The sequence below is a fragment of the Congregibacter sp. genome (assembly GCF_965662665.1).
Classification (GTDB): domain Bacteria; phylum Pseudomonadota; class Gammaproteobacteria; order Pseudomonadales; family Halieaceae; genus Congregibacter.
Window position 1 is genome coordinate 172,124 of the sequence record NZ_CBFIIF010000001.1, and the last position, 57,671, is coordinate 229,794.

The 57,671-nt window shown below is 56.6% G+C and carries 49 protein-coding genes and 1 tRNA gene (2 of these 50 running past the window's edge); 23 read left to right on the plus strand and 27 right to left on the minus strand.

From position 1 onward, the window contains the following. On the plus strand, positions 1-2,522 hold the 3' portion of the coding sequence (locus tag ACTG39_RS00805) for a VPS10 domain-containing protein (RefSeq protein ID WP_439105609.1). The gene continues 754 nt to the left of window position 1, outside the view; only the last 2,522 of its 3,276 coding nucleotides appear in the window; its start codon lies off the left edge, out of view; its stop codon occupies positions 2,520-2,522. Positions 2,523-2,684: 162 nt separating this feature from the next. On the opposite strand, the gene ACTG39_RS00810 is transcribed toward ACTG39_RS00805, so the two are convergent. The 8 genes from ACTG39_RS00810 to ACTG39_RS00845 all read right to left on the minus strand — a co-directional run bounded on the left by ACTG39_RS00810 (position 2,685) and on the right by ACTG39_RS00845 (position 11,530). Continuing rightward, the gene (locus ACTG39_RS00810) at positions 2,685-3,878 is read right to left on the minus strand and encodes an MFS transporter (RefSeq protein ID WP_439105610.1); all 1,194 of its coding nucleotides are present in this window, start codon (positions 3,876-3,878) and stop codon (positions 2,685-2,687) included. A gap of 145 nt (positions 3,879-4,023) precedes the next feature. Continuing rightward, on the minus strand, positions 4,024-4,947 hold the full coding sequence (locus ACTG39_RS00815; protein ID WP_439105611.1) for a PEP-CTERM sorting domain-containing protein: 924 nt from the start codon (positions 4,945-4,947) through the stop codon (positions 4,024-4,026). A gap of 155 nt (positions 4,948-5,102) precedes the next feature. Continuing rightward, entirely contained in the window at positions 5,103-7,037 is a 1,935-nt protein-coding gene (locus tag ACTG39_RS00820; protein WP_439105612.1) for a TonB-dependent receptor, read from the minus strand. A 25-nt stretch (positions 7,038-7,062) separates the two neighbouring features. After that, positions 7,063-7,548 carry an SDR family NAD(P)-dependent oxidoreductase gene (locus tag ACTG39_RS00825; RefSeq protein WP_439105613.1) on the minus strand — a complete coding sequence of 162 codons (486 nt, stop codon included), beginning with the start codon at positions 7,546-7,548 and terminating at the stop codon, positions 7,063-7,065. Between the two features lie 108 nt (positions 7,549-7,656). Further along, entirely contained in the window at positions 7,657-8,397 is a 741-nt protein-coding gene (locus tag ACTG39_RS00830; protein ID WP_439105614.1) for a polysaccharide deacetylase family protein, read from the minus strand. Further along, a complete protein-coding gene (locus tag ACTG39_RS00835; RefSeq protein ID WP_439105615.1) occupies positions 8,394-9,542 on the minus strand; it encodes a glycosyltransferase in 1,149 nt (382 codons plus the stop codon). The genes ACTG39_RS00830 and ACTG39_RS00835 overlap by 4 nt, the downstream gene beginning before the upstream one ends. Beyond that, positions 9,539-10,702 carry a sulfotransferase gene (locus tag ACTG39_RS00840; RefSeq protein ID WP_439105616.1) on the minus strand — a complete coding sequence of 388 codons (1,164 nt, stop codon included), beginning with the start codon at positions 10,700-10,702 and terminating at the stop codon, positions 9,539-9,541. Before ACTG39_RS00840 ends, ACTG39_RS00835 begins: the two co-directional genes overlap by 4 nt. A gap of 174 nt (positions 10,703-10,876) precedes the next feature. Then, the gene (locus ACTG39_RS00845) at positions 10,877-11,530 is read right to left on the minus strand and encodes a cupin-like domain-containing protein (RefSeq protein WP_439105617.1); all 654 of its coding nucleotides are present in this window, start codon (positions 11,528-11,530) and stop codon (positions 10,877-10,879) included. Positions 11,531-11,945: 415 nt separating this feature from the next. Here ACTG39_RS00845 and ACTG39_RS00850 point away from each other — a divergent pair, with 415 nt between their 5' ends. Next, positions 11,946-12,422 (plus strand): hypothetical protein, encoded by a 477-nt coding sequence (locus tag ACTG39_RS00850; protein ID WP_439105619.1) that lies wholly within the window; start codon positions 11,946-11,948, stop codon positions 12,420-12,422. A gap of 138 nt (positions 12,423-12,560) precedes the next feature. After that, entirely contained in the window at positions 12,561-14,114 is a 1,554-nt protein-coding gene (locus ACTG39_RS00855) for a SulP family inorganic anion transporter (RefSeq protein WP_439105620.1), read from the plus strand. 168 nt (positions 14,115-14,282) lie between these two features. Here ACTG39_RS00855 and ACTG39_RS00860 read toward each other — a convergent pair whose 3' ends face one another. The 3 genes from ACTG39_RS00860 to ACTG39_RS00870 are packed head-to-tail and all read right to left on the minus strand — an operon-like array spanning position 14,283 to position 16,420. Beyond that, the gene (locus tag ACTG39_RS00860) at positions 14,283-14,714 is read right to left on the minus strand and encodes a DUF1330 domain-containing protein (RefSeq protein ID WP_439105621.1); all 432 of its coding nucleotides are present in this window, start codon (positions 14,712-14,714) and stop codon (positions 14,283-14,285) included. 14 nt (positions 14,715-14,728) lie between these two features. After that, the gene (locus ACTG39_RS00865) at positions 14,729-15,763 is read right to left on the minus strand and encodes an MBL fold metallo-hydrolase (protein ID WP_439105622.1); all 1,035 of its coding nucleotides are present in this window, start codon (positions 15,761-15,763) and stop codon (positions 14,729-14,731) included. Between the two features lie 27 nt (positions 15,764-15,790). Then, positions 15,791-16,420: a hypothetical protein gene (locus tag ACTG39_RS00870; protein WP_439105623.1), complete on the minus strand. Its 630-nt coding sequence runs from the start codon at positions 16,418-16,420 to the stop codon at positions 15,791-15,793. Between the two features lie 199 nt (positions 16,421-16,619). Between ACTG39_RS00870 and ACTG39_RS00875 the strand changes: the two genes are divergently transcribed. From ACTG39_RS00875 to ACTG39_RS00885, 3 genes are read left to right on the plus strand one after another with little or no spacing between them, the layout of a single operon-like run. Next, on the plus strand, positions 16,620-17,291 hold the full coding sequence (locus ACTG39_RS00875) for a TetR/AcrR family transcriptional regulator (RefSeq protein WP_439105624.1): 672 nt from the start codon (positions 16,620-16,622) through the stop codon (positions 17,289-17,291). 32 nt (positions 17,292-17,323) lie between these two features. Next, a complete protein-coding gene (locus tag ACTG39_RS00880; protein WP_439105625.1) occupies positions 17,324-18,388 on the plus strand; it encodes a haloalkane dehalogenase in 1,065 nt (354 codons plus the stop codon). A 10-nt stretch (positions 18,389-18,398) separates the two neighbouring features. Then, positions 18,399-20,042 carry a sulfatase-like hydrolase/transferase gene (locus tag ACTG39_RS00885; RefSeq protein WP_439105626.1) on the plus strand — a complete coding sequence of 548 codons (1,644 nt, stop codon included), beginning with the start codon at positions 18,399-18,401 and terminating at the stop codon, positions 20,040-20,042. 87 nt (positions 20,043-20,129) lie between these two features. Here the strand turns inward: ACTG39_RS00885 and ACTG39_RS00890 are convergent, their stop codons facing one another. After that, positions 20,130-20,906, minus strand: coding sequence for a hypothetical protein (locus ACTG39_RS00890; protein ID WP_439105627.1), 777 nt, complete (start codon positions 20,904-20,906; stop codon positions 20,130-20,132). A gap of 335 nt (positions 20,907-21,241) precedes the next feature. Further along, positions 21,242-21,318, minus strand: a tRNA-Val gene (locus tag ACTG39_RS00895). Between the two features lie 131 nt (positions 21,319-21,449). On the opposite strand from ACTG39_RS00895, the gene ACTG39_RS00900 reads away from it, so the two are divergent. Next, complete coding sequence (locus ACTG39_RS00900; protein ID WP_439105628.1) at positions 21,450-21,902, plus strand: GFA family protein; 453 nt, start codon at positions 21,450-21,452, stop codon at positions 21,900-21,902. A gap of 9 nt (positions 21,903-21,911) precedes the next feature. Here ACTG39_RS00900 and ACTG39_RS00905 read toward each other — a convergent pair whose 3' ends face one another. Continuing rightward, complete coding sequence (locus ACTG39_RS00905) at positions 21,912-23,561, minus strand: amidohydrolase (protein WP_439105629.1); 1,650 nt, start codon at positions 23,559-23,561, stop codon at positions 21,912-21,914. 228 nt (positions 23,562-23,789) lie between these two features. Here ACTG39_RS00905 and ACTG39_RS00910 point away from each other — a divergent pair, with 228 nt between their 5' ends. From ACTG39_RS00910 to ACTG39_RS00925, 4 genes are all read left to right on the plus strand, one after another. Continuing rightward, entirely contained in the window at positions 23,790-25,397 is a 1,608-nt protein-coding gene (locus ACTG39_RS00910; protein ID WP_439105630.1) for an HAD-IB family hydrolase, read from the plus strand. Positions 25,398-25,439: 42 nt separating this feature from the next. Continuing rightward, complete coding sequence (locus ACTG39_RS00915; protein ID WP_439105631.1) at positions 25,440-26,444, plus strand: NAD(P)H-dependent glycerol-3-phosphate dehydrogenase; 1,005 nt, start codon at positions 25,440-25,442, stop codon at positions 26,442-26,444. A 78-nt stretch (positions 26,445-26,522) separates the two neighbouring features. After that, positions 26,523-28,154, plus strand: coding sequence for an alkaline phosphatase (locus ACTG39_RS00920; protein WP_439105632.1), 1,632 nt, complete (start codon positions 26,523-26,525; stop codon positions 28,152-28,154). A gap of 109 nt (positions 28,155-28,263) precedes the next feature. After that, on the plus strand, positions 28,264-29,112 hold the full coding sequence (locus ACTG39_RS00925) for a M48 family metallopeptidase (RefSeq protein ID WP_439105633.1): 849 nt from the start codon (positions 28,264-28,266) through the stop codon (positions 29,110-29,112). On the opposite strand, the gene ACTG39_RS00930 is transcribed toward ACTG39_RS00925, so the two are convergent. From ACTG39_RS00930 to ACTG39_RS00940, 3 genes are read right to left on the minus strand one after another with little or no spacing between them, the layout of a single operon-like run. After that, positions 29,109-30,287 (minus strand): alpha/beta hydrolase family protein, encoded by a 1,179-nt coding sequence (locus tag ACTG39_RS00930; protein WP_439105634.1) that lies wholly within the window; start codon positions 30,285-30,287, stop codon positions 29,109-29,111. The two genes, ACTG39_RS00925 and ACTG39_RS00930, sit on opposite strands and share 4 nt — an antisense overlap. Positions 30,288-30,335: 48 nt before the next feature. Next, positions 30,336-31,517 (minus strand): CaiB/BaiF CoA transferase family protein, encoded by a 1,182-nt coding sequence (locus ACTG39_RS00935; RefSeq protein WP_439105635.1) that lies wholly within the window; start codon positions 31,515-31,517, stop codon positions 30,336-30,338. Then, on the minus strand, positions 31,517-32,704 hold the full coding sequence (locus ACTG39_RS00940; RefSeq protein ID WP_439105636.1) for an acyl-CoA dehydrogenase: 1,188 nt from the start codon (positions 32,702-32,704) through the stop codon (positions 31,517-31,519). The genes ACTG39_RS00935 and ACTG39_RS00940 overlap by 1 nt, the downstream gene beginning before the upstream one ends. A gap of 171 nt (positions 32,705-32,875) precedes the next feature. Between ACTG39_RS00940 and ACTG39_RS00945 the strand changes: the two genes are divergently transcribed. Continuing rightward, complete coding sequence (locus ACTG39_RS00945; protein ID WP_439105637.1) at positions 32,876-33,733, plus strand: response regulator transcription factor; 858 nt, start codon at positions 32,876-32,878, stop codon at positions 33,731-33,733. Between the two features lie 34 nt (positions 33,734-33,767). Here ACTG39_RS00945 and ACTG39_RS00950 read toward each other — a convergent pair whose 3' ends face one another. From ACTG39_RS00950 to ACTG39_RS00965, 4 genes are all read right to left on the minus strand, one after another. Then, positions 33,768-35,678 carry a cation:proton antiporter domain-containing protein gene (locus tag ACTG39_RS00950; protein WP_439105638.1) on the minus strand — a complete coding sequence of 637 codons (1,911 nt, stop codon included), beginning with the start codon at positions 35,676-35,678 and terminating at the stop codon, positions 33,768-33,770. Continuing rightward, complete coding sequence (locus ACTG39_RS00955; protein ID WP_439105677.1) at positions 35,675-36,256, minus strand: NAD(P)H-dependent oxidoreductase; 582 nt, start codon at positions 36,254-36,256, stop codon at positions 35,675-35,677. Before ACTG39_RS00955 ends, ACTG39_RS00950 begins: the two co-directional genes overlap by 4 nt. A gap of 61 nt (positions 36,257-36,317) precedes the next feature. Next, positions 36,318-37,226 (minus strand): pirin family protein, encoded by a 909-nt coding sequence (locus ACTG39_RS00960; protein WP_439105639.1) that lies wholly within the window; start codon positions 37,224-37,226, stop codon positions 36,318-36,320. A gap of 87 nt (positions 37,227-37,313) precedes the next feature. Then, entirely contained in the window at positions 37,314-38,660 is a 1,347-nt protein-coding gene (locus ACTG39_RS00965; protein WP_439105640.1) for a glutamine synthetase family protein, read from the minus strand. A 218-nt stretch (positions 38,661-38,878) separates the two neighbouring features. On the opposite strand from ACTG39_RS00965, the gene ACTG39_RS00970 reads away from it, so the two are divergent. The 3 genes from ACTG39_RS00970 (at position 38,879) to ACTG39_RS00980 (ending at position 42,599) form a co-directional block, all read left to right on the plus strand. Then, entirely contained in the window at positions 38,879-40,252 is a 1,374-nt protein-coding gene (locus tag ACTG39_RS00970) for an aminotransferase (RefSeq protein WP_439105641.1), read from the plus strand. Between the two features lie 319 nt (positions 40,253-40,571). Further along, complete coding sequence (locus ACTG39_RS00975; RefSeq protein WP_439105642.1) at positions 40,572-41,948, plus strand: APC family permease; 1,377 nt, start codon at positions 40,572-40,574, stop codon at positions 41,946-41,948. A 66-nt stretch (positions 41,949-42,014) separates the two neighbouring features. Beyond that, positions 42,015-42,599 carry a chalcone isomerase family protein gene (locus ACTG39_RS00980; RefSeq protein WP_439105643.1) on the plus strand — a complete coding sequence of 195 codons (585 nt, stop codon included), beginning with the start codon at positions 42,015-42,017 and terminating at the stop codon, positions 42,597-42,599. 4 nt (positions 42,600-42,603) lie between these two features. On the opposite strand, the gene ACTG39_RS00985 is transcribed toward ACTG39_RS00980, so the two are convergent. After that, entirely contained in the window at positions 42,604-44,214 is a 1,611-nt protein-coding gene (locus tag ACTG39_RS00985; protein WP_439105644.1) for an FAD-dependent oxidoreductase, read from the minus strand. A gap of 108 nt (positions 44,215-44,322) precedes the next feature. Here ACTG39_RS00985 and ACTG39_RS00990 point away from each other — a divergent pair, with 108 nt between their 5' ends. Together ACTG39_RS00990 and ACTG39_RS00995 are read left to right on the plus strand one after the other, a co-directional pair. After that, on the plus strand, positions 44,323-45,423 hold the full coding sequence (locus tag ACTG39_RS00990) for an MBL fold metallo-hydrolase (RefSeq protein ID WP_439105645.1): 1,101 nt from the start codon (positions 44,323-44,325) through the stop codon (positions 45,421-45,423). 9 nt (positions 45,424-45,432) lie between these two features. After that, a complete protein-coding gene (locus ACTG39_RS00995) occupies positions 45,433-46,308 on the plus strand; it encodes an alpha/beta hydrolase (protein ID WP_439105646.1) in 876 nt (291 codons plus the stop codon). Between the two features lie 10 nt (positions 46,309-46,318). On the opposite strand, the gene ACTG39_RS01000 is transcribed toward ACTG39_RS00995, so the two are convergent. Beyond that, a complete protein-coding gene (locus ACTG39_RS01000; protein ID WP_439105647.1) occupies positions 46,319-47,512 on the minus strand; it encodes an iron-containing alcohol dehydrogenase in 1,194 nt (397 codons plus the stop codon). Positions 47,513-47,661: 149 nt separating this feature from the next. Here ACTG39_RS01000 and ACTG39_RS01005 point away from each other — a divergent pair, with 149 nt between their 5' ends. Continuing rightward, positions 47,662-48,648 (plus strand): NAD(P)H-quinone oxidoreductase, encoded by a 987-nt coding sequence (locus tag ACTG39_RS01005; RefSeq protein WP_439105648.1) that lies wholly within the window; start codon positions 47,662-47,664, stop codon positions 48,646-48,648. A 12-nt stretch (positions 48,649-48,660) separates the two neighbouring features. Further along, positions 48,661-51,579, plus strand: a complete 2,919-nt coding sequence (locus ACTG39_RS01010; RefSeq protein WP_439105649.1) for a S8 family serine peptidase — start codon at positions 48,661-48,663, stop codon at positions 51,577-51,579. 96 nt (positions 51,580-51,675) lie between these two features. On the opposite strand, the gene ACTG39_RS01015 is transcribed toward ACTG39_RS01010, so the two are convergent. Continuing rightward, entirely contained in the window at positions 51,676-52,110 is a 435-nt protein-coding gene (locus ACTG39_RS01015; protein ID WP_439105650.1) for a hypothetical protein, read from the minus strand. On the opposite strand from ACTG39_RS01015, the gene ACTG39_RS01020 reads away from it, so the two are divergent. Continuing rightward, positions 52,094-53,254 carry a PQQ-dependent sugar dehydrogenase gene (locus ACTG39_RS01020; RefSeq protein WP_439105651.1) on the plus strand — a complete coding sequence of 387 codons (1,161 nt, stop codon included), beginning with the start codon at positions 52,094-52,096 and terminating at the stop codon, positions 53,252-53,254. The genes ACTG39_RS01015 and ACTG39_RS01020 overlap by 17 nt on opposite strands. 81 nt (positions 53,255-53,335) lie before the next feature. On the opposite strand, the gene ACTG39_RS01025 is transcribed toward ACTG39_RS01020, so the two are convergent. Next, on the minus strand, positions 53,336-53,995 hold the full coding sequence (locus ACTG39_RS01025; protein ID WP_439105652.1) for a hypothetical protein: 660 nt from the start codon (positions 53,993-53,995) through the stop codon (positions 53,336-53,338). Between the two features lie 256 nt (positions 53,996-54,251). On the opposite strand from ACTG39_RS01025, the gene ACTG39_RS01030 reads away from it, so the two are divergent. Together ACTG39_RS01030 and ACTG39_RS01035 are read left to right on the plus strand one after the other, a co-directional pair. Further along, a complete protein-coding gene (locus tag ACTG39_RS01030) occupies positions 54,252-54,494 on the plus strand; it encodes a hypothetical protein (RefSeq protein ID WP_439105653.1) in 243 nt (80 codons plus the stop codon). Between the two features lie 5 nt (positions 54,495-54,499). Further along, positions 54,500-54,940 (plus strand): hypothetical protein, encoded by a 441-nt coding sequence (locus tag ACTG39_RS01035; RefSeq protein WP_439105654.1) that lies wholly within the window; start codon positions 54,500-54,502, stop codon positions 54,938-54,940. A 40-nt stretch (positions 54,941-54,980) separates the two neighbouring features. Here ACTG39_RS01035 and ACTG39_RS01040 read toward each other — a convergent pair whose 3' ends face one another. Continuing rightward, positions 54,981-56,360 (minus strand): ribonuclease J, encoded by a 1,380-nt coding sequence (locus ACTG39_RS01040; RefSeq protein WP_439105655.1) that lies wholly within the window; start codon positions 56,358-56,360, stop codon positions 54,981-54,983. Next, positions 56,342-57,166, minus strand: a complete 825-nt coding sequence (gene nei, locus ACTG39_RS01045; RefSeq protein ID WP_439105656.1) for an endonuclease VIII — start codon at positions 57,164-57,166, stop codon at positions 56,342-56,344. The genes ACTG39_RS01040 and nei overlap by 19 nt, the downstream gene beginning before the upstream one ends. A 79-nt stretch (positions 57,167-57,245) precedes the next feature. Here nei and ACTG39_RS01050 point away from each other — a divergent pair, with 79 nt between their 5' ends. Then, positions 57,246-57,671 carry the start of an MFS transporter gene (locus ACTG39_RS01050; protein ID WP_439105657.1) on the plus strand. Its footprint extends 1,047 nt past the window's final position, so the window shows 426 of its 1,473 coding nt (coding positions 1-426); it begins with the start codon at positions 57,246-57,248; its stop codon lies beyond the right edge, outside the window.

The following is a 57,671-nucleotide window of genomic DNA, read 5'->3' on the forward strand; positions in this document are numbered from 1 at the left end:
AGCTTTCCGAGGGACTACCCGAGGGCAAGATGGGCAAGATCGGCCTCGCGATATCACCCCAGCAGCCGGATATTGTCTACGCAGCTATCGAACTGAATCGCCGCAAGGGCGGCACCTGGAAGTCACTTGACGGCGGAGAGTCCTGGACGCAGCAGTCCGAGGTGATTTCCGGCGGTACGGGCCCGCATTACTACGTTGAGCTCTACGCGTCACCGCATCGCTTTGATCATCTTTATATGATGGATGCATCCATGAAACAGTCCCTCGATGGCGGCATAACCTGGGGCCCTGTGAATCGTCAGCACCGCCATGGCGACAACCATGCGCTGGCTTTCAAGCTCAGCGATCCGGATTACCTATTGCTGGGCACAGATGGTGGCGTCTACGAGAGCTTTGATCTGGCTGAGAACTGGCGCTATATGCCGAACCTGCCCATTACCCAGTTCTACAAGCTGGCTTTGGATGATGCCGAACCCTTCTACAACATCTATAGCGGTACTCAGGACAATGGTACCCAGGGCGGCCCCTCGCGCACCGACAGCGTGAACGGCATCCGCAATGCGGACTGGAGTCTGGTGCTGAACTGGGATGGACATGCCCCGGCTACGGAACCCGGCAATCCGGATATCGTCTATGCCGAACGACAGGAAGGCGCTCTGTCACGTATCGACATGACCACCGGTGAAGTTGTTGATATCCAACCGCAAGCAGACGAGGGCGAGGATTACGAACGCTTCAATTGGGATGCGCCGATCCACGTCAGTCCTCACGACCCTGCACGCATCTACTTCGCGAGCCAGCGAGTTTGGCGCTCGGACAATCGCGGCGACAGCTGGCGCGCGATCTCCGGCGACCTTACCCGCAACGAGGAGCGCCTTGAGCTGCCGATTATGGGCCGCCAGCAGAGCTGGGATTCGTCGTGGGACCTTTGGGCAATGTCCAACTACAACTCCATTACCTCGCTATCTGAGTCTCCGCTGGTGGAGGGACTCATCTACGCTGGGACGGACGACGGCCTGTTACAGGTGACCGAGGATGGCGGTGAGAGCTGGCGCAGCGTCGAGGTGAGCCGTATGGGTGTTCCCGATCGCGCATTTATCAACGACATCAAAGCTGATCTCCACGACCCCGATACCGTGTACGTCTCGCTCGACAACCACAAGTACGGTGACTACAGCCCCTATCTGGTGAAGAGCACCAACCGCGGACGCAGCTGGGAATCCATCAGCGATGACCTCCCTGAGCGTCACCTGGTCTGGCGCATGGTGCAAGACCACGAGAAGCCGGAGCTGTTGTTCGCAGCGACCGAGTTTGGCGTGTTCTTTTCTATCGACGCCGGAGACAACTGGATCGAACTCGAGGGCGGCGTTCCCACCATCAGCTTTAGGGATCTGGCGATTCAACGCAGAGAGAACGACCTGGTCGGCGCGTCCTTCGGTCGCGGGTTTTTCGTACTCGATGATTACAGCGTACTGCGCGAAGTCAGTGAAGCATCGCTGGAGCAGGAAGGCTCGCTTTATTCAACGCGTAAGGCTTGGCTGTACATCCCACGATCCGATCTTGATTTCGATGACCTCAAGGGCTCGCAAGGGGCATCGCACTATGTCGCGCCCAACCCAGAGTTCGGTGCCACTTTTACGTACCATCTGAGCGACGGGCTGAAGACGCTAAGCGAGACGCGCATGGCCGCTGAGGAACCCCTTGAAACGGCCGGGAAAGATATCCAGTTCCCAGGGTGGGAAGCTGTAGCTAAAGAGGCGATTCAAGCCGAGCCCACGGTTATGGTCATAGTGAAGGATTCCCAAGGGAACGTAGTGCGTCGCATTGAAGGGCCGAAGGACAAGGGCTTCCATCGCATCGCTTGGGATCTACGCTACCCTGCTCCCAAAGTAATCGGACTCAGTGAGGGAGACGAGCATGAGCCATCTCGAGGTCTCATGGCTGCACCGGGCAGCTACACGGCGACCCTCTACAAGCGTGTCGACGGACAGGTCAGCCAGCTCGATGAGCCGGTGGAGTTTGAGGTAGAGCGTCTGTATCAGGGTGCACTGCCTGGGGCCTCCGATGCAGACGTCGCCGCGTTCTGGCGGGCTTGGGAAGATGCCACCCGAGAAGCGTCAAAGCTTGATCTTGAATTGTCCGGAGCTATTACACGCGTCGACGCGATGGGCAAAGCATTGTCGAGCTCTCGAGCGGATGCCGGTGAACTTGACGCAAGCTTGCATCAACTGCGTGAAACGCTTCACGCACTCAATGCCGAGGTGAAGGGCAACCCAGCCAAAGTAGAAGTCGGCGAGAAAACTCGACCTACTATCTCGCAGCGTCTGTTCAACGTAGAACGTACTATCTACCGTTCTCTATACGGACCTACAGACACGGGCCGACGGGAACTGGCCCTTGCCAATAAGGCTATGGCATCAGTCCGCGAACGTCTGGATAGCGCAACGTCTTCAATGAAGGAGCTGGGCGAGGCGCTGGTAGCGGCCGGCGCTCCGCATGTCGAGGGTGTCCGTCTGGACTGATTGCTTACAGAAGCGTAAACAGTCCCAGGAAGCCTCGCTATTGCGGGGCTTTCGAAGCCCACGGCATGGAATCATCAGTCTCGGCAGAAGGCGGCGCGGCTCGCACCGCGCTGGGTCGAGACTGAATTGCAAATAGCAGCGGCAGCAACGGCCCGTTCGTCACTAGACCCTAGTGGATCCTGTGGCGTCTTGGGACTTTTGCCACCAGATCAGGGTCAGTACCAGCGACAGGATTAGAGGTATGCAGGCCAGCAACAGGTTTTGCCAGCCCAGCCAGTGCAGCACCGCCCCCGCAGACAAGGCGGCCGTGGCTTGAAAGCCAAACACCAGCATTTCATTGAGACCCTGTACTTTGAATCGTTCTGCCGGAGCGTAAGTCGTTGGCAACAAAGTGGTGCCGGCCAGGAACAAGAAGTTCCAGCCTATGCCCAGCAGTACAAGCGCCGTCCAATAGTTGAGAATCGCACTCCCCGTTAAGGCTAATATCACTGTCAACGCATAGGCCAGCAGGCCCAGCCGTATTACCTTGGCAGCCCCCCACCGACTGATCAGCCAGCCACTGAAAAACGACGGCAGAAACATCGCCAGAACATGGCTTTGGATGACCAGTTTGGTGTGATCCAAGCTATGGCCTTCGTACACATGCATATGCACTGGCGTAGCCGTCATGATGAAACTCATCAAACCGTAGCCACCGACTGCAGCAACGATGGCCATGACGAGTGTGGGGCTGCGAATCATATCCCGAAGGGAGCGAACATCACCCGATATCTCACTCGCCTGTGCTCGGGATGTTGGCGTGAACAAAAACAGCAAAGTGCAGACGCCACAAATGCCTGCCATCAACAAAAACGTACCGACAAACTCGGCCCCAATTAAATCTCTACCACTCGTCGCCAGCTCAGGTCCAATAATGGCTGCCGCTAATCCCCCGAGTAGCACCGTAGAGGCCGCCTTGGGCATCAAGTCGATTGATACTGCCTCCATCGCGGCAAAACGCAGTTGCTGAATGCCCGCCAATGCACAGCCAAAACCCAGGGCGGCAGTGCAAAACAGGGCAAAGCTCAGATCACTAGCCGCCTGCGCCGCTAACAACGAGGCAAACACCGCCACGACTGTGACAGCGAAGAATATGGGCCTGCGACCAAAACGGCGCATGAGTCGAGTGATGGGAAGTACGCTCAATGCAGTGCCCGATATCATCACCGCAACGGGCAGGGTCGCATAGGCTGGCTCAGGAGCCAGTGCTGCACCCAGTACGCCGCCGACAATCACCATCATGGTACCAACGCTTACCGCCAGCGATTGGATGAGGGTGTATAGCCACACCGCCCTGGGGAGAGCACTGAATGCCATTTCGATTCCGGGATACCAAAGGATGAACTATACCTTGGCTTAGACCTCGGCTTAGACCTCGACTGTATGAGTTCGAGTTTTACTTTGATGCTTTTTTAACTTCGAAGCTCTTTTAACTTCCACTACGCAGAACGCGGTCGAAGGTTCAGCTACAGGGCGTGGGCCAGGTGAGTGGTGTCATCGTTTCTGGTGTGCTGAGCTCAACGCCAGCCGCGGCCAACTCGTCCCGGGCGACGCGCTGTAGCGCCACAACTTGAGTCTGGGAGAGTCCGAGCTCGAAGGCTGCACACTCTCCATCCCCCAAAGCCATTGGGTCTACACCCGTCACATTGCCAAACACCACGAGCGCCTCGAGGTAATAACCGTAAGCACTGCCGTGATAATGATCCCAGGTCCAAAGGTCCACCTTGTTCGCATCGATACCGTCGTAAGGATTACCGTCTGCCACACCCCTGCGCACAGCGCGGTTAAACGCCTTACCCACGGGGTTCACCGCTGTAACACCCGGGACACTGGCAGCGAGCTGCTCATAGGCGTCGTTCACGTCTATACCCATTTGCTCAATGCCCTTGCCGGACCAGGGAGAACCTGGACGATAGGTAAGATCCGGCCTGGACCACGTAGCGGTGACGTAGAACTTCACTTGCGGATTAACGCTTTGCAGTACCGTGGCAAGTTCGCGACCCGTCGCTAGCAATCTTGTGGGATCACCCGGGGCGTTGGCATCGAGCGTGCTGTAGCTGTGCGCCACTGCCACATCCCAAGGTTTCGAGGTGATTTCTCTGTTCTTCTCACGAAGATGAAAAGCAAAGTCCGAGCCCGGATGCGTTTCTAGGGACACATCCCAAGAGAGTCCCGCTTGCTCCGAAAACGCTTCAAAGAGTGCGGGCACTCCACCGACACCTTGACCGTTAAGATCCGTAACGGTATCCGCTCCCCAGAACCAAGCTGCGGAGCCATAGCCAAAGGTAAAGCTGTTACCGATGAAAAGTATGGTCTTATCCTGAGCTGCAGCTGGAACCGCGCTACCGAGCAGTAAAAGAACAACGGCCATAAGGCTTCGATTCATGTTTGGCTCCAACAAGAAAACCTTTTTAAAGATCGCACCTCCTGCACCTGGCGGACCACAAAGCCTTCGCTCTCGGTTTGAATCCCGAGGCACTCGCGATCGATCTTACGGTGCCAACGATTCCACGACATGGGCGCCATATTAGGCAACAACCGTTAAATATCCATTCGCAGGGATACGGACAGCGCCCGCGGGGGAATGTAGCGATACGCGCCCGTGGAATCGGCGTTCCAGGCAAACTCATCGAAGAGGTTAGTGAGCCGGCCGCGAATGACCACGTCGTTGTCTGCAAAGGAAAACTGGCGTCGCAGTCCCAAATCGAGAAGCGTGTAGGGGTCGATAATGACAAGCCCCTGGGAATCGGCATTCTGTTCTCCCCGGCTGGTCAGACCCAGGTCGAAAGACCAACCGGGCGCCCACTGCGGTCGATAGTCAAGATTTAGCGTTGTCGAACGATTGAGAGCTCCCGCTGGACTGTCCGCAAGCGCACCGGAGTCCACTGCATCTCCCGTCAGGATCACATCGTAAAACACTGTTCCCAGAACTAACTGCAGCTCCTCTGTTACCGGCCCTGCCACCGAGAGCTCCACACCACGATTGATCTGCATTCCCTGTTCGCCAAAAAAGCGGTCTTCGTCAAAGCCAAAGAAAGGCTTCTCGATCTCAAAAATGCCTGCGACAGCGGTGAGACCGCCAAAAGTCACACGCGCGCCCGCATCAATCTGCTGCGTCTGCGCCGCTGGCGGTGACTCGTTCTGGTTGATAGCACTGATTGGCGCCACGGGGCTCTCTTCGAAACCTCTCACAACACCGCCATAGATCACCACTCGCTCACCCAGAGGTGCATTAGCGTTAACGTTGTAAAGCACCGGGTTTTCTTCATCGGCAAGATCTTTACTACCGGGCACCACGACGTCCCGGGAATAGTCAGACTGCTGAATACCGATATTGAGCTGTCCCGCATTCTCCCAACGCAAGTCATAACTGAATCCCAGGGTAAGCTGCTCCACAGATTCTTGAGATTGCTCGCCCACCTCGACATCCGGGCGCTCAAAGTACACCGGCTCATCGATATCCGCATCACCAAGATCGATACCCACGGTGCCGCCGTATTCCCTGCTGCGATCCAACCCACGCAGATTTGCAGTGAAACTATGCCTGCGGCTTCCCTCGTAAAAGTGACGTGTAACTCTGGCTTCGAGGGAGCTGGACGACGAGGATGTCGAAGGGCCCAACGCCGACCGGCGACGTGCAGAACCATCGGGCTCCACAGCTGTATAAAGCACGTTTGCCTGCTGATCCCATTCGCGGCTGGAGCGGAAAACCCCGAGACGATACTCCCAGTCTCCCGGGCGATAATTGGCCAGTACGCCTAGGTTGTAACGCGGACCCGTAAATTCTGCCCAAGGCTGACCTACAAACTTGAGAGGAGTGACCTCGGGAGGCTCATAGGGGCCTGCGGTGAAGTATCGCTGGGAAAACTGGTTCTCGATTTCTTCAACATAATCCGCAAAAACCGTAATGTCGGCATCCGGCTTAGGAGTGAAGCGCAGATTACCGCCGACGCTTGCCGCGATATCGTTAGTGCCGTTGCCCTCCTCGTCTTCTTCGTAGCCAACACCGAACGCAGCCTCCACACCTTCCGCGAGGCGAGCCTGAAGATCTGCCGCCACTCGCACTCCGCCATAGCGGCTGCGCTCCAGAATCACGCTCTGCACCGGTTCTTCAGCAACACGGCGCAAAGAAAAATCAGCGATACCTGTGGGGGCAGGCAACATATAACCCTGCGCTGCCAGACCAGCACGAATCTGAGATCCCGAGACAAGACGATCGCTAAAACCTGACTGGCGATCGATGAAAATTCCGTCCACCCGAATATTGCCGGCAGCGGTAGGACTAAACCCACGAACGTTGTTGGCACTGTAAAGGCCTATCTCCTCATCCCCAACGCTGGAGCCAAAAGCATCGGCGGCGGAGCGCACCACATTCTCGTTTGCTCGCTGGGCGTGGACTCCGGGAATGCAAACGAGGCACAGGGTTAACACCTGCAGCTTGCAGATCAACCGCAAATACAGGAGAGAACTCGACATCGGTAGCGTCGAAGGTTTTCGAGTTTTAAAGATTTGCACAGGCACCTGCAGCTATCTTCCAATGAGGGACGCTTGCAAGGTACATACGCGAGCAAAAATAAAGTGGCTTTATCGGCAATGTCGAGTCGTCTGTATTAGAAATCAGGCCCCTCTCAAAAACTCTGCCATAGCTGCATAGCCACGCTTGGCGGTATCGATGCAGTTCTGAGTGGACTCCTGCGACTTGCGAAGCTGCGTCGTCATCCTGTATGCCCGCATTGTTGATAACCACAGAAAGATCAGCATGGCGCTCCATGAGTTTCTTTAACAAGCTATCGCGATCATTCCCGTCGGCAAGATTGCAGGCATAGCCCATCCACTCGGGATGGCTATCAAGGACCTTTGCAATGGATTCTTCTGAGCTACCGACAATTACAATGCCGTTGCCTGCTGCGGCAAAGGTTTCTGCAATTGCCAGGCCTATGCCCCGGGTGCCCCCGGTGACTAATACTGTATGACCGTCTGTACGCATCGAATGCTTCTCGGTGGTTTACCGTTGTGAAACTAAGGTAGTTACGAATAGCAACGACTAATGGTTCAGCATCAGGGCCTGGGAAAAACTTTGGAAATGGGCTACATCCTAGAAAGGGCTTGCCGCGGCGTTAGCCGAATGAGCCTGCAGACCCGCGTAAGGTAACGCGGTCCAGTCCTGGCGCAGGAGCTGCTCCATGGTGTCTGCAAGCAGCAGCTCGGGATCTCCGGGATGGATGCCGATGCGAAGAGGAAGCCCGCGTCGGCGTGCGTAGCTAACCATTAGACGATTCATGGCGGTCAGAAATCTAGCACGGAATCGGGTGTCCGCTTCAAAGCCGACAAGCGGTAGCCGGCGGAACAGCCAGTGGCCATCACTGCCACGCAGGTGCACGCCACCCAGAGTTTCAACGCAGTCGTAAGACACAAGAGCAAGATGCCCGGTGCCCATACCAAGAGCCCAAGCGGGCGGCACGTAAGCGGTTGGCGTTGCCAGTCCAGCCTCGCCGAACCACTCCCGAGACCGCTGCATCAGGTCTGCAATACCGTCGGGGTCCAAGGCGAGGTGCTCCGCTACGTTGCGTGAAATCAGCGCGGCGTGAATCCGGTGCCAGGGCCTGCGAGGCTGCGTTTCGTGGTGCCATCCATGGGCGAGGAGTTCGCAGCCATCTCGCTGCCACTGACGCAGGCGCGTAATCTGTCCCGAATCCCAGTCTCGACCCGGCACCACCAGCAGCGCCGGTGGTCTCCAACCGTGGGCAGCCACGCGTTGCAGAATGGCGTCTGTCTGTTTCAGAGTTTCCGGCATGACGTCGTGGATCGACAGTAGAGCCGGGGGTGCGCTGGTCATGGTCGTGCCAGAGCCTGTGATGCCAGTTGTTTGCGCAGTAGCGTCAGCCAGTGATCCACGGTTTGCTGATTGAGAGTCAGGGCGACGTTTCGGGCATCGGACGATTTTTCCTGCCATTTTTCCGGCGTCAGCTCGAGGAGTGTCTGGAGCTGCCCCGTCACGGCCTCCGGTCGCAGCATGGAGAATAGACCGGGGCGTAGTGTTGGCCAGCTATGGATTCCCGCCGTGGCGGAGACAAGGGCAGGCCTGCCTCGGGCCATGGCTTCCAGAGCAATGGAACCGAAGGTTTCGAAGGTGGACGGCAGCAACAGCAGGCTCGAGTTGTCGAGCGTATGAACCAGCGTGGCACGATCCAGCCAACCGGTGAAGCGGATATTATCAATGCCCGAAGCTTGGGCCTCGAGGGCGCTGCGCAGCGGGCCTTCGCCGCAGATAACAAACTCCAGCTGCGGCAGGGACTTTGCCGCGATGATGATCTGTTCTACGTTTTTCTCTGGCGCCAGACGTCCTGCAAAGCAGACGCTGCGCAACTTTTCGGGTATCTGCGGTGGTGTGGTTTCCAAAAACTCGCGAGACAACGGTGTGCCGATAACTTCGACCTGCCGCGCACCCAGTCTGCGCACCTGACTTTCGAGATGAGCGTTGTTGATAAGCACGGAGCGACTGCGCCGGCAAAGGATACGGTTGGCTGTTCCCACTACGAGCTTCACCACCGAGCGATATAGGGGATTCCGCCAGTACATGCTGGCCAGCTGATCAAAATCCGTATGAAAAGCACTGATGAGAACAGCACCGTGGCGGTGCGCCTCCCAGGCGCCAAGAAGCCCATAGAGCCCAGGAGTCACGGCAACCACGATATGCGGGCGGAGCGCATCACAGCGTCGGCGAATATGACGCATGGGCGGTGCGACAAGACGCTGCCCGGGATCGCCAGGCATGGGAATGCTCACGCGTGGCGCTGCAACGCCGGCACCTGGTTGAAAGACTTCAAGAGCTTCCACCCGCGGTGCAAGCTGTGGCAACAAATCATGATAGTAAGCGCCGGTGCCGTTACGTTCGGGGAAGGCATCGGAGAAAAACGCAACGCGCAAAGGTGTGCCGGGAGGTGCCACGGCGCTATCGATGGGTTGCTGCAGGGCACTCATCGCTGCAACAGTGCCTGACGGCTCAGGACGGAATAGGCTTCCCAGAGAGTGGCGTCCAGAGATTCCCGCTGTAGATCATAGTGGCCAGGATCGTGGCGGTGCGGCGGCGCAGAAACCGTGGCCGTCGCTCCGGTGTTTTCCGGTCGGTCCCGTCCCAGACGAAGATAGATTTGATCGAGAACCTTATCGCCTTCCTTGGCCATCCATTCCTGATCAATCACCAGGGTCTCGCGATGACTCGCAAGTCGCGCGAGATCCGTGAACCAACGCTCGTAGTACTGTCGAAACAGGCGCGGCAGGTCCTCGCCGTCCGGGTCCGTAGCAAAGAGCGATCGTGCCGGCTGTAGGGAAGATACCTGGGAGGATACGGCACGCAGGGGTTCACGAATGCAGAGGATCATAGTCGCGTCGGGAAATCGCTCCTTAAGAGCGTCACCCCAGCTCGCAAATGCAGCGTTCTTGGACAAAAGCTGCCGTCCACCGTGGGCAAAGACATGGCGCTGCATGAGAGCGTGGTAGTGGTCCATCAACCGCTGTCGCCGACCCTCAGACATTGTGTTGAAGTCCCCCAGAGCCGCCAGGGAAGACGATCCCGGGAATGCCAGGGAGGCAAAAAAGCACCCCGCCGCTGGCAGAAGAGCCAGGTAATCCTCCTCAGCTGCGTCGAGACCAATTGCGTGGATAGCCTCCAGCCCCCTACCACCACGCTTCACCAGCCAGCGCAGCGCGTGCGCAATAGGCGCGCCCATAAGCTTATCGAGACCAATAAGGCCGCGGATAAAGTAGCGTTGACATAGCGAAGGGGCGAAAAGAAGTTCCCAGGTACGCGTGGTAGTGAAAGCACTATCGTCAGCCAGGGCTCGGTGCAGAAACGTGGTGCCACTGCGCGGCACGCCGAGCACAAACACTGGTCGGTGGATGGACTGGCGACGAAAGGCGGGGAACAGGACGTGGTCCAGGGCTAAACACAGCCAGTGCAGCAGTTGAACGACCATGAACAGCGGGAACAGGAGTAGCAGCAGGATGCGCCGCGGCGTAAGGGGCGCAGCCGCTCTTTGCCTGCCCCAAAATGCGCCCAGCCAAGCCCGGGTATAGATCGCTGTGGCCTCGAGAAACAGGCGCATCAGAGCGTCACCGGAACCGCGTTTCGCAAAGGCCATTGCTGGCGGGTCCACTGCATCGCTCGCCTGCAGGAACTCGCGGGTGGACAGGTATCAGGACCGAACATGGCCGGAGTGTAGGTCTAAATTGTGACAGTGCCTTTACGGTTAGAGCCGCAACTGTGAAGGTTTCGTGACAAAGAGCTTCACACTCGCTCCCCACAGGTAGACCGTCTAGCGCTTAAAGTATTCCTTCAATTTGCCACGGATAGCCTGAGCCATTTTCGGCGTCATCGGTCCAAGAAAGCCTCGCTTATCCTCGGGGATGTGCGCCGTTGTGCGTTCGTCGGGGCGAAAAACGTAGTAGTCGAGGATATCCCGCCAATGATTCCTTTCATTATGCGGTGCTATCTGTGTGCGCGTCCCCATCCAGATCCAGCCGTGGGCCGACTGCCCGCCCAGATCGACGGGATTCTCCTGCAACATCCCAGGGAAGTAAGACTCTGCGGCGGCAGACGCCACGTAGAGACACAACTGCTCTGCTTCCTCTTCGCTGGCCGCGATTTGCTTAAAAACATCGCGCAACCCAGCTTTCTGAACATTGATATTCAAGGACATATCGTCGTTATAGAAAATACGACCGCGGATTTCAGGTGGGCCGCTGGTTACGAACACCGGTTGCTCGTTATAGAACTTGAGAAGATACGATCGCGCCGCATCGGACGATTCCAGTCCGGCCTGCACCAGAGGCCAGTCGCGAACCAGGCCGCGCACGATGAAAGGTGTGGGCGCGGTAAAGTCCGCGGGCGCCAAATTACCCGAGGCGTCGAGCTTTTTCTCGGGGATATGCGGCAATCGATCGATCGAGCTTGCGGTACTGTCCAACACGACGAACAAAACTCCTCTATGGGTGCGTGGCCAATACTACGCCTTGGGACACGAAGCGTCCCGCGGACTCAGTCGTTTTGATCGCCTGTCATCGCTAAGTTTTTCTGATCTTGAACAATGGGTTTGGTACAGCCCGCCGATTAGTAGAAATAAAGATTGGTTAACCCGATGACACCGATAAATTGGCCAAAGTTCGACGGCTAACGCGCATTGGTTCGCTATATTTTAGTAATAGATTTAAGCTATCACATAGGTCCATTTAGTTCCTTTACCTCTATAGGTCTAGTAGACTTCGCGCCACATGGAATCGGGCCTCCCCACGCATTGGGCAAATCCTGAGCGAAGGTAGGCGTCGAGAACACAAATGGGTGTTCGCTAACAAGTAACACCTCAATATCGAAAATGGAGATTTAGCATGTCAGCTATTACAGAGCAGGAACTCACCGAAGCACGTCAAATCTGGGGCGATGCACTCGTCGCTATCTCTACGGCCTACGACAACGACGGCATTGAGGCCGCGACCGAGCTTGCCAATGGCGCTCTGGACGGAGCTTACGGCTACAACCTGGGACCCGTCCTTTTCAAACCAACGCTAGCCAGTGGCGAGCAGACCTTCCGCCCCACGCGTGAGGGCGCTCTGTCGTACTTTGTCGGCCAGAATGACGCCTATCCTGGTGATGGCGGCTTTGGCCTCAAAAGCTGGCGCTCGGTTGTTTCCGAAACATCAGCCAGTTTTATTGAAGGCGACGTTGCCATGTGGATGGGCTGGGTGACCTTTACCGACAAAGACGGCAACGTGACCAAGGTCGACAAGAGCTGGGGTTACAAGAAAGACGAAGCTGGCACCTTACGCATCGTTCTGCACCACTCGTCCTTGCCTTACCAGCCGTAACGGAGAACTGCCAGCCCTCTGTGCGCCCTGGCAATTCCCTGGGGATAGCACGGCGCGCAGGGGCGACCCAAGTCGATTGTCCAAAATATCACTGGGATCGAAGGCGTACACCATAAAGTTTCAGCAGGATATAGCACCATGTTCAGCAATTTAAAAAACGACTTGCCCGCAAGTATTGTAGTTTTTTTTGTAGCAGTACCTCTCTGCCTTGGTATCGCCCTTGCGAGTGGCGCGCCACTCATTTCCGGGCTGATAGCCGGAATCGTGGGCGGCATACTGGTTGGCACCATCAGTGATTCGCAAGTTGGTGTTTCTGGTCCCGCCGCGGGTCTTGCTGCAATTGTTCTAGCAGGTATTACGCAGGTTGGTGGATTCGAAAACTTTCTTGTCTGCGTCGTTCTCGCTGGCGCGATACAGATCGTACTCGGATTACTGAAAGCGGGCGTGATCGGATACTACTTCCCTTCGTCAGTGATCAAAGGGATGCTGACCGGTATCGGTATCATCATTGTGCTAAAGCAGATTCCGCACTTTTTTGGCTATGACGCCGATCCAGAAGGCGATTTCGCGTTCTTCCAGATTGACGGAGAAAACACCTTCAGCGCGCTGATGAGCACTGCTGACAACATTAGCCTTGGCGCGACCCTAATCGCGGTTGTGGCGATGGGCATTCTTCTATTGTGGGAGACCGTCCTTACCAAACGGGCCAAAATCTTCCAACTTATCCAGGGTCCGCTGGTCGCTGTGGCAGTAGGAATCATCTACTACCTGGTCACACGCAGCAACGACAGCATGGCGATCTCGCCCGATCATCTTGTCAACGTGCCCGTCACCTCGAATGTCACCGAGCTACTCGTGTTTCCGAACTTCGCTGCGATAGGGCAGGCGAGTGTTTGGATAATGGCGGTCACTATCGCCATCGTAGCGAGCCTGGAAACGCTCTTATGCGTTGAGGCCACGGATAAACTGGACGAGCAAAAACGGGTGACGCCAACGAACCGGGAGCTCTTGGCGCAGGGGGCGGGTAATATGTTCTCCGGTTTTATCGGCGGTCTGCCCGTGACTCAAGTTATCGTCCGAAGCTCGGCTAACATCCAGTCAGGAGGCAAAACTAAGCTTTCGGCAATTTTGCACGGTGTATTCTTGCTCATTTTTGTACTTCTCGTACCAGGCCTGCTTAATATGATTCCCTTGTCGGTTTTGGCTGCGATTCTATTTGTCGTCGGTTACAAACTCGCCAAGCCTGCGCTGTTTAAACAGATGTACGACTTAGGCTGGGCTCAGTTCTTGCCGTTTATTGTCACCGTGCTGGGCATCGTGTTCACCGACCTGTTGCTAGGAATCTTCATGGGTCTGGTGGTGAGTGTTGTCGTGATTCTGCGCGAAAGCTTCAAAAACTCGCACTTCTTGCACCGCGAGGACGAGAACGGCGATGTTAAGCTCACGCTAGCCGAAGAGGTCACCTTCTTTAATAAGGCCGCTATCTTGCTTGCCCTCGACAGCCTGGATACCAACTCGTCGGTTACTCTCGACGTGCGCAACACGCGATTTCTGGATCAAGACATCATAGAAATCCTGGATGACTTTGCGGACAAGGCTCGTCAACGCGGCATCAGTATAAAAGTTGTTGCCGAAGGCCGTACCGCTGAGAACCCCGAGAGCTATCGCGAGTTTTTCCGACTCGCTTGGTAACGCTGTCACACAGCAGCCTCCGCTTTGCCGGGGGCTACTGACACCCCCAAGCTAGCGGCGTTCCAAAAATACATACGCGCAATGCACTGCTGGCTACGGGGCTGATAGTGTCCATCGTGCTCGCCGTGGACAAGCCACTCCATTACTACCGTATGTTGTTGGCCTGAATCAGGCGCCCGCCAGCCACTTACCCACGGCCCCAACGCCCTCGATATTCAACTGACCGGCCAGCCCCGCTTCGCGGTGCACGTGAATCGCCTGGTACTCGTGGGACTGCATCATGTCGAGCATGGCCTGCCGGGACGGATACATGGCAATGGCCATGGAGTCCCACAGCTCTTCGACTTCACCGAGCATGAGGCGCTCCACCGGAGCAGAGAAAGCGAGATAGCCGCCGAACTCCGGTAGCAACTTCATTACCCCGACTCCATACACGGCATAGGCTTCGGCGCCGCTGAGTTCAGTCTCGCGGCCATCGGCGTACTCGGCCCGGTCCCTGAACTTGAGCAGGTTCAGCATGTAGATGGCGCCATCGGCACCCGGTTCCGCATAGCCCGCCATCTGTTCCGGCGTTGGGTGAACTGCGTTCTTCACTTCCATGGTGATCTGTTCCTTCAGTCGATGATGTCGATAGCGTCGGAGCCCGCGGGTAATTCGAACCACATACCGTCGTGGGTCAGCACCATGTTATCGGTAAAGCCCCGCCTAAAAATGTTCTCCATGACCTTGTTCCTGGGTCCCGGTACCAGGTGGTAAAGCGCTGTCATACCCACGCCGGTGCTTTTCGTAAGCTCTATCACGTGGTCCGTGTGGGCGTGATAATCCTGGATATCCCCAAGGATATGCGCCAAACGATCGCCTCCACCTGCTTCGGCGCCTTTCTTCATGGTCTGCACGATGGGCAGCGACAGGGCATCTGTGAGGAGAAGGTTTGCATCGTCCACCATGGTCCGTAGGCGGTCCGTAACGATCGTGTCGCCGGTGATGACCACCGATCGGCCTTTGTAGTCGAAACGATAGCTGACCGCGGGATCTATGGGGCTGTGATCGGCCTCGAAGGCTGTGATGGTCAGCTCGCCGAATTCCAGCGTTGCTTCTTCCGCATGTTCTACGGCCTGCATAACCCCATACTCCGGGGGCATAAAGCTCATGCCGTGGTGCTCACTGCGATATGCGCGGTCGTGCGCGAGGACCATGTTATACCCGTCAATCACCTGCTGTACGCCCGGAGGGCCGTACACTTTCAGGGGCCCGTCGTGGCCCGTGGCCCAGGCCTGCACATTAATGGTGGGCAGGTCGGCTATGTGGTCGGAGTGAAAATGTGTCAGCAATACGCCATCCAGCTGGTCTGCAGGCAGCGCGGCGAGACCCAGGTTATTGGCCGACCCCGCCCCCACGTCGACCACAAAGTAGTGCTCCGGGGTCAGTACTGCCACACAGGCCTGGGCGCGTCCTGGTGCCGGAATGGGTGCGGCGCTACCGCAGATAAACACGCGCAACCCATCTAAGCGCGCTTCTGGTTGTGCCGCCATGGCACTAGCCGCCCGGTCCAGGAGGAAGTTCTGACCGGGGACGGTGTTCACTGCAACAAAAAACAGACCGCCGATGATGAGTGCCAGAATGGCAACGATACTGAGTAGGCGTTTCATGAAACAACTCCTGCACTAAGGTTCGATTCAGGTACGTGGTCGGCGCCAGAAAATCAGGTCGAGGACGGATGCGAGACTGAATAGCATTAGCGCGAGCAAGAACCTCGGGTCAGAATAATAAAAGACACCTTCGACGGGGAAGGCGATGGTCTTATCCAGGGCAGCCAACTTGAACTCGTGGCGCTCGGCAAAAACGGGATTCATGGCAATTTCGAAAAGATCCCGACGACTCCGATAACGCATGAGGGCGCCGGTTTCCCAGACCTCAGCGCCTTCGATACCCGCAATGTCCAAGGCGGGTGCTACCGCACGACCTGCAAAGATCGGATGGGATGCCCTCGCAAGAAGGGCCGGATACATGTATTCCATATAGTGATCCAACAGGTCATCAGCATCGCTCCCGCTTTCTGCTCCGGCCACGGACGGTGGATTTTCGGCAAGATCCAGGAGATTCACCATGATGAACTGTTTGCCTGTGTCCTGTTCCAGAAACGTTCGCAGGCGATTCCGGGCTTCAAAGGTCGCGCCTTCCCGGGAGCGCTCCACGAACCGCTCAATCTCCTCGTCCGATAGGGCACCCCCGGTGTTGGTGTACCAGAAGGTAAACAGCAGCCAGAGTAATGTGGCGCCGGCCCAAAAAGTCTTTCGGGCGCTCATTGGGACGCCTCTGCAACACAGGGCGCAGCCAAAACCCAAGCTTCTGGAAGAGCGGCGCTACTGGTCCGGATGTAACAGTCGGGTGTTGTCATAAGTCTGTTCATAGCTGAAGCATCGTAGATTAATGCATTGCATTATATAATGCAATGCATTAATCTCTCCCCATGACAACGCAAACTACCTACCGAATATGCCGTCCGTGACAAATGCTCGCCCTCAGCCTGTCGTGGATTCCACTCGGGAGCAGTTACTGGACGCCGCAGAAGAGCTCTTCCTGGCTGAAGGTCCGGACAACGTTTCCCTGCGCGCCATCGTGCGTCACGCGGGGCAGCGCAATCAGTCGGCCCTGCAGTATCACTTTGGTAATCGCGCAGGACTTCTCGCCGCCATTCGTCATCGGCGCATGAGCCAACTCGAAACCCGTCGCAGCGAACTCCTGGAGCAGAATCTGGATCTAGGGGCGAACCCGAGCGTCCGTGACTGCTGCGCCCTGCTGGTGCGGGCGCCATTCCTGCTGTGTCGGGAGCAGTCGGATTTTCGGGACATGCTGGGCGCGCTGGGGCCCCGGCTACTGATCTCGGACCGGCAATTGATAATGCTTGAGGCTGCCGATACGTCTGCGAGCCTTCGGCGCATCATGGAGTACATGTTTCGCAAAATGGAGCATCTTCCCGGGGAGTTGCTGATGCTGCGTATCGGAACCGCCCAGGGTGCGGTGCTCCTGTCCATCACCCGCCGCGCCCGTAACAGGGAAAGCTTTCGCGGCGCCCTGGCTGAGCTTTTCTACAACAATCTGGTGGACCAGTTGGCGGCCATGCTCGACGCACCGGTGTCACCCGAGACGCAAAAGGCCCTGAGCGAGCTCTCCTAGCTGCTCCTGAACATCATCAAGGACTTCTCTTTATGAAAATTCTAAGAACGCCCGACTCCTGCTTCGAAGGCCTCGCCGACTATCCCTTTACGCCGAACTACACAGAGATCGAAACCGCCGATGGCTCGCCTCTGCGAATTCATCACCTCGATGAAGGCCCGGCCGACGGCCCTATCGTACTGTGCATGCACGGCCAGCCGGTGTGGAGCTATCTGTATCGCAAAATGATTCCGCTGTTTGTGGCCCAGGGTATCCGGGTCATCGCACCGGACCTTCCCGGTTATGGCAAATCCGACAAACCGGCGTCGCGGGACGACTACAGCTACCAGAATCAGGTGGACTGGATGGTGGCCTGGCTGGACAGGAACGGGTTTAGCGGCATGACCTTTTTCGGGCAGGACTGGGGCGGGCTCATCGGCCTGCGTATGATTGCCGAACGCTCCGAGCTGTTCGATCGTGTGGTTATTTCCAACACCGGACTGCCCTATAACCCGACCGTAGAGCAGGATGTCGTCGATCGGGTAGCGGAGTTCCGTAATAACGCGCCGACGCCTACCCTCCCGGAGATGGCTGCGGCAATCCAGAACGTACCCAAGGAGCAGGCGCTGGCCTTCGCCTACTGGCAGAAATTCTGCTGGGAGACGGAGGATCTTCCTGTGGGTTTCATGATGTCGACGATGCTCGAGAAGATTCCGCGCTGGCGCCTGGCTCTGCGGGTTATGGCCCATCGTCTGGGTCTTGCGCCGCTGCGCTCCTCCACAGACATCGGTCGTGCCTACGAGGCTCCGTTCCCGGACCCGAGTTACAAGATGTGTCCGAGGGCCATGCCCAGTCGGGTGCCGACACTCCCTGACGACCCCTCCCTTGAGGCGCAGGGCAAAGCCTGGGAGTTTTTCAGTCGATTCGAGAAGCCGTTCCTGTGCGCTTTTACCGATGATGATCCGATCACGCGCGGCGGGGATGCGCCGTTCCGGTCGAAAGTCCCCGGGGCTTTTGGGCAAGCGCATACGACTATCGCCGGTGGCGGCCACTTTCTTCAAGAAAAGCGTCCTGCCGAAGTCGTGAACGTTATCGTGGATTTTATGAGATCAGCCTGAGGGTGCTTGTATGAGGACGTGGATTAAGTGGATCTTTGGCGTTGCCATAGTGGCGCTGCTTGGGGTGTCGGGCGCGTGGATGAAACGCGAAGACCTGGCCCTGTACATGGTGTCGAAAACCATGGAAAAGCGTTATCCGCAGGCTCCCAACCAGCCTGTTCCGTGGTCTCGGGGCAGCGCCGACACGGTGGGTGAACGGCCGCCCAATGTGGTCATGATCCTTGCCGATGATCTGGGCTGGAATGACATTTCTCTCAATGGTGGTGTGGCAAGTGGCACGGTTCCCACACCGCATATTGACTCTATTGCCAAGCAGGGAGTGACCTTTACCAACGGTTATGCAGCGAATGGTACCTGCGCGCCGTCGCGGGCTGCGATCATGTCGGGTCGCTACGGCACACGTTTTGGTTTTGAATTCACGCCGACGCCGGCGGGCATGATGACCCTGGCAGCGCTGAGTCCACCGAGTGATGACCGTATCCGCGGGAACATTTCCCACAACGCCGAAGAACTGCCCTACGAAGAGATGGGTATGCCACCTTCCGAGCTCACAATAGCCGAACTTCTGAAGGCCCGGGACTACCACACGGTACACATCGGTAAGTGGCACCTGGGTACGGCCAATGGCATGGACCCCCGGTCCCAGGGTTTTGACGAAAGCCTGTTAATGGCCAGCGGTTTATACCTGCCGGAGGATCATCCGGATGTGGTGAACTCGAAGCAGGATTTTGACCCCATTGATCGTTTTTTATGGGCGGCCATGCGCTATGCCGTCGACTGGGCCGGCGAGCGCTTCGCGCCTGAGGGCTACCTGACGGACTACTTTACTGATCAGGCCGTGGAGGTTATTGAGAACAACAAAGAACGCCCGTTTTTTCTCTACCTGGCGCACTGGGCACCGCATACGCCGCTGCAGGCATTGCGGGAGGACTATGACGCACTTTCGCACATCGAGAATCACCGGGAGCGTGTTTACGCGGCCATGATTCGCAGTCTGGATCGCGGGGTGGGGCAGGTCCTTGAGGCGCTTGAGGAGAATGGCCTTAGCGAAAACACCCTGGTGATGTTTACCTCGGATAACGGCGGGGCTGGTTACATCGGGCTTCCGGAGATAAACGCACCGTATCGAGGCTGGAAAATCACGCTGTTTGAAGGCGGCATTCACGTACCCTTCATGGCCAAGTGGCCGGCGCGTATTCCTGCGGGCATCACCTACGATGCTCCCGTGCAGCACTTCGACCTGTATGCGACGGCCGCTGCGGCGGGCGGTGCTGCGCTGCCCACGGACCGGATCATCGATGGTGTTGATCTATTACCTTACCTGGCGGGTCAGGAGAACGGGGTGCCGCATAGGCAGTTGTTCTGGCGCAGTGGTGCGTCTCAGTCCGCACTCGTAGATGGCTGGAAGCTCAACGTCAGTAATCCACCGGGGCGCAGCTGGCTCTTTAACCTGCGCAATGATCCGACGGAGCAGAATGATCTTTCGGAGCAGTACCCGGCCAAGGTCACAGAACTCCAGGCGGCCCTGGACACCCATAATGCCGCGCAGGCTGAGCCGGCATGGCCGAGTCAGGCGTCCGCGGCCGTGAACATCGACAAGGACCTGAGCCTTCCTGATGCGCCGGACGATGAGTTTATTTATTGGTCCAATTAGATAACTGCTTGAGGCCTTCTTTTAAAGCTCTGGCCTAGTCAAGAGCACGTGGCACGAGCTGCCGCGTGCACCCGTTCAGGAATGTGCTTAGCCTTGCGCCCCATTCAGCGCGGTGAGCGTTTCGTCTCGTAGTTTTTTGAGTTCAACCTGCATTTCGATGACGTTATCCCGCCGCCAATAATAGAACTCTGCGTAGCGCTCTATAAAACGAATGAGCGCCTTTTGCTCGGCCAGCTCTCCAAACGGCGTCAGTAGTACTTTCTGGCGCTCGAATTTCTCAGGATCCTCTCGAACGCTCCAGCGTTCGTCTAATTCGTTGAAGAACTCTGTGGTTCGTGTCCGATCAACATACGGGACCATCTGCATAGTCAAAGTCTTGTGAAAATCCGCGATATTGGCTTGGGCGCGTCGGAATCCTTCCAGTTGCAATTCAAAGCGCGCCAACTGCTCGCGAAATGGCTTGGATCGGATTATGTGCAAGCGTCCGCTAGATTGCAGTTCTTGCACAGTCGAGTCGATAAAATCACCGCTTCGCCAGTTTTCAACCGCTAAGAAACGCTCCTTGAATAACTTTTCCTCGCCGGCCACCAGTGCGCCTTCCCGCAATTTGTCAGCGACCCAATAGGTGTTCTTGGTCTTGCTGGTTAAAAAATCTATGACGCTCTCGTTAACAGCAATAGACTCATCTATATCCGCTAGAATTCTGGAGAGAAAATAAACTTCATCTATTCGATCCTGCCTGTCGTCGTTCAAGTTGGCGACTTGAATTCCAATGAATACACCAATCACAACAATGGCGAAATCTATTCCAACCGCAAACCAGTTCTGGTCTTTAACGTGTTTTGTGAGGCTGCGGAGAATCATAAGAGGGACGTGGCTTCAAGGCGCTGCTGCGGGCATCGCTGGCAATTAGAACATAGCCGGAAGGTCACGTCCTAGGCGAAAGCCGACCTCCCGCAACGGCTAGCTTACCGTCTCAGATGGGTCGAAAAGAGGCGGTTGATCGACGCCCATCGAATGTCCGCTTTGGAGAAGTTGAGAAAATGCTGGCAGGTCAGGTCGAAGCGTTTTTAGCCACCTAAACGTAACGCCTCGCTATGGCCCGCGCACAAAAAAGCGCGGTGGGCTGTACCTGCCTCACCGCGCTTACATTTGGCTATCCAGCAACCGCGGTATGTTCCGTAAATCACTGATTTAATTGGTAGGACCAGGCGGATTCGAACCGCCGACCTCTACCATGTCAAGGTAGCGCTCTAACCAACTGAGCTATGGTCCTAAAAGGGACGCGGATTATAAGTGCCCGAACAAGGTCGATACAACCGTCTTTCTTAAAAGTCTATTGGGTTAACTAACTGAGAATTTACCAGCATCTCCACGTAAACTGGCAAAACTGTGAGAGGAGTTTCCATGGCAACAATCAGCTGTGACTGCGGGCACGCCAAAGTAGACGTACTTGGCAAACCCTTACTCCGGATAATCTGCCACTGCACGCTATGCCAATCGTTTTATCAAGCGGCTGAAGGGGACCCTGTCATCTTTAAAGCGTCGGAAGTAACGGTGCAAGACGATGAAACAGTGAGCTACCGCCGGCTGCGCAAGTCTCCAGCGGTTGATCGTGGTGTTTGCGTTGGATGTGCCCAACCTATCGTGGAGTTTTTTGCGATGCCGCTGCTGCCGGACATTGTATTTATCCCGGGTGACCGCCTAAAGAACCATCCGGATTTACTTCCCGACCCTGCACTTCGAATCTTCTACGACTCACGCACCGAGGACGCCAGCGACGACATTCCCCGGCACGAGGGTTACTGGCCAAGCCAACTTGCCTTAACGCGGCGACTACTCCCCGCACTACTTCGCTAGATACCCCTGCTAAAGCTCACCGAAGACCAATTTGCCTCCAACAACGGTAGCGTGAACTTTGTTCTTCCAGAGCTCTTCTCGTGGCATCGTAAATAAGTCATCGCGTACTAGGATGAAGTCCGCATCGTAGCCCGGAAGCAGACGCCCGACCCTTCTCTCAGTATGGCCTGCGTAAGCGGCATCTTCAGTAAACAACGACAGCGCCTTGTTACGACTAACAGCCTCACTCACCCGCCAACCCATCGGTGGCTCTCCGTCCCGGTCCTGCCGCGTTACTGCCGCATGCAAACCAAAGAAAGGGTTGGGCGGCTCCACAGGGAAGTCAGATCCACCGGCCAGCTTTGCGCCACTTTCGAACAGGGTTTGCCAGGCGTAGGCTCCTTCGAGGCGCGCCTCGCCCACGCGATCACCGGCCATGTTCTTGTCACTCGTGGCATGCGTCGGTTGAACTGAAGCAATCACGTCCAGCTCCGCAAATCGATTGATGTCAGCAACTCGCAGAATCTGCGCATGCTCCACACGATGGCGCAGTGCCCGTTGCTCAGCGGACGCGTTGAGCACTTCGAACTCATCAAGCACTTTGGCATTCGCCAAATCACCAATCGCGTGCACATTGACCTGATAGCCAAGCTCGGCCGAATCACGAATCTGCGACATCAGCTGCTCGTCCGACAGGAGCAGCAATCCTCGGTTACCCGGATCATCGGAGTAATCTTCAAACAGCGCTGCACCTCGCGACCCCAGAGCCCCATCTGCAGAAATCTTGACGCTGCGCAGCTCAAACAGACCATTCGCACTGTCTCTGGGACCCTCTAACCACTTCGCTTTGATGCCGGGGTCAGCCATGCGCAACATGGAGTAAATGCGCATGGGGAACTGGCCGTCCTCAAGTAGCGCGTCATAGGCATCAATCTCCAAAACGGAGGATCCCGCATCGTGAGCGCCGGTCATCCCGAGGCTGACCAAATATTCCATCGCCCGGCTGAGGTCGCGCTTTTTACTGGCAACCGTTGGAGCAGGCATTGCTTCTCTCATTAGCTTCATGGCGTTATCGACAAGAACGCCCGTCGGCTCACCACGATCATCGCGAACAATGCGCCCGCCTGCAGGATCAGCGGTATCGGCGGTAATGCCCGCAAGGGCAAGGGCTTTACTGTTCAACCACATGGCGTGACCATCAACGCGACTCAAGGCAATGGGCCGATCGGCCGTAACCGCATCCAGAGATGCCGTGGACGGAAACTCACCTGACGACCAGAGCACCTGATTCCAACCGGCCCCAAAAATCCAGGCGTCTGCGACTCCGTCAGCAACGGCTGCCGCTACACGCGCAGCCGCTTCCGCTTCACTGTCACTACCCGTAAGGTCGACGCTCGCAAGGGCGCTCCCCAGATCTGCGATGTGTCCGTGCGCGTCGATCAATCCAGGCAGCAAGGTAAGCCCGTGACCGTCAATACGAGTCTCGGCGTCACTCTTCGATGCCGCGGCTTTATCATGATAGATGGCGGTTACTACACCCTCGTCGTATTCAAGGGCGGCAAAAGCTACGCGCTCTCCGTCTTGCATCGTGTAACCCTGCACGTTGTGAATCAATGTCGCTGCGGACAAGTGCATCGGCAAAACTAACAGCGCTGCCAAAGAGCAAACACGCTTATTCATTCAGATCTCCTTGGTAAGTGTTCAGGCCAACCCGAAGGGACCGCCTAAAACACCTAAGACTACCGCAAACATTTATGGGCTAAGTAGGTTCTGCACCTATCGAATGCTACCGCCGCTTTCCGGGCCTGACCATCGCCTTCAGGCGGACAACACACCCCCTGTCGTAGTCATTGTCGCGTGCTAGACTCGAAGGTTCCGCGATTAATCACAGCACGGGATATTGAGGTCATGAGCAGTAGCGTACAACCCTTACTCGAGGCCATTGAAGCGAGCCCTGACGGGCCCGAGATTTGTGCGATTTTCGATTTTGACGGAACCATTATTTCTGGTTACTCCGCCATCTCGTTTATCCGGGAACAGCTCCGCCGAGGCGATCTGGCGGTACGGGACTTCCTCGAACTCGCCAGCGCCATGACTAACTTTGGACTGGGCAATCTGGGTTTCTCAGGCATGATGGCCGTCACCACGCAGTTTATGCGTGGAATCGAAGAACAGACATATGTAGAGCTGGGCGAGGACCTGTTCACCAAGCAAATCGCGCGACTGGTTTATCCTGAGTCTCGCGCGCTCATCGACGCACACCTCGCCAAAGGTCATACCGTAGGCATCATTTCCTCTGCGACGCCTTATCAGGTAGAGCCTGCTGCGCGAGATTTGGGCATCGAGAACGTATTGTGCACGCAACTCGAAGTGGAGGGCGGAGTCTTCACGGGCAACGTCGTCAGACCCACCTGCTTTGGTCAAGGCAAAGTCGATGCGGCCGAAGTACTGGCCGATAGTGTTGGCGCGGATCTGGATAATGGCTTCTTTTATTCCGACAGCACCGACGATCAGTTGCTCCTGGAGCACATCGGAAATCCTGTCGCGCTTAACCCCAGCGACAAGCTGCGTGCCGTAGCCCGCGATAACAATTGGCCCACGGCGAGTTTTGGCAGCCGCGGTCGCCCGACTCTGGGCCAGTTCGTGCGCTCCGTTGCCGCAACGGTCAGTCTGGTTCCCACATTTGCTGCTGGACTGCCTATCTACGCGCTCACAGGCTCTCGTCGTGAAGCGACTAATTTCTCTATCGGTTTGTTTGCAGAAACCGCTAGCGCGTTGATCAACCTTGATCTCAAGATAAGCGGCGAAGAGAACTTGTGGAAACAGCGACCCGCTGTATTTATTTTTAACCATCAGAGTAAAGCTGACGTGGTTATCGGAGCCAAGCTACTAAGGCGTGATATGGCGGGCGTCGGAAAACAAGAAATCAAAAAGATGCCTGTCATCGGCAAAGTGCTGGAGATGGGTGGCGTGGTCATGATCGATCGCAAAAACGCCGCGTCTGCGATTGAAGCCATGCAACCTTTGGTTGATGCCATGCGCAACGAAGGCAAGTCTGTGGCTTTGGCTCCCGAGGGCACACGCACCGTATCTCCCAATCTTGGTCCGTTCAAAAAGGGTGCTTTCCACCTCGCCATGCAAGCCGGCGTACCCATTGTCCCGGTCGTCATTCGCAACGCGGGGGATGTCGCACCCAAAGGCGACTTTGTGTTCCGACCCGCGACCGTAGAAGTGGAAGTACTCCCGCCGGTAGATACCAGCGACTGGACACCGCGAACGCTCAGCAAACATATACGGGATGTACGTAATATGTTTCTGAGAACCTTGGGGCAGCCAGAGGAGCCGGAACCCGGAACAGCAAAGGCAAAAGCCAAGACAAAAGCTAAACCCGCCGCAAAGCCCAAGGCTGCTAGCAATACAACGACCAAAGCTAAACGCAGACCAGCGACTAAAGCCCGGCCAAAGACTGCGGCAAAAGCGCGGCCCAAGGCGCGTCCAAAGTCAGCGGCAAGTTAAGACCTGAGCGAGGTCGTCGTTTCGTCATATAAGGAGAATAAAATGAGCGATCTGAACATCGCCGTACTGGGAGGTGGATCCTGGGGAACCACCGTAGCCGCGCTTACAACACGTAATGCACCGGTCACGATTTGGGCAAGAAACCCCGCAACCGTCGATGAGATCAACACTTCGCACAGCAACCAGACCTACTTACCCGATGCACCGCTCCCAGAGCGCCTGCGCGCCACCAACGATATCGGCGAAGCCGTCGCGGGCGCGGACGTTGTTGTGATGGGCATTCCTTCGCAGAACTTCCGCAGCGTGCTCATGGAGGTCAAAAAGCACCTCCGCGCCTGGGTCCCTGTGATCAGCCTCACTAAAGGCCTCGAGCTTGATACGCGCATGCGTATGACCGAAATCATCACTGAGGTGCTGCCAGGGCACCCCGTAGGCGTACTCACCGGCCCCAACCTTGCGCGAGAAATTATGGCCGGGCAGGCGGCTGCAAGTGTGATCGCCATGGACGACGATATTATCGTTCGCTCGCTGCAAGAAGTGTTTAAAAGCGGCTTGTTCCGCGTCTACACCAACACTGATGTAGTCGGCTGTGAACTGGGTGGCGTCCTCAAAAACATCATCGCCATTGCCGTAGGTATGGGAGACGGTCAGGGCGCTGGCGACAACACCCGTGCGGCTTTGATTACCCGTGGTCTGGCCGAGGTCACGCGCCTTGGCGTTGCCATGGGTGGTCGCACCCAAACCTTTGCCGGACTCGCGGGCATGGGCGATATGATTGCGACCTGCACCAGCTCTCAGAGCCGTAACCGCCACGTAGGTATTGAACTGGGTAAGGGCAAGAGCATGGAGCAAATTGCCAGCGAAATGTTCATGGTGGCCGAGGGCGCCAAAAGCGCGCCTGCGGTCATGGCCCTGGCCGACCACTACGGCATTGATATGCCCATCGCTCGCGATGTTTATCGTGTAGTGACCGGCGAGACTAATGCCCGGGGAGCCTACCGGGGCCTCCTGAGAACCGCCGCTGGCGCTGAATCAGAGCCGGGCTAGGCTAGGTGTTGATGCACCCAAAGCCGCTGTCTGGCAAAGAAAGTTACCCCACTCAAAATTAACAGAGAGACCCGACGCATGATCCGCGCAATCTATCCCGCTGCCCTCAGCCTCATCATAACCGGGTGCATGAATGTCACTGTGGTCGAGTCCGCCTCTCAAGGCGAGTCTAGCAATGCAGTGACTGTTGTAGACGTCTCCAACTCCCCCATTCCTGATTATCAACGCGAGAGCCCCTGGTACACGGACGCGCAAGCGCGGGTAAGCCAGGCCAGGACCATGGGTAAAGCCAAAAACGTGGTGGTTTTTCTGGGCGATGGCATGGGTATCTCGACCATTACTGCAGCGCGTATTCTTGCGGGGCAGCGCGAGGGTAATCCCGGTGAAGAAAATCGCCTGAGCTTTGAAGAGCTTCCTGTTACCGGTCTTGTAAAAACCTACAACGTAGATTCCCAGACTCCTGACTCCGCGGGCACCATGAGCGCCATCATGACCGGCGTGAAAACAAAGATTGGCGTGTTTGGTGTCGACGAACGGGTGATTCAGGAGGACTGCCAGAGTAGCCAGGGCATTGAGCTCCTGTCTTTGCTGGAAATAGCCGAGCTGGCCGGCAAGTCCACCGGGGTGGTGAGTACAGCCCGCCTCACCCACGCTACGCCTGCAGCGACCTACGCAAAAACGGCCAATCGCGACTGGGAAGACGATGCTGAGCTCTCCGAAGATGCCAAGGCACAAGGCTGCACCGATGTCGCCGCACAATTTTTAGCCTCCCGCGAGCGCTTGAACGCTCAATTCGGCAAGGGTGCCAGCGATGGCATCGAAGTCGCACTGGGTGGCGGTCGCCGACACTTCCTTCCGAAGACTATCGAGGGAGGACGCCGTGGCGATGAACGCAATCTCGTCGACGAATGGCAAACGGCATACCCGAGCGGAAGTTACGTCAGCGACAAGACGGAACTCGCAGCCGCAGATCAAGCGCCCTTGTTAGGTCTTTTTAGTGGCTCCCATATGGCTTACGCCTCCGAGCGGGCAGTACCGGATGCGAAGCAGCCATCGCTTGTTGCAATGACCCTTAAGGCGCTGGAACTGCTCAAGGATAATGATGAGGGCTTCCTCCTTGTTGTCGAAGCGGGACGTATCGATCATGCCCACCACGCCGGTAATGCGGCAAACGCCCTGCTGGACACTATCGAACTGTCCGAGGCGGTAGCGGCGGTGATGGGCAACACGGATGCAGATGACACGCTGGTCCTGGTCACCGCCGATCACAGCCACGTATTTACCATGGCGGGTTACCCCAGGCGCGGCAACCCCATTCTGGGCAAGGTAGTTCCGGCCTGGAGTGATGAGCCCTCACTGGGTGAAGACGGCCTACCCTACACAACGCTGGGCTATATGAATGGCCGCGGCTTCAGGGACCATGGCGACCAGTTAAATGCCGACAGTACCTATGCGGAGGCGCCAACCGCGGGCCGACAAGACATTAGTGACGTCGACACAACCCAAACGGGATACCACCAGGAGGCTCTGGTTCCGATGAACGCGGAGACCCATGGCGGTGAGGATGTGGCAGTGTATGCCAGCGGCCCCGGCGCTATGGGTGCCATGGGTGCTATCGAGCAGAACCAGTTGTTCCACGTCATGCTGCAGGCGACCTCCTGGGAAGCCGAGGCTGCTGAGCGTATTGAGGACCTGAGCGAGCGTCGCTAGCCGCGAAATCCCCATCGCGGTGCGGGCGGAATTTTTCGCCGGCATCGCAATCAAAGTAAGTAGGCCGCGGAAACATTCGTATACATCAGATTACACGGGAAATAGACCCATGCGTGTACAACAACATGCCTTGATCCTTAAGCCCCTGCGCAGCGCGGTGCTGGCCGCCGTGGCCTTGAGTCTGCTTGTGGCTTGCACCACAAGCCCCACGGGACGTAACCAGTTCATGCTCATATCCCCGGAGTCTGCCATCGTGGAATCCAAGCAGGCCTATCTGAGCACCGTCGGTGAACTGGATAAAGAAAACAAGCTGGTCGACGATCCGCAAATGGCGGATCGCGTCGCCACAATTACCGGGCGCCTGGTCACCGAAGCCATCAAACTCTATCCCAATTCTGCAGATTGGGAATGGAGTGTTGCCATCATCGATGACCCCGAGACGGTCAATGCCTGGTGTATGGCCGGAGGGCGTATGGCCGCCTATACCGGACTCTTTGAGCAACTCGGCCTCACCGACGACGAGTTTGCGCAGATTATGGGCCACGAAATTTCCCACGCATTGGCAAATCACACAGCAGAGCGTATGTCTCGCGCCATGGCTATCAATGTAGGAGTCCTCGCTGCGGGCATCGCATCAGACAATCATGCGGCAACGCTGGTAGGCGCTTCTCTGGCCGCTAAAGTAGCGCTGGAACTCCCCAATAGTCGCGTGGCTGAATCCGAAGCAGATCAGATTGGTATCGAATTGGCGACCCGAGCGGGCTACGACCCCGAGGCTGCAGTCACCCTGTGGCAAAAAATGGGTGGGCTATCAGACAGTCGTCCCGCAGAATTTTTGAGTACTCACCCTGCTCCAGAAAACCGTCAATCCGCCTTGAGCGCGCTGGTGCCAGAAATGCGCGCCCTCAACCCCCAGGGAAGCCTGGCCAAAGTGACGCCGGTTACCATAGTCCGCTAGCTATCTGCAGGAATACCTGAGGTCTCGCGAGGGGTACTTTTGGCGTAGTCCAGTTCCGGAATTTCTGTAAGGCTCGTACTACCTAAAAATTGAGCCGCGGCTTCTGATACCAAATCATCTTCAGCCAGATGTTGCTCAAAGAATGCCGTGATAACCACCCGAGCGATCATCTGCTGGCGAAGAACATTCATCGCTTTGGGTAGCGGGTCGACAATACACAGCTCATTGGGCGCGCTGTAATCAATACCCAACTCCTTGGGCCCAAACAGGCCTTCCCATTGACTCGCATCATCGGCCTCGATGTATCGACCTACGGACCAACAACCCAAGGCATCAGTGTTATCCATGGCTCTCAAAAGGGCCGTTCCACCGGAGAAGCCCGTGTGCGAGCCGCCCTTCACCGTAGCCAATTCTGCCCCGGGCTTCTTGCCAAGAACCGGTGCTGCATTACTGGCATAAGGCACAAGCACGTCGAGGTCTCCCGCAAACATCATGAAAGGCACGTCCACGTTGCCAAAGAATTTACGCGTGAAGAAATTAGTCGGGCCGGCAATTGAGAGTACCGCCGCAATCCGCGGATCACGCCACTCGGGGTGAAAACCCGCCAGCGTAGACGTTAGACCGCCCAGTGATATCCCCAATACGCCCACACGTTCCGCATCGATTTTTCCGGATAAGGCATGACCAGAAACCGCGCTGTAGCCCAGCAAGGTGTCAATGAGAAAGCTGATATCTCCGGGCTGGTTGATCACGTCTTCAACCAGGGCTCCCCCTGGAGCACCCATGCTTGTCAGAGGGTAGTCCACCGCCACCACGACAAATCCGTGACTCGCCAGATGTTCGGCAAGGTAAGTGCCATTGCGCCTTCCCGAGGTGAACCCATGGCTGAACACGAGTAAGGGCCGCGGACCGGCTTCGGCCTCAAAGGGATGCCAGACATTACCTTCTAATAAGCGCTGGTCATCGCCCGGGTAGTCACCATTGGGCTGCGTCGGTCGATCGCGATCGACAAAGGACTCATCAAAGCTGGCTACGGACCAAGGGCCCGCCGCGAGACGTGCCTCACTTTCACTACCTGCCGGAAAGCTTTCGGGCTGATGAGAAAGCGTTAAATACAGCGCAAGGACAACAAGCAGTAAAGCCAAGCTTGCGAGAACTTTTAGCAGCAGTTTCAAGGATCACACCTCACAGATTGATCACGAGCTTGTACCACAAAAAAGATTTCAGGCGTCGTCCCAAAGGGGGAAATTGAGATCCTCGTCATGTTCGCCCAACCGTGGCGGTGGCCGTGCATAAGAAACCGGTGTTCGAGACAGTTTGATCGGGCTCCCGACCACCTTGAGATCTGAATTATCAGGATGCGGCAGATTGACGATCATCTCCCGGGCCACCAGCTGCGGCTCACTGAGCGCCTCGGCAATGGTGTTAATAGGGCCAGCGGGGATACCCGCAGCCTCAAGCTGATCTAACCAATCGGTCGCCTCTCGCGACGCAAAGCGTTCAGCCAAAAGTGGTATCAGGGTTTCTTGATGCGCGACTCGGGCGGCGTTGGTGGCGAACCGCGGGTCAGCTCCAAGCGCTGGTAGCTCCAGGAGCGTTACAAGTTTTACAAACTGGGCGTCGTTGCCTACGGCCACAATAAACTCACGATCCCGCGCTTTAAAACTCTGGTACGGCACAATATTCGGATGCGCGTTGCCAAGGCGCGTGGGTGTTATCCCCCCCACCAGAAAATTGCTGGCCTGATTTGCCAGGGTCGCTGCGGTGACGTCCAGCAATGCCAGATCTACCTGCTGTCCTAAGCCCGAGCGCTCTCGCTCCGCTAGTGCAGCGAGAATGCCAACATTAGCGTAAAGCCCAGTCATGATGTCTGTCAGGGCCACACCCACTTTTTGCGGACCCGCCCCAGGCTGCCCGTCTGCCTCGCCGGTCACACTCATGAGACCACCCATGGCCTGCACCAGAAAATCATAGCCGGGCCGAGCCGCCAGTGGCCCCGTTTGCCCAAATCCTGTGATTGAGCAGTAAATGAGTCCGGGGTTCTCGCGGCTCAGGCTTTTGTAATCGAGCCCATAGCGCGCGGCCGCACCGACCTTGAAATTTTCGATGACTACATCGGCACGCCCCGCGAGTTCGCGAAGACGTTCCTGACCTTCGGTAGACTGGATATCAATGCGCAGAGATCGCTTACCGCGATTCGTGCACAAAAAGTAGGCCGACTCCTGGCTATCTTCTCCATCACCGGCAGTAAGCCAAGGCGGCCCCCAACCACGGGTATCATCGCCGCTGTCGGGACGTTCTATCTTCAGAACATCGGCACCCAAATCTGCAAGCGTTTGACTCGCCCAGGGACCCGCAAGCACCCTGGACAAATCGAGAACGCGCAGGCCGTCAAGCGCAGTCATCAAAAAGCGGGAATATCCGTCTGCGAACGACCGAGGATTAGCGCGTGAATGTCGTGGGTTCCCTCGTAGGTGTTCACCACCTCAAGGTTCATCATGTGTCGCATGACCGGATACTCATCGGAGATACCGTTGCCACCAAGCATGTCTCGCGCCTGCCGGGCTACATGCAGGGCTTTCCCGCAGGAATTGCGCTTAATCAGTGAAATCAAATCTGGCGCTACTGCTCCAGCATCCATCAGTTGCCCGGCGCGGGCACAGCCCTGAAGTCCCAGGGCAATTTCGGTCTGCATATCCGCAAGTTTGAGCTGAACGAGCTGATTGGCGGCGAGAGGTTTATTGAATTGCTTGCGCTCCAGGGTGTAGTTCAGCGCCGCATGCCAGCAGGTCTCGGCCGCACCCAGTGCGCCCCAGGCGATACCGTAGCGTGCGTTATTCAAACAGCCAAAGGGACCCTTTAGGCCCTCCACGTTGGGGAGTAACTGCTCCTCGCCCACAAACACATCATCCATCACTATCTCGCCGGTGATTGATGCACGCAGAGCAAGCTTGCCCTCGATCTTAGGTGCGCTCAGTCCCTGCATACCTTTTTCGAGAACAAAGCCACGAATTACGCCGTCGTCGGTCTTGGCCCAAACCACGAACACATCTGCCACGGGGCTGTTGCTAATCCACATCTTCGCGCCGCTGATGCGATAACCGCCATCCACACTGCGTGCCCGGGTAACCATGCCCCCGGGGTCAGAACCGTAGTCAGGCTCCGTAAGACCAAAGCAACCAATCCACTCGCCGGTAGCAAGCTTGGGCAGATACTTCTCGCGCTGTTCTTCCGTCCCGTAGGCGTAAATGGGATACATCACCAGAGATGACTGCACGCTCAGCATGGAGCGGTAACCCGAGTCCACGCGCTCAATCTCCCGGGCAATCAAGCCGTAACTGGTGTAATCGACACCGGGACAGCCATAACCATCGATAGTAGAGCCGAGCAAACCCAGCTCACCCATCTCACGAAAAATCGCCAGATCCGTGTCCTCATGACGAAAAGCGTCTTTGACGCGAGGTAACAGTTTTGCCTTCGCGTACTGTGCCGCCGAGTCGCGCACCATGCGCTGCTCGTCATTGAGCTGCGAGTCCAGGGAAAAGGGATCCTTCCAGTCCAGGGACTCCCAACGTATTTTTTTTACCGCCATCGAGTGCTCATCCAGTTAAGCGTTTCGGATCACGTAATAATGCGTGACATTCATGATTTTCACTATAACGCGAGAGTGGTACTCAAACATGTCTCCTGAACGGGATATTCCTCCGAAGGCCCGTCGAGGCTATGATGTTTTCCTTGTTTTAATCGCCCAGTCGAGCATGCATTGACCACACACCTTGATCCCAAGCTTGCTGCACTTTCGAATCTCGTCGCCAGATGCCTGCCGGCGCTACGCGGAGACGACTTTGCCGTTGAGCTCATTGCAGGATTGAGGGCTTTGGTGCCTATCGACGATGCTACGGTGCTTTACTACGCCGGGGGCGATTTACCCAGCCTTGTTTACCGCGAAACTCCTCAAGCCCGGGCCAGCGATACCATGGAACGCTTTCTTGCGGGTGCCTTTCTGCTCGACCCCTTTTACAAAGCCGCAACCGAACAGCAGCGGTTTGGCGTCTTTTTGCTCAAGGAGTTAGCGCCAGCCAGTTTTCAAGACAGCGAGTATTACCACAGCTGGTATCGCAACTGCGGATTTACTGATGAATGTGGCTACTTGATCGAGGTGGGCAAAGACGCTTTCGTGAATGTGGCCCTGGGCCGCGTCGAACAGCAACGCTTTAGTCAGGCTCAGCTTAGAACGCTGCGCAGTCTTCAACCGGCGATTGAAGAGCTGTGCAGACAACACTGGGCATCGGAGAGTGGATCCGGTGAAGGTATCCGCAAACATCTGCACCTAGCTCTGGACGACTTCGGTTCAAGCCTTCTGACAGATCGCGAAACGCAGGTGATCAATCTGGTGCTCCACGGTCACAGTACCAAGTCTGTGGCCACGCGCCTGGGCATATCCGTAGAAACGGTGAAGCTGCACCGCAAACATGCTTATGCAAAACTTGAAGTCAGCTCTCAGGCCGAACTGTTCTACCTGTTCCTCGATTCACTCATGAGTAACAAGGACTACCGCGGTGGAGACACGCTGGTGAGCTACCTAGCTAAACCCCAACAGACAGGCTCGCTGTCGTCGTAAGCCAGGCTCCGACGCACAAGGCTCTACCCAAGCATCAGTCATCCAGCGAATCGGTGTAGTGTTTGGGCGGCGGTGTCCAGCCTCGCTCGCCGCGAGCATGGCCGTCATCGCGGTCGTAAAGCATCAGGCCGTGCAGCGCTTCTTCCAGCTCTATATACAGCGACTGAAACCCGCCGCCAAAACTCTCCTCTTCATCCTTTTTCAACCACTGCTCGTAAAGCGCATCACGCCCCGTGGCCTCTGCTTCGTCGAAAGCAGCAGTGAGGTTCTGAGCGCGAAAGGGGTGGTAGTCCAGAGACCTAAGCGCCTCTTTCCCCAGTTGCAAAGCTGAGTAATAGGTTTCGCTGACAACCCAATCAGCTCCCGCCTGCCGCAACTCATACAGGTGACGACGATCATAGGCGCGAGCGAGGACCTTAAGGTGCGGATAAGCATGTTTTAAGTGCTTCGTCAGCGCGAGGCACTGCTCGTCACCATCGATGGCGACGACAAACAGCGACGCTTCCTCAACCCCCGCCGCGTGGAGAAGATCCGGACGCGTTGCATCGCCAAAGTAACTCTTGATGTTTACTGCCCGCATATTGTCGATTTGCTCGGGACTGCGCTCTAAAACGACCGTAGCAATCTGGTTGGCGCGCAGCATCCGATTTACGATCTGACCAAAGCGACCCGTGCCTGCAATGATCACAGGGCCCCGATCGTCTATCTCATCGCTTTCTCTGGCCTCGGTGTTTGACGCGTAGCGCGGTAGCACCAAACGGTCAAAGGCGATGAATAACAGAGGCGTGAGAAACATCGACAGCGCCACCACCAGCAATAAGACCGGCACCAGATCCGGCGCCAGCACGCTGTTCTGCGATGCATAGCTAATCAGCACAAAGCCGAATTCTCCGGCCTGGGCCAGACTGAGGGTAAACAGCCAACCGTCCGCACGACGCACACCAAACAGCATTGCCAGAATAAACAGCACCGCTGCTTTTAAGGCGATCACAGCTAGCGTTAAGGAGATCACCAGCCCCGCCTGCTCCACCAGCAAGCCGAACTGTACTCCTGCGCCCACGGTGATAAAGAAGAGACCCAGAAGGAGCCCCTTAAAGGGTTCGATGTCGCTTTCGAGTTCGTGGCGAAACTCACTATTAGCGAGCACCACGCCCGCCAGAAACGTTCCCAGGGCCGGGGACAATCCAACCAGGCTCATAAGGAGCGCGATGCCTATCACCAGCATCAGCGCCGCCGCGGTAAATGCCTCCCTAAGTCCCGTAGCGGCGATAAAGCCAAACAAGGGCCGCGTAAGAAAGTGCCCCGCCACCACCACCGCGGCAATGGACGACAGTACAACCAGCGCGTGCATCCAGCCCGACAAACCGGCAACCAAGCTCAGATCATGATGCCCGTCATCACTGGCCACATCTGCCGCGCCCATGAGCTCCGGGATCGCCAACAAGGGAATCAAAGCGAGCATAGGAATAACCGCGATGTCCTGAAACAGCAGCACCGAGAATGCGCTTCGGGCACCATCGGATTTATTCAGGCCTTTCTCCTGAAAGGTCTGCAGCACGATTGCGGTTGATGACAGGCTAAGGAGTAAACCCACGGCCACGGCACTGCGCCAATCCAAACCTACCTGCCAGGCAATTGCGGTAAAAATTGCCGCAGTGACCGACACTTGCAGACCACCCAAACCCAGGAGGCGGCTGCGCATCCGCCACAGCATGGCGGGTTCGAGTTCCAGACCCACCAGAAACAGCATCATCACCACGCCAAACTCCGCGTAGTGTTGAATGGTCACACTCTCCTCTGAACCCACAAGCCCCAGGGTTGGACCAATGACGACGCCTGCCACCAGGTAGCCAAGCACCGAGCCCAGACCAAAGCGCTTGGCCAAAGGCACCGCAATCACCGCGGCCAGGAGGTATACAAAGACCTCCAGTAACAGGCCGGTCACAGCGCGACACCGGTATCAGCGTCGGTGTCGCCGTCAGCGTCCCTCAGCACTTCATTAATCGTACAGGCCTCACTTTGCGTCCAACCATTCAGGGTCTCGCGAGCCAGCTGATCAAGAAGTGACGAGAACGCTTGGAGGTGCGCCTCACGTCGTCCCTCCTCTACTGCCGTGCGAGAGCCAAACAGTGCAAAGGGCGGGATATAGCGCATATGGCACAGAGCAGCCGTCTGCTCCAGCGGCCTAAGCAGATCCCTGAGACTGTGATGGTTGTAACCACTCACGTCATAGGCAGAGCCAGCACCCCCCGCACTGCAGGCGCAAAGGAAATACTTCCCAGCCAGCGCAGTGCCTTCTTTTCCGTAGGCAAAGCCGTGCTCCAGCACCAGGTCCTGCCACTCTTTGAGCAGTGCCGGCGTTGAATACCAATAGAGCGGAAACAAAAACATGACCACATCGTGCTCGCAGAGCCGCTGCTGCTCTTTGTCGATGTTGATGCGGTAGTCCGGGTACTCAGCGTACAGATCGACAAAGCTTGCCTGAGGATGAGCTCTCGCCACCGAGGCAAGATGCGCATTTATCTACGAGCGATGCGGCGACGGATGGGCAAACAAGACCAGTATGCGACGTGCGCTCAAAGATTCATTCCTCGCCGGGGAGCGGGATAAACTCGTCATCATCGGGAACACCCGGAAAGTTACCCGCGCGCCAGTCATCCTTGGCCTTCTCGATACGCTCAAGGCTGTCACTGACAAAATTCCAGTACATATGTCGCTCGCCCAGCGGATCCCCGCCAATCAAAAGCACTCGCGCTGTTTCGGAGGCGCTGAGCAACAAATCTTCACTGCCTTCGAGGACGACCATAACGCCCGACGGGACGCCCTCGCCATCTACAGACACCTCGCCTTCGGCAACATAAAGGGCGTGCTCTTGTTCCTGAAGCGCAATACGCACCTCTGCCTGCTCTGTCACATTAAGGTCGGCATAAAGCGTGCGAGAGTAGGTTTTTACCGGCGAATGATAGCCGGCGAGCTCACCCATGATTAAACGGAAAGTCACCCCTCCGCTCTCCCATTGAGGCAGATCCGCTGCCGCATAATGCGTAAAGTCCGGGGGTATCTCCTGTTGCTCTGCGGGCAGAGCAATCCATGACTGGATACCGTGCAGTTTAGAAAGACGATCAAAATCGGAACCCGGTCTTTCGGAGTGCACAATGCCATTACCAGCGGTCATCAAATTGATCGCACCCGGGTGAATGGCCTGCACAACGCCCAGACTGTCGCGATGCAAAATCTCGCCTTCAAAGAGATAGGTAATAGTCGCGATGCCGATATGCGGATGAGGTCGTACATCGATACCGGAGCCCGGAGGAAATTCTGCTGGCCCCATATGGTCAAAAAATACGAAGGGGCCCACCATACGTTGCCGCGCGGCGGGCAGAACGCGCCGAACGCTGAACTCCCCCAGATCTTTCTCTCGCGGCTTAATGCGTAAGCGAATATGGCTTTGCTGTTCCTGGCATTCGGCCTCTTCACAGCTGAAAAAACTCATAGTTTCTCCCGATCGTCTGGTGCAGCGGTCACGAAGCTCAGGGTAGTCGCTTCGCGCATAAACAGTGTGACTGACAGTTAAGCTGATTTACAAATTTGTATCGTACTCAAGAGGCGTGACATGCCGCCCAAACTCATCGATTTCCTGCTGTTTCAGTAAGGCGTACATCTCTTGAAAAGGCGCACCCAGATAATCAGCAACAAAGCGCGACTGTCTAAATACGTCCAGGGCCGCATTCCAGTGCTGTGGAAGGCTGGGCGCCAGTTGCTCCCAGGCGTTCCCTTCCATCGCCGGTGGCGGCTCCAGAGCATTCTCAATCCCGTACAGCATGCCGGCAAGCAGCGCGGCGATGACCAGGTGTGGCTGGGCATCCGCGCCCGCCACACGATGTTCGAGACGCATCGCGGACAGCGGTCCCGCGGGGACGCGAAGCGCTACGGTTCGGTTTTCGTAACCCCAGCAGGGAGCCAAAGGCGCATGCATACCCTTTTGAAAGCGTCGATAGGAATTCATGGTCGGGGCCAACAGGAGCATGACGTCAGGCAGGGTGTGCATGCAGCCTGCGATCGCCTGGCGCAGCAAAGGACTCCCCTGCGCGGTGCCGTCATTGAATAGATTGTTTCCGTCGGCATCCTGCAAACTGCAGTGCAGGTGCATGCCATTGCCGGCCAGATCACCAAACGGCTTGGCCATAAATGTGGCAATACGCTCAAAACTACGTGCTATGCCGCGAATGGCACGTTTGAGCAGCAGCGCCTGGTCCGCGGCGAGAAGTGCGTCCGGATGATGCAAGAGATTGATCTCGTACTGCGAGGGCGCCCCCTCTTTAATCAAGGTATCTACCGTAAGATTTTGAGCCATACAGCACTCACGCACGGCATGCATAAATTCATCAACCTCGGACATGGCCTCGAGTCCATAGGTTTGACCTGAGCCCAGCGCCCCACCCACGCTGTCGCGTTGAGTATGCTGGGGCCGACCCAGCGCATCTCTTTGCGTGTCCAGAAGAAAAAACTCCATCTCGCTGGCAACCACAGGCTGCAAGCCTTGCTTCTGAAACCGTGCTTCCAGGGCACCCAGAATTCGTCGAGGATCCAAGGGGTTGCTCGTACCGTCTTCATGATCGAGGCTGACGAGAATTTGCGCCATGGGGCGCTTTGCCCAGGGCATAGGAACAAGGCTCCGAGGCTCGGCGACACAATAGCCGTCACCATCGCCGCTGAGGAACACCCACTCCTCTACATCGCGGCCCCAGCTATCAAAGGCCAATGAACTGACCGGCAGCTTTAGCTCGCCGGCAAATACTGTGCTCAATTTGTCCCGGGTAACCCACTTACCACGGAGCCCTCCTGCAAGGTCCGCGAGGACGATTTCAAACAGCTCGATATCCGGATGATTATTCAGGAATGTCGTAAGCGAATCTGACTCATTCATGACATGTTCCGCTACTAGATTAGGGGGGATGAGGTTAAAAGCGAGAGCATTTGGCAACACCTTTGGGTTACTGGCAGCACCGCCCGACTGTGACACACTTAAAAATCAAGAAACGTAAACTATCGCAGAAACTATAGCATCGCTTAGAGTCACAGCTTCCGTTTTAGCAACGACAATTAAAAGCAGTTACCGCTGAGGCTTCGACCGGGACACTTGTTATGAATAGCACCGCAGACACCGCCACCCTGAAGGCCCTTGATAGAGCCCACCACCTCCACCCCTTCACCGACTTTCATGACTATGCGCAGGGAAACGGCCGAATCTTTAGCCGTGCCGAAGGCGTTTTCATTTACGACAGCGATGGCAACGGGATGCTGGATGGCATGTCCGGTTTGTGGTGCTGCAACCTTGGCTACAGTCAGGATCGCATCAAGCAGGCCGTGTTTGATCAAATGCAGCAGCTGCCCTACTACAACAACTTTTTTAACTGTTCGAATCAGCCTGCAGTAGAGCTGGCAGCGGCGCTGATCAAAGTAGCGCCCGACGGTTTCGATCACGTGTTCTTTACGAATTCGGGCTCTGAAGCTAACGATACAAACATTCGTATGGTTCATCGCTACTACGACCTCCTCGGCAAGCCGGAAAAGAAGCTGATTATCAGCCGCAAAAATGCCTACCACGGCAGTACGATCGCAGCAGCATCCCTGGGCGGCATGAAGGCAATGCACGAACAGGCCATAGGCCTGAGCTACGTCCACCACATCAATCAGCCGCACTGGTTTGAGCTTGCAGAGCCGGGCGAAGACGAAGATAGCTTTGGCCTGCGGATCGCCCGGGAGCTGGAGTCCAAAATCGACGAACTGGGAGAAGACCGCGTCGCCGCCTTTATTGCGGAGCCGGTACAGGGCGCCGGAGGCGTTATCGTTCCCCCGGATAGCTATTGGCCGGAGCTCCAGCGAATTTGCAACGAGCGCGACATTCTCCTGATCGCTGATGAAGTCATCTGCGGATTTGGTCGCACCGGCGAATGGTGGGGCAGCCAGACCTACGGTATGCAACCCGATTTGATGACCTTCGCCAAGGCAGTCACCAACGGTTACATGCCCCTAGGAGGGGTACTGGTCTCCGATAAAGTTGCCGACGTGCTCATGGCCAGCGGCGGCGAGTTCGCCCACGGGCTCACCTACTCAGGTCATCCAGCATCCTGTGCAGCAGGTCTTGCGACTCTCGACATTCTCCACGAGCAGAACATTGTGGAGCGCGCCGCAAAAGATCTCGCACCCTATTTTCAAAACAAATTGGCAGCGTTAAGGGACCACCCCATCGTCGGCCAGGTTCGCGGCCGAGGGTGCTTTGCCGCCGTCGAGTTGGTCGCCAACAAAGAAACCCGCGAACGCCTCGCTCCCGACTCTGCAGGCGCAGTGTTCTGTCGGGATACGGCAAACAGTCTGGGCCTCATGGTGCGTCAAACCGGCGATGCCATGATCATGTCCCCACCGCTGATCTGCGAGCATGAGCATATTGACTATCTCATGGAGAAGCTCACAGCATCTCTCGATGCTACCGCTCAGCATTACAAGATTGCAGGCTGATAACAGCTCTAAACTAGCTTTGATCGGCCGCAGGTAGAGGGCTTGGAAAGTGAGAAAGAAACTGCCACTCACTTTCCAAGCCCTCTAACTACGTCCTCCGACCTAATTCTCAGATCATCGGCGCTACACACTCGATCGAACGAGCACCACCTAATCGGCCGCTCTACTGCACCATGACTAGCACACAGCTAAGGAGCATTGCAGGTGGCTGATGATTCACGAGCCAGTGGCAGTTTCTTTCTGGCGAGAGAGTCATCAGCCACCTGCAATGATCCGTCCTCGTGCTAATCTCGAATTCTGTAGGCATCGAGAACGCTGCATGACCGACACAATCCAGCATCCAAAAACGCTTCGCCAGCGCGATCTGGTGCTGTTCACCGTGTCGGCGATTCTACTGCCCGATATTATTACTGCCTCCGCATCCGCTGGCGTCTCGAGCATCGCCTGGTGGCTTATTCTGGGCACCTTGTTTTTCCTTCCCATGGGTTTAATCAGTGCCGAGCTGGGTTGCAGCTATCCAGAGCAAGGAGGCATCTACACCTGGGTTCGCAATGCCTTTGGCAGTCGCTGGGCCTCACGTATTACCTATTGCTACTGGGTGAACATGGCACTCTGGCTACCCACAATGTTTATCCTCGTCGCCGGCGTGGCCAACAGGCTATTCGAACTGGAGGCCTCGCTAACAACCCAGATAGTCATCGCTATGACAGTCACCTGGCTTACCGTTGGCGCCAACCTTGTCGCCCTCAGGTTCGGAAAGTGGATTCCCAATATCGGCGCCATCGCGAAATTCCTGCTTTACGCATGCCTGATCTTTGGTTGCTGGCGTTTCTTGTCCTCGCAACAAATGGCTAATCCACTGTCACTGGCGGCTATAACACCGAGTTGGGGCGAGGGCTCGAAATTTATCCCTGCCATCATTTACGGCATGCTCGGTTTTGAACTCGCAAGCGCAGGATCCGAAGAAATGCGTAATCCAGCGCACGACGTTCCCCGGGCAATTCTCTGGTCAGGACTGCTGGTTCTGGTGCTATCGATACTCGGAACCTTTGCAGTACTGGCAACCATTCCTACGACCGAGATCAATCTGGTAGAAGGTGTGATTGACGTGCTTCAGGTGTCGTTTGCGGATTTAGCCATGGCTGATGCCCTGGTACTTTTCCTTGGTATCTGCTTTCTCTTTGGTATTTATTCAAGCTGCGCAGCCTGGTCTATGGGCGCTAACCGGGCCGTGGCGGAGGCTGCCCTCGAGGGAGAGCTCCCCGCGACCTTTGGTATCGAGCTGCCGAGCAATGGCTCACCGGTAGGAGCCGCTGTCCTTACCGGCTTGGTCAGCACGCTTGCGCTCTTCAGCTATGGATTTATGTCAGGCAACAATGAAGATCTGTTCTGGTCTCTGTTTACCTTCAGCTCGGTGCTGTTCATGCTGCCCTATGTAGGGATGGTTTTAGCGTTTCTTCGCATGCGCGCCAGCGACCCGGAGCACCCCCGCCCTTTTCGCGTTCCCGGCGGCGTTATAGGTGCCTGGACCAGCGCACTGCTCTGCGGGTTCATTCTGCTGACAACCATAACACTGTTTATGGTAACCCCCGAGGACGGACCTCAGTGGCCGGTCATCATTGGCGTCGTTGTGGCGCTGTTTCTCGGTGAAATTCTTGTGAGAACTGCGGAACGCTCAGCAAGCAAAAGCGGATGATCGATCAATTCATCTAATTTCTACGTTCCATCGTAAATAAAACTCATGTTGCTCATGAGAAAGCCCGTGCCCAAAGTTGCTCAGTTAGAGACCCGAGAATCTCGTCGAAAAAGCGCCGGGATTTTTGCAGTGGTCGTGCTAGCCACCGCATTGACCAGCGAAATGGTGGCGGTAAAGGCGATCGCGAGCCCAGCTGTGCAGACTGCAGAACAGCTGGAGCTCCAAAAAGTCGGTGAAGCCCGCCTGAAGTTTCTGTTCTGGTCGGTCTATGACTCCCGCCTGTACACCCCTAGTGGAGGCTACAGTGACGGTGAGCGCCCTCTAAAACTGGAGATAGAGTACCTCCTCGACATCAAAGCGGATGCCTTATTGGAGCGTACCTTGATGGAGTGGGGGAACATGGGGCGCGAGCATCCGAGGCAGGATCAATGGCGGGAGCAGCTCGCCGACATTTGGACCGACATAGAATCCGGAGACGTACTGAGCCTGGAACTCGACAGCGCCAACCGGAGCACCTTCCGGCGAAATGGCGAGTTCCTGGGTCGCATCGAAGATCCAGAGTTTGGTCAGGAGTTTGTCGATATTTGGCTTTCAGAAGACTGCACTCGGCCAGAAATACGCGAGTCCTTGCTGGGGAAAAGTGCGGGTTAATCCGCTAGTCCAAAGTCGCGAGGTACTCCTCCAAGCGCCTGCTCGCATCACCTCCGAACAGAATTTGACTGGCCTCAGCCAAACCCGGAGCGCCGCGAATATCCTCCGCGCGAACAACCTGCTCAATCTTGGAGCGCCGGCGCATAAAGTCCTCCAGGCGCACCACCATTTCCCGACGCGCCGTTAATTCTATTTCGCAGCGCGTGTACTCCGCGTGCTCGATCATCAACTCAACGCTATCAGGCATCTCCCGGATACGATCCAGTAACTGAAACGCCGCTTCGCCATAACGTCGCCAGAAGCGCTCGCTCAAAGGCTCGGATGATCCCGGATCGGTCATTTCGTCCAGGCCCAGCTGACTCGCCTGCTGCATAAACAGTGCTTTTACAGAGCCGCGAGGTTCCCCGTACCAGACGGCGTTTGGCTTTGGTACGGTGACATTCAGGGATTCCACGGCCTCTACAACCTCGTCGCCCACGTTCAGACAATCGGTAAGCTTGCCGCCGAAAATACTGATCTGCGAAAGCGCCTTGTTAATCTCTATCTCATGCTTGCGCGATAGCTGTACCCAGTCGGTAGCGCCCTGAGAACCCGTTACCGCAAGAGGCCGCACCCCTACACGCTCGGCAATGATGTCCTCCGGACGAATGGGCTCACGTAGATCGATGAGCTGATTCACGTTATCAAGCACAAACTGCCGGTCCTCGGCAGTGACGCCCACCGAAGGATCACTCACCGCAGTATCTGTGGTGCCTATGCAGGTCTTGGGGCCCATGGGAATCAGGAAAAACAAGCGGCCATCGCTGGCAAAAAACGTCAGCACTCGGCGACTGTCCGTCACACGATCGACGATCAGGTGAATACCCTTGGAGAACAAATGACGATACTGGGTTTCCACCCCCAGCTTCATATTCATGGCGTCCACCCAGGGTCCACAGGCGTTAACGACAACTTTAGCTCTCAGCGAGTAAGTCTTCTCGCCCTCACAATCCCGCAGCTGGCAATCCCAGCCACCGTCCCGGGGGGTGGCCTCATCCAGGCTCACGTAGTTGGCTGCGACACAGCCGAGGTCCAGAGCTCGGCGGATAAAGCTAAAGACAAAACGCGCGTCGTTGTCATAGAGATAACAATCGGAATACTCCAGTCCCCCCGCCGCATTGCTGGTATTGATTTCGGGTTCGAGCTTTTTAATGGCACGGGCTGACAGATATCTCGGCGCGCGGGTTTTGCAGCGGCCCATGAACCAATAGAGCACGCTTCCCAGAAAAACAAAAAAGGACCAAAACCGGAATCCACGCTGAATTGTCGTGAAAAAGCGGATTTCTTTAACCGTAGCCGGGTATGCGCGCATAAGCTCATTGCGCGAGCGACAGAGTTTATTGACCAGCAGAAACTCAAGGCTCTCCAGATACTTGATGCCACCCCAGGCGAGATTGCTGGAGTTAGAGCTCACGCCGCTGGCAAAGTCACCACGGTCAATGAGCGCGACGCGCACGCCCTTTCCCGCCAGCGCGGCGGCCGATACCGCGCCATTAACACCGCCTCCAACAATCAGGACGTCATACTCCTGCCCTTGAAGGCTTTCGAGATTCTTATCGCGCAGCGCGGTGGACACCGCGTTTCCTCCTCAACAGACAATCAGGTATCGACGACGGATCAGCTGGACAGCGACCTCGACAAACACCACTATAACGCACTCTCTTAGCTGTTCTCCCTACTCTCTATGCTCGAAGCAAACCCTGAATCCTATCGTGGCCTGCAGTACCCCTGGGGCCGCGGAGTTAATCCCGAAGCCGGCGAGCCTCAGCAAATAGCCGAAGGTGTCTACTGGGCGCGTTTCCCCATGCCGATGTCCTTGGATCACATCAACCTGTGGTTGCTAGAGGACGACGAAGGTTGGACGATCGTCGATACCTGCCTGAATTTGCCTGACGCCCGGGATATTTGGGAGTCTATTTTTGAAGGGTTTATGGGTGGCAAACCGGTCACACGAGTGATTTGCACGCACATGCATCCCGATCACGTGGGCCTTGCCGGGTGGATTTGTGAACGCTTTGGCTGTGATCTGTGGATGTCGCGGGCTGAATATTTGATGTGCCGCTCCTTGGTCGCTGATACAGGCCGGCCTGCTCCGCAAGTCGCCGTCGATTTTTACCGAGCTGCGGGCTATACCGACGAACAACTGGAGAATTATAAAAAACGCTTCGGTTTTTTCGGAAAGGCGGTCTCGCCACTACCCGACCGCTATCGACGATTGGTGGATCTTGAAACCCTGAGCATTGGCGGTCGCTATTGGCAAATTATGGAAGGCAGTGGCCACTCCCCCGAACACCTTTGTCTCTACTGCCCCGCGCTAAAGCTGTTTATAGCCGGTGATCAGGTCCTGCCACGAATTACACCCAATGTGTCTGTGTTTCCCACGGAGCCCAACGGCGACCCCTTAAAGTACTGGCTGCGATCGAGCGCACGCCTACGCGAACGTCTCCCCGAGGACTTATTGGTTTTACCCTCCCACGAAGCGCCCTTCACCGGTCTTCACGTGCGTTTAACACAGCTACTTGAGGGTCATAAGGACGATTTGAGCGCTCTTTTCGACTTGCTCGCAGAGCCCCGTAGAGCGGTAGACTGCTTTTCTGCGCTGTTCAACCGCAAAATTGAAGAGGGGTCGCTGGGTTTAGCAACGGGAGAAACCCTTGCGCACCTTAACTGTCTTCTCGGTCGCCGACGAATTCGTCGTCACAGAGACGATGAGGGGGTTAACTGGTATGTGCAGGACCCGGATGCCGTCGATTATCACGACGAAAAAATCCCCATGAACTTCTGAGGAAGACGAATGCTGCAAACGCTTAAAGTCGGAGTCTTTCGCAGCGTCTACCGATTCAGCGCACGTCGGGCATGGCATGCTCCGGACGTGCACTCCTCTCCCGGAGCGCTCGAATTGCCTACAACAGCAGGGCCGCTACGGGGGCACCTCTATCGAGGGGCCCATGCCGGCGAGCGCCCCATGGTCATCTACTTTCACGGCGGCGGCTGGGTTATTGGCGACCTTCAGACACATCATGCCTACTGTCAGGCTCTGTGCGATGCCTCCGGTGCGACGGTTCTTGCGGTAGATTATCGTCTGGCGCCTGAGCATAGGTTTCCAACGGCACAGGATGATTGCCTGGCGGCAGCCCAGGCCATTTTCGAAGGACTAGCGGACTTCGGCCCCAGCAATGGCGGGGTTGTGCTGGCGGGAGACAGCGCCGGTGGTCACCTGTCTCTGTGTACGGCACTGGCAGCGGGCAATGACCTGAGACAAGCGATCAAGGGTCTGCTTCTCACCTACCCCGTCGTCGATCACTACACTCGACCGTCGCCCTCTTATGTCGATTGTGCCAAGGGACAGACACTGACGAGCGACATTATGCGCTGGTTCTGGGATAGCTATCTGGGAGACCAGGACCCCGAATCAGAAGAAACACAGCGCGCTTTTCCGATCCGTAGCGCTGCGCTCGCCACGCTGCCTCCGGCGATTCTGTGTACCGCCGGGCGGGATCCCCTGCGAGACGAAGGCATGGCTATCGCCGACGCTATGCGCGATGCTGGCGTGGCGGTTGAGCAGGAGCATTACCCCGATTCGGAACACAACTTTGCCTGCACCATGGGGCCTACGGAGGATTACAAGGCTTGGCTCAGGCGCTGCGCAGACTGGATCGCCCAGCGCTAAGCAAGATTCCTTAGCCGCTGATTTTGCCGAGAATCTCCCGGGCTCCTGCGTCGTCGAGAAGCTTGGGCGCGAAGTACCCCGTTCCCTCTGCGACCGCAAGGTCCACGAGATAATCAAAGTCTGAGCTTTTGATCTTGTCGGACGTCGCGGGAATCCCAACGGCATCCCGAAGCTCAACAACCGCATCAATAAATGCGCGAGCCTGATCTTGCGTACTCTGTCCCGCAGCGCTTACGCCAATAAGTTGCCCAAGCTCAGCCAGAGAACTTTCTGCCTCTGCCGCGCAATAGTCGAGCACATGGGGGAGCACCATGGCATTGGCGAGGCCGTGGGGAATCTGATACTTGCCGCCCAACTGATGGGCAATGGCATGTACCGTGCCTACGTTGACCTGATTGATAGCAATACCCGCATAGTAGGAGGCGAGTGCCATGGACTCTCTCGCCTCGGCATCATCCCCCTGATCATAGGCACGCTTGAGATCGCTAAAAATGATGCGAATGGCCCGTTCGGCGTTTTCCTTTGCGGTCCCGCGATCCCATCGACAGATGTAAGCTTCTACGGCATGGGTCAAGGCATCCATGCCCGTAGCAGCGGTAATAGCCGGGGGCATGCCCAGCTGCAAGTCAGGATCCAGGGCGGTCGCTCCCATGCCCAATCCAGAACCCGAAATCACGCCTTTTTCGTGCGTCTGGGAGTCTGAGATTACCGCGCCCATGGTTGCTTCGGAGCCAGTGCCTGCGGTCGTAGGGATCGCAAAGAGGGGCATCACTTTATGTTTCACCTTGCCAAAACCTATCCAGTCCCGCGGATCTTCATCGCTCGTTGCCCGGGCCGCTACCAACTTCGCACAGTCAATGGATGACCCGCCGCCGATGGCGAGTACCACGTCGCTGCCATGCTCCTTTAGCGCTGCCAGACCCGCTGCTACTTGATCAAAGGTGGGATCGGGCTGCACGCCATCGTAGAATGCAATATCGATCTCGGAGCCCTGAAATCCCTCGAGCGCCTTATCGACGATACCCAGTTCACGGAGCACTGTGTCGGTGACTACCAGCACGCGCTTAAAGCCCGAGCGACGGATGTGCGCACACAACTGCGCGGAGCTGCCAGAACCGGCGAATGCCAAGTAATTTGCCCCCGGAGATGAGGCGGTGAGGATCTTGGCTAGAATAAAGAGGAATTTGTTTTTGATTTTATTCATGCGTGAGCTCGGGTTCCGATTTTGAAGGGGCGAAGAGTAACAAGTCATCTCTTCGGCAGCGAGGGGCTATCACTTGCCCTTTCATGCATCCGATGCGATGTTGGCAATGCCAAAATCACCACAGTCTGCAATAAAAGGAAATACGCTCCATGACAGCCATCACGCGCCGCTATGTGCACATTGACGAGACCGATCGCAGTCTCTCAGTGCGGGAGGATCAGGCTCCGGTTCCCGGCGCAGAAGAGATGCTTATCGAAGTCGCCGCAGCGGGGGTTAATCGTGCCGATCTCCTGCAGTGGAAAGGCCTTTATCCACCACCGCCCGATGCCTCACCGGTTATGGGCCTCGAAGTGTCGGGTACCGTTGTAGCCTGCGGTGAGGCAGTGAGTAACTTCCAGCTGGGGGACGAGGTCTGTGCCCTTACTCATGGAGGGGGTTATGCGAGCCACAGCATAGCGCCCCAGAGCCAAACGCTGCCGGTCCCTGCGGCGTACACTCTCAAGGAAGCAGCAGCTCTACCCGAAGCTCTGCTCACGGTTTGGCACAATGTGTTTCAGCGGGCAGGCCTAAAGGCGGGAGAGAACGTACTTATACACGGGGGCGCCAGTGGTATCGGAACTCTGGGCGTGGGCATCTGCAAAGCTATGGGCGCCACGGTGTACAGCACGGCAGGAAGCGCCGAAAAGTGTCATCGGGTAGAAGCGCTGGGGGCAGAGAAAGCCTTCAACTATAAAGAAGAAGACTTTGTAGAAGGGCTCGATGCCCTGGGACTCAGGGGCGCAATCTCAGTGATTCTCGACATAGTGGGTGGCGACTACATTGGGCGCAATTTTGAAGTTGCCGCGCCAGAGGGACGCATCGTTAACATCGCGTTTCTTCGGGGCTTTAATGCTGACGTGAACTTCCTGCCACTGCTTATCAAACGGCTGACCCTCACCGGTTCCACGCTCCGAGCCCAGTCCGAAGCCCAAAAAGGCCAAATGGTGCGCGAGATTCGTGAGCGGCTGTTCAGTCATCTGGACGATGGGTCCATCAAGGCGGTTATCGACAGCGAGTTTTCTCTCGAGGACACGCAGGCGGCACTGGACTATATGGAGTCCGGGGTACACATGGGCAAAATCCTCTTGCGGCCCTGATTGATTCTGACCATGTATCGACTGACATCCAGGCTCAGGGCGTTTGCGACCGCAACGCTGACTTTACTGCTCGTCTCCTGTGGTGGCGGCGGGGGTGGCGGCTCGAGCAGTACTCCCTCACCTCCCCCGCCCGTCAATACGCCTCCCGTGGCCGAAGCAGGTGCCGCGCAAAGCGTCGACGCAGCGACAACCGTTAACCTCAGCGGTGATGAGAGCCAGGACAGTGACGGCAATATCGCCACCTATCAGTGGACACAAAGCGAAGGTCCTGATGTAGAGCTCTCAGGAGCGGATCAGGCACTGGCCAGCTTTACTGCGCCGAGCCTGGGTGAAGACCGCGATTTGCTGTTTACGCTCACCGTCACAGACGACGACGGCGCATCGGCCAGTGACTCGGTTACCGTCACCGTGCTTGCCGCAATAGTCGCTGAGCAAGTGTCTATCAGCGGTAGCATTCAACCAGCGGCCAGTCAGAGTCTGGACGGGGACACCAACGACCCCTTCAACCCGTTTCTTAACAATGATGACCCTGCGCAGCCCCAGGTGATTGCTAACCCTACGACGCTGGGCGGTTACGTGAATGAGCCGGGATCCGGGGCTGAGGGTCGATCGCAGGTAGCGGGCGATCGTGAGGACTACTTTTTGGTGGATCTTCTGGCGGGGCAGAGCATCACTCTCCTGGTTGCCGAGTATCAGGATGCGGATGCCGATCTTTACCTCTACTCCACAGACGGTGAATTGCTCGATTTCTCCATTGAGACTGGGCCCAGTGAATCCATTGTGATTGATCAAAGCGACAGCTATCTGGTGAACGTGTCTGTGTTTGCCGGAGCCACCAATTACACCCTGGCCATCGGGTCGAGTCTTGTGCCGGTCAGCCGAGCGCACTATGAGGATGTCATCCCCGGGCAAATGATCGTGTCCTATGCCGATACGCCTGCCGGCTCCCCTGCTAGCACGTCAAAAAGCGCCTCCTCGCCGACAAACACGGCGAGTACTTTTGCCCAACGCCTGAGAATGCGCCAACTGGGTGGTGGGCCGCGACGCGCCAGACTCATGGCATTAGAAAATGCCGGCCAGGACCGACAGCTCCTGACGCGCAGACTGGGTGCCCAGCAGTTTCGCCGCGCGCAGTTTGTGGAAGACGACCTTGCCAAGCGCTGGAGCACCCTCATCAGCATCAAGCGTCTGGCGCGCTCGCCCGAGGTGGCAAGCGCGGAGCCCAATTATCGGGTTCGACCCAGCGCTGCAGTAGATGACGAGATCTATCCCTTGCAGTGGCATTACCCCCTCATCAGTGTGCCGGGCGCCTGGGAAACCAGCACGGGAGATCCCGGAGTTATCGTCGCTGTGGTGGATACCGGCGTACTATCTGGCCATCCGGACCTCGCCGGACAGCTGGTGCCGGGCTATGACTTTATCCGTGATGCCAGCGAAGCCGCCGATGGTGACGGTATCGATCCCAACCCCGAGGAGACTATCGGAGGCGGTGATCTCGCGGCAGTTAATTTTCATGGCACCCATGTCACGGGAACCGTAGCCGCCCGGGGAAACAACGGCATCGGTGTCACCGGTGTGGCCTTTGGCGCACGCGTCATGCCTTTGCGCGCACTGGCAGCCAGCGGTGGTACCGGCTATGACGTCAATCAGGCGGTGCGCTTCGCCGCGGGACTGGAGAACGACTCCGGCACCTTCCCCGATCAGCCCGCGCAGATCATCAACCTGAGTCTTAGCGGCGGCGGATTTTCTGCGAGCACCCAAAGCCTCTACGACGAGCTCCGTGCACGAGGCATCATTGTCGTCGCAGCGGCGGGCAACGAAGACAGCACTGCCCCGACCTATCCAGCCAGTTACGACAACGTCATTTCCGTGAGTGCAGTAGATACGCAGCGGCGAATCACCAACTACTCCAATACCGGTGGCGGCATTGATCTGGCGGCGCCAGGCGGTGATGGCAGTCAGGACTTCAACGGTGATGGTTACCCGGATGGGGTTCTCAGCACCGGCGGCTCCGATGGAGAATTTGCCTATATCTTCCTCAGCGGGACCTCGGTGGCCGCTCCCCATGTGGCCGGTGTGATGGCGCTCATGAAAAGCGTCAACCCGGACCTGACCGCAGACGACGTCGATAGACTCATGGAACAGGGTGCTCTCAGCGACGACGTCGGTGTCGAAGGCCGGGACAATCTTTATGGCCATGGCATCATCAACGCTCGAAAAGCAATTGAGGCGGCTCTAGCGGAAGCTGGCAGCAGCTCCGGCAGTGATCCTCGGCTCGGAACTTCCAGTAGCGCGCTGAACTTCAGCTCACAAAGAACCCGTCTGGAACTGGTGCTGCGCAACAGCGGAGGCGGCGACCTGCAGAATGTGCAATTGCAAGCCAACGATAGCTGGATCAGTACCAGCACAATCAGCGTAGATAGTGAGGGTTTGGGGCGTTATGCCATTGAGGTTTTAAGAGAAGGCCTGGCTCCGGGAGTCTACGAGGGAAGCCTTACCGCAACTTCCAGTGCCAACGAGCTTTCTATACGCATTCTCCTCTCAGTAACCGACGCCACGGATGCGGAATTGGGTATCGTGTACCTGCTCCTTTTCGATCCTGCCAGCGATACCGTCATCGCGCAGACTGTCATTGAGGCAGGCAGCAATAACTTTGACTTCGCCTTTCCGGATACCCCTGCGGGGATGTATCAACTCTTTGCTGGCACCGATTTGGATAACGATTTGCTGATCTGCGATCCCGGGGAAGCCTGCGGCGCCTATCTCACTATCGATCAACCACTGACCATTAACTTTGATAGAAACCGGGACGACATAGACTTTGCGATTGAATATCTTGTGGCACTGCCCGGTGTCGCGAGTGCCACAGGGACAAGCAGCGCCCGGGCAGGAGCTTTCAAGTTTCTTAAACGAGAGGCGGCGGCACCCTAGGAGTACTTCGCGAAGCAAACCGCTACATGAGTGGAGACTCGGGCCGTCGCTCAAACTCGCAGAAGAGTTCCGCGCGGTTCATGATCTGTACAGAAGTCAGCGATGCGCTCGACCGGTGAACACGTAAAATAAATAGCCGCCGAAGTATCCGGCAAGGCACTGCAAACCCAGCCCCAAAGGTTCGCGCACGGCGGCGATACCGTGAAGTCCCAAAACCGCTTTCATGATCAAGTGCAGCGCAAGAATGGCTACCGCCCCGGCAAGACCGTAGAGAAACACCCGTGCCTTGGGGAGGTAGCGACTTAAGCCGGCTGCCACGGGCATCGCCAGCAAAAATGCGAGTAACATCAACGGAAGATAACTGCTCGTGAGGCCCAGGAGGTCGTGCCAGCTCGCCTGAAGCCGATCGCGTAAGGTGACGGGCATTGCCATGGCCTGCAGTTCAGCCAATATAGTCTGAGTGGCGAGAATACTGCCTACAATATAGGCACCCAGCACCGCAGGAAAAAAAGCAATGACCGCACGTAACATTCGAACTCCCGTCTCGTTTGCGCTGACCCATGATGCCGTGTCGGCTGCGCGGAAACCACCGCAGTTGTTTTGTCTTTCGGTGCTGATAATCACCGCGCTCTGCTTTTGTACCCAGGCAGTTCATGCTCAGGACTATCGATTGGTCTCGCTGGCAGATGATCTGCGCTGGCCATGGAGCGTCGCCAAGCTCCCGAACGCAGGGTTTTTGATTACCGAAAGAGAGGGTCGCCTGATCCATCTCGATGAAGACGGTAAGCGCCAGGTCATCGAAGGAACGCCCGCGACGGTGTTCGCAGGACAGGGCGGCTTTTTCGATGTGGTCCTGCATCCCAACTTTGTAGATAACCACTTGGTCTACATTAGCTATGCCGAGGGTACCGAAACCGCTAACGGTACCGCGATCTTCAGGGCTGAACTTGTGGACGGAAGACTCCGCAATGGGGAGCGCATCCTCCGGGTCGAGCCGGACAAAACAACACCCCACCACTACGGCGCAAGAATGCTCTTTTTGGAAGACCGGACACTTCTCATCACTACCGGTGATGGATTTGAACACCGGGAGCAAGCACAATCCCCTGAAAGCGAATTGGGCAAAGTGCTGCGGATCAACGATGACGGAAGCCCCGCAGGCTTACTTGATGACGAAGGGGAACCAAGACGACTTTGGACTCTGGGACATCGTAACCCCCAGGGTCTGACAATCGACCCCGGCACCGGAACTGTGTACATGCACGAGCACGGACCCCGCGGCGGTGATGAAATCAATCGACTCGAGAGCGGGAACAACTATGGCTGGCCTGCAGTCACCCATGGTGTGGACTACAGTGGCGCCTATGTATCGCCGTTTAAGAGCGCGCCGCGCTTCGAAGACCCTGTCTGGACCTGGGTACCGAGTATCGCACCCTCGGGTTTGGCCTGGTATGACGGCAACAGCTTTCCAAGCTGGCGCGGCAGCCTGCTAGTGGGTGCACTTGTTGATCAGGAGGTTCGCCGACTGGAGCTTCGCGATGGCAAAGTGGTGCGAGAAGAGACGCTATTCCCGGAACTTGAAACCCGGATTCGCGACGTAAGAGTGTTTGGGGATGATATTTTCCTGCTCACAGATTCTGAGCAAGGTGCACTGATCCACGTGCAGCCCCGGTAGCGGGTACCAATAAGTAAGACTTTGGAAACAGCCGTCCCGGGCTAAGCACCGCCGGCCGAAAGCCGGCGGGCTTTACGATCCCTAGGCCGCTTTTTTGCGCGCTGCTGCTTTTTTCTTGGCAGGCGCTCTTTTCGCGGGAGCTTTCTTAGCCGCCACTTTTTTCTTAGCAGGCGCTTTCTTTTTCGCTGCCGGTTTCTTGGCGGCTACTTTCTTTTTCGCCGGCGCCCTCTTTTTAGCGGGGGCCCGCTTAGTCACCGCCTTCTTTGCCGCGGCCTTACGCGGAGCCTTAGCCTTTGTTTTAGCTTTGGCCTTGGTCTTTGTCTTAGCTTTAGCCTTGGCTCGGCGCGCCGCTGCTTTCTCCACCATAGCCGCTGCCTGATTTGCCGCCTGCGCTTTGCGAGCCTCCAGAGCAAGGTCGGCACGCATGGGCACGAGCTTCTCTGCATACTCATAGGCGGCCTTGGCGATTTGGCTTACCTTGTCACGCAGCTCTTGCACCTGCTTAACGAGGGCATCGACACGTGCCTGATCTGCACTGTTGCCCTTTTTGCGCATAGAAGCCCGAGCTTTCTTCAGGCGCTCATTCGCAACTTTGTGTTTCTTTTTTACAGAGGCGAGTTCTCGCTTCGCAGAGCCATGCGCGCGCTCGGTTTCCTTTAGCAAACGCTGCCGCAACTGCTCAACACGCTTGCTGGCCTGCTCTGCCATTTTCGTCGCTTGGGCTAATTCTTTTTCTAACATACGCGGTACCTTTAGAGTTTTATTAATTGGCCTCAACTCCAGTGTAGGGAGAAAAATCCGGTTTGTAACGGTCAGTTTTTGATCAGAGCAAAACCAGACAGCGTAAATGCCTGCTACTGGTCGCAAAAAGTCTTCAAACGATCGCAGACCTATGCGGTCTTCAGCTGTGTCGGTTGTATCGCTGGTAAAGGCGGTACTATGCTATCGAGGATGCGGTTATGCATACGCTTAGGTATACGAGAATGGGGTTTACACAATGACTGAGGCAGAAAGCGGTACAAAACCCCGCATGCCCAAAGTGGTGCGCAAACGGCTGCGCGAGGCCGCGGTAGCAAAAGTTCGCCAGGATATTATCCACGCGGGGCGCACGGAGGCTGAGTACGATAACGCGGACCTGGAATATCTGGTTGCCGAAAAAGAGAAGGAGATATGGTCGGGCATCGGGTGGAAGGGCTTCGGGATCGTAGCACTGCTCCTTGGCATCAACATCGGTATTTAGGAGCCATGTCCATCTTCCGGATCCTCAAGTACTCCTCCATCCTGTACTTTCTGGGTAAGCACAGGGATAAGCTTGCGCGATCTGCAGCCGTTCTCCTTTTCGCGTTTGTCAGCTCTCTCATCTATGACGACGTCAGAGTCTATTTGGCCCAACAGCACCCAGGCACGCTCATCTACGCATTGATCGCAAAGATCGTTATTGTCTATGGATCTTTGCTGTTTGTTTTACTGCAGTTTCGCAGCAGCGCAACGGCTGCTGCAAAGGGAGAAGCGCGGGCGGCGGACCTCGCTGGCAGTGTCGGAGCAGAAAAGTCAGCGAAAAATCCCGAGGCCGTCGCCAAAGGCCATCTGGATGCACTGGCGAATGTCGAGGAGCACGACCATTTGCAGTCTCGCTACGACCGGATATTGGCAGGCAAGACGTCCTCGGATCGGACGCCTCGTTAGTCCAAACGTACAGCCCTGGAGCAACGCCCCGGGAGCAAGCTCAAGACGACGACAGCGGTGACAAGCGACCTTCTTCGTCCTGTTCCAAACGACCTACCGCAGCAGCTCTTCGTCGCAAACCAGGCTCGGGGGCCAGATAAAACAAATCGCCATTTTCACCGGTCAAAGCCATGCGAGCGCCATTTAGCCGCGCAATTTTGGCATTCGCCTGCATATGCCGCTGCTCCCCGTGAACAGGTACTGCGAGACGCGGACGCAGCCATTGGTACATCGACGCGAGCTCATCAGCGCAGGGGTGCCCCGAGGCATGCACTGGCTGCGCTGCACTATCTGCGTCAATGATCTGTATACCCTGAGCCCGCAGCCGGCTTAGCAAGCGCTCTACAGACTCCTCGTTCCCAGGAATTATCCGCGAGCTCATGATCACCGTATCCCCCGATTCAAGCTCGAGTTGCGGATGAGAGCCCGCCGCAAGTCGTTGCAGAGCCGCACCATGCTCACCCTGACTACCTGTGGCAACGATGAGAACTTCCTCTCGCGGCAGGTAGCCCAAGTGCCCGGTCTCGATAAGGCGCTGGGAGCGTTGTAAAAGACCGACGCTTAGCGCTGCCGAATGCATCGTTTGCAGCGATCGGCCCAGCAGTCCAAGGTGGCGGTCAGTTTTAGTCGCCACCTCCACAAGACTGTGCAGCCTCGAGATGTTGCTCGCAAAACAGGCGACTACAACCCGGCCCTCGCAAGCAGCAACCGCCTTCAACAAGCCATCTCGCACGACGGATTCGCTGATTGAGTGGCCCGGGACCACGGCATTTGTGGAGTCGCAAACCACCGCATCGAGATTGCTGTCTCCCGCAGCGGCGAAAAGTTCCTGCTTAAAACCCGGCCCCACCAGAGGCGCTTTATCGATCTTCCAATCGGCAGTGTGCAACACGCTCCCAGCTTCACAGCGAATGTGCAAAGCGCAGGTATCTGGTGTTGAGTGTGTGATGGGCAGCCAGCGAACATCAAAGGGCCCTATGGACTGCTCTTCTCCCGGAAGACATTCAATAAGCGGACTGGGAACCCTACCCCCGCGTCCCGCAGCTTTGCGACGTAAAACCTCGGCTGTGAACGGCGTCGTGTAAACGGGCACGGGAAAGAGCTCCCACAACAATGGAATTGCGCCAATATGATCTTCGTGCGCGTGGGTAAGGACGATCCCTGCCAAAGCATCTTTGTGCTCAACAATGAATTGAGGATCCGGTGTTTGCACCCTGGGTCGGATCCTCGTGGAATCTCTTTCAAAGGTAATTCCGCAGTCCACCATTAACCAGGCGCCATCGTGCCCATAGAGATTCAGGTTCATACCGATCTCACCACAACCCCCGAGGGGCAGAAACCACAAGTCTTTAGGTCCCGGCGTCATGATTCGGGCTGACACCTTGGACACCAATAAATACGTCGACTACCAATGCTGTCCCGGCGTATTTTTTCGCCGCACTCATAGCAAGCTCGACCATCCCGTCCAAAAACGAAAAAACGCCGCCGTTCGAATCTCTTAACTTTCTTTTTTAGGCTCGCAGCGAGGCGCGGAGGTAAGGTGATACCAGCGGTTTCATAACTGCGCCGGGGCAGCTTTAAGGTTTCCCGCGCGAGTAAGCCGCGCTCACCGCGACTAAGGTCTTTGGGTCGGCGCTTGGGATGGAGCCCGGCGCAAAACAGTATCTCGGATCGCAAATAGTTGCCGCTACCCGCGAGAAAATGCTGGTCCAGATAGAGTGCTGCCAGGGACCTTCCTGCAAAGCGCGGTGACTGAAGACGTTCGCTGATCTCCTGCCACTCCAGCTTGGCAGATAGTAAGTCCGGCCCAAGGGTGGCAAGAAAGGGATGCATGCCCAGTTCTTCTCTAGGCCACACGCTGATGTCGGATGCGCTGTACAGCAAAGCACTGTGTTGGGCAGTGTGCAGCGCAAGTCGCAAAGACCGATTAGTCGCAGGCAATTTACCGCGCTTGGCGATCTTCCAGACCCCGTACAGCTGATTGTGCGAGTAGATGGCATAGTCATTACCAAAGTGCGTTAGCAGAGCTTTGCCGCGAGTCTCCACTTCGAGCACCCGTTGCCCGCTAAGTACAGGGGAAAACCGCTGCAGCTCGGGAAACGCAAACAGCACCTCTTCAACAGGCTCATCCACCAATATGTTGGCGATACGGTCCGCAGCGCGGCGTATTTCCGGTCCTTCGGGCATGGGGTACTACAACCTCTTCACTTGGGTTCTCATGCATACGCAGACACGCGCCTTGAGGATGGGTGATACTTAAGATCCTATGCACGAAGATACTGACCCCGAGCATGACCACAGCGCAAGCATGCCTCCGCTAAGCACTCGTCTGATCTATGGCGCCGGGGGTGCCGTGTACGCGGTAAAAGAAGCCGCCTACACCATGTTCATTCTGCTCTTTTACACTCAGGTGCTTGGGCTCAATGGCACGGTCACCGGACTGATCATTGCCTTGAGCCTGATCTGGGATGCGATCTCGGACCCCTTGGCAGGTACGCTGTCCGATCGACTGAGAAGCCCTAGCGGACGCCGCCACCCGTTCATGGCGTGGAGCATTATTCCCCTGGGTCTTGGGTTCATTGGTCTGTTTGCTCCCCCAAGCGCACTGATTGGTTCCGAACCGCTCTTGGCAGCCTGGCTATTGTTCTGGTCATTGTGGGTTCGCACCTTTGTCACCACGTTTTCAATTCCT

Bases quoted from the DNA above. Each gene is read 5' to 3' on its own strand.
- ACTG39_RS00810 (WP_439105610.1), bottom strand. From the start codon at position 3,878: ATGGCATTCAGTGCTCTCCCCAGGGCGGTGTGGCTATACACCCTCATC.
- ACTG39_RS00815 (WP_439105611.1), bottom strand. From the start codon at position 4,947: ATGAATCGAAGCCTTATGGCCGTTGTTCTTTTACTGCTCGGTAGCGCG.
- ACTG39_RS00820 (WP_439105612.1), bottom strand. From the start codon at position 7,037: ATGTCGAGTTCTCTCCTGTATTTGCGGTTGATCTGCAAGCTGCAGGTG.
- ACTG39_RS00825 (WP_439105613.1), bottom strand. From the start codon at position 7,548: ATGCGTACAGACGGTCATACAGTATTAGTCACCGGGGGCACCCGGGGC.
- ACTG39_RS00830 (WP_439105614.1), bottom strand. From the start codon at position 8,397: ATGACCAGCGCACCCCCGGCTCTACTGTCGATCCACGACGTCATGCCG.
- ACTG39_RS00835 (WP_439105615.1), bottom strand. From the start codon at position 9,542: ATGAGTGCCCTGCAGCAACCCATCGATAGCGCCGTGGCACCTCCCGGC.
- ACTG39_RS00840 (WP_439105616.1), bottom strand. From the start codon at position 10,702: ATGGCCTTTGCGAAACGCGGTTCCGGTGACGCTCTGATGCGCCTGTTT.
- ACTG39_RS00850 (WP_439105619.1), top strand. From the start codon at position 11,946: ATGTCAGCTATTACAGAGCAGGAACTCACCGAAGCACGTCAAATCTGG.
- ACTG39_RS00855 (WP_439105620.1), top strand. From the start codon at position 12,561: ATGTTCAGCAATTTAAAAAACGACTTGCCCGCAAGTATTGTAGTTTTT.
- ACTG39_RS00860 (WP_439105621.1), bottom strand. From the start codon at position 14,714: ATGGAAGTGAAGAACGCAGTTCACCCAACGCCGGAACAGATGGCGGGC.
- ACTG39_RS00865 (WP_439105622.1), bottom strand. From the start codon at position 15,763: ATGAAACGCCTACTCAGTATCGTTGCCATTCTGGCACTCATCATCGGC.
- ACTG39_RS00870 (WP_439105623.1), bottom strand. From the start codon at position 16,420: ATGAGCGCCCGAAAGACTTTTTGGGCCGGCGCCACATTACTCTGGCTG.
- ACTG39_RS00880 (WP_439105625.1), top strand. From the start codon at position 17,324: ATGAAAATTCTAAGAACGCCCGACTCCTGCTTCGAAGGCCTCGCCGAC.
- ACTG39_RS00885 (WP_439105626.1), top strand. From the start codon at position 18,399: ATGAGGACGTGGATTAAGTGGATCTTTGGCGTTGCCATAGTGGCGCTG.
- ACTG39_RS00890 (WP_439105627.1), bottom strand. From the start codon at position 20,906: ATGATTCTCCGCAGCCTCACAAAACACGTTAAAGACCAGAACTGGTTT.
- ACTG39_RS00900 (WP_439105628.1), top strand. From the start codon at position 21,450: ATGGCAACAATCAGCTGTGACTGCGGGCACGCCAAAGTAGACGTACTT.
- ACTG39_RS00905 (WP_439105629.1), bottom strand. From the start codon at position 23,561: ATGAATAAGCGTGTTTGCTCTTTGGCAGCGCTGTTAGTTTTGCCGATG.
- ACTG39_RS00910 (WP_439105630.1), top strand. From the start codon at position 23,790: ATGAGCAGTAGCGTACAACCCTTACTCGAGGCCATTGAAGCGAGCCCT.
- ACTG39_RS00915 (WP_439105631.1), top strand. From the start codon at position 25,440: ATGAGCGATCTGAACATCGCCGTACTGGGAGGTGGATCCTGGGGAACC.
- ACTG39_RS00920 (WP_439105632.1), top strand. From the start codon at position 26,523: ATGATCCGCGCAATCTATCCCGCTGCCCTCAGCCTCATCATAACCGGG.
- ACTG39_RS00925 (WP_439105633.1), top strand. From the start codon at position 28,264: ATGCGTGTACAACAACATGCCTTGATCCTTAAGCCCCTGCGCAGCGCG.
- ACTG39_RS00935 (WP_439105635.1), bottom strand. From the start codon at position 31,517: ATGACTGCGCTTGACGGCCTGCGCGTTCTCGATTTGTCCAGGGTGCTT.
- ACTG39_RS00940 (WP_439105636.1), bottom strand. From the start codon at position 32,704: ATGGCGGTAAAAAAAATACGTTGGGAGTCCCTGGACTGGAAGGATCCC.
- ACTG39_RS00960 (WP_439105639.1), bottom strand. From the start codon at position 37,226: ATGAGTTTTTTCAGCTGTGAAGAGGCCGAATGCCAGGAACAGCAAAGC.
- ACTG39_RS00965 (WP_439105640.1), bottom strand. From the start codon at position 38,660: ATGAATGAGTCAGATTCGCTTACGACATTCCTGAATAATCATCCGGAT.
- ACTG39_RS00970 (WP_439105641.1), top strand. From the start codon at position 38,879: ATGAATAGCACCGCAGACACCGCCACCCTGAAGGCCCTTGATAGAGCC.
- ACTG39_RS00975 (WP_439105642.1), top strand. From the start codon at position 40,572: ATGACCGACACAATCCAGCATCCAAAAACGCTTCGCCAGCGCGATCTG.
- ACTG39_RS00990 (WP_439105645.1), top strand. From the start codon at position 44,323: ATGCTCGAAGCAAACCCTGAATCCTATCGTGGCCTGCAGTACCCCTGG.
- ACTG39_RS00995 (WP_439105646.1), top strand. From the start codon at position 45,433: ATGCTGCAAACGCTTAAAGTCGGAGTCTTTCGCAGCGTCTACCGATTC.
- ACTG39_RS01000 (WP_439105647.1), bottom strand. From the start codon at position 47,512: ATGAATAAAATCAAAAACAAATTCCTCTTTATTCTAGCCAAGATCCTC.
- ACTG39_RS01005 (WP_439105648.1), top strand. From the start codon at position 47,662: ATGACAGCCATCACGCGCCGCTATGTGCACATTGACGAGACCGATCGC.
- ACTG39_RS01010 (WP_439105649.1), top strand. From the start codon at position 48,661: ATGTATCGACTGACATCCAGGCTCAGGGCGTTTGCGACCGCAACGCTG.
- ACTG39_RS01020 (WP_439105651.1), top strand. From the start codon at position 52,094: ATGACCGCACGTAACATTCGAACTCCCGTCTCGTTTGCGCTGACCCAT.
- ACTG39_RS01015 (WP_439105650.1), bottom strand. From the start codon at position 52,110: ATGTTACGTGCGGTCATTGCTTTTTTTCCTGCGGTGCTGGGTGCCTAT.
- ACTG39_RS01025 (WP_439105652.1), bottom strand. From the start codon at position 53,995: ATGTTAGAAAAAGAATTAGCCCAAGCGACGAAAATGGCAGAGCAGGCC.
- ACTG39_RS01030 (WP_439105653.1), top strand. From the start codon at position 54,252: ATGACTGAGGCAGAAAGCGGTACAAAACCCCGCATGCCCAAAGTGGTG.
- ACTG39_RS01035 (WP_439105654.1), top strand. From the start codon at position 54,500: ATGTCCATCTTCCGGATCCTCAAGTACTCCTCCATCCTGTACTTTCTG.
- nei (WP_439105656.1), bottom strand. From the start codon at position 57,166: ATGCCCGAAGGACCGGAAATACGCCGCGCTGCGGACCGTATCGCCAAC.